Raw genomic sequence first — 54,676 nt, 5'->3', positions numbered from 1 at the left:
CTGCCGGTGTTGCGGATGGTCACGAAGCCACCGCCGGCGGGCTGGTTGGGGAGCATGGCGCGCGCCCACATGCCGGTCAGTTCAAGGTCGCCGACCTTGACGGGTGCCTGGTCCATGACCATCGCGGCCTTGTCCCCGGCCATCGCCGAAGTCACGGGCACCAGGGCCGGCAGGACCAGCGTGGTGGCCAGGGCAATCATCTTCACGGTACGGTTCATCTGTCTCTCCTCGCGGGCGGCGCCCTTCCCCGGGCGTCCAGACCGCTGATATCAAAATCACATCATCCTGGTTTCAGGCTGCGAATGCCGCATTCGAGCACACGGCGGCCAGGCCGTCGTTGCTCAGGCGCAAACAGGCGGTCCGCGGATGGCCGGCAGCGATGTTCGCGGCCGGGCCGGCGCGGCCTCGTTGCCACGGGTCCAGCGCGTCGGTGAGGCGATGCGGACCGGGACCACGAGGACAGGCGGCTGGCTTGCGAGAACCGGCTGGACATGCGCACCGGCAAGGCAGAAGGGGCAATCATCGGCGGCGGGCGTCGTTCCGGGCGCCCTGCCGGGATCGGCCTGCACGGCCCCGAAGGACGAACAGATCATGCCGGCGAAGGGTCCGCCGGCGGCCTTGGCCTCGGCCAGCGGCTTGGCGTGCACGACAAGGATCACCAGCGCGGACAGGATGGCGAATGCCAGCCCGTCGCGGCGCAGGGATGCCATGAAGGTGCGCGGTCGTCTGCTCATCGGCACCGGTCTAGACCGAACCGGCCCTGGATGGGAAGGGGTTATGGCGTCGCAGGACCGTCAGGCGGCCGCGTCGAAGCGGATCCGGTTTCGGCCCGCGTTCTTGGCCTGGTAGAGACAGCGGTCGGCCCGGCGGACAATATCGGTCACCACAGAGCCATGGGGCGCGTGGCTGCCGCCGATGCTGATGGTCAACGGCTGGCGCATGCCGTCGGCCGGCCAGAACTCGATTGCCTCGACCGCGACACGAAGGGTCTCGGCAACCCGGCGAACGTCGAACGCGTCCCCGCCCGCCAGCAGAACGGCGAATTCCTCGCCACCGATGCGGCCGACCAGGGCGCTTGGCGGCGCTGCGGAGAGAAGCGCGGCCGCGACCAGTTCGATGGCACGATCGCCGGCAAGATGCCCCCAGGTGTCATTGATCGGCTTGAACCGGTCGATGTCGAGAATGAGGAGCGCCGGACCGTCTCCCGCCTTCAGGACATGCTCGGCCTCGTCGAAGAATGCCTCGCGGTTCAGCAGACCCGTCATCGCGTCGACGCGGGAGCGTGCCTTGAGCAGCGCATGCATGTCTTCCAGTTCGACAAGCAGGCTTTCCAGGCGCCGGTTCTGGCGCAGGCAGTACCAGGCGACCGGCGAGCCAATGCCATAGCTGCCGAGTACCGCGCAGACATAGTTGGCGGTGTAGACCTCCTGGCCCATGGCCGGGAAGGTGACCTGGATGAGCGCCACCGCCGCGGCAAGCGCCACGGTTCCGACCACCATGCCGCCCGTCACCGGATCACGCAGACGCGACCACAGGCGCGCCAGAGCCGATGCCGGCCGTCTTTCCCCTGCCTTTTCCATGGCCTTGTCCCGGAAGCCTCGCGTGCGTGCCCTAGAGATCGTAGAATTCGACGAGGGCCGCCCAGGCCTCGTCGGCGGTGTCGACGAAGGTGATCAGGTCCGGATCGTCCGGCGAGATCGTGCCCTGCGCGGCGAGGAAATCGAGGTCGATGGCGTTGCGCCAGAACTCCTTCCCGAACAGCAGCACGGGAACGCGCTCCATGCGGCCGGTCTGGATCAGCGTCAGGGTCTCGAAGAGTTCGTCCATCGTGCCGAAGCCGCCGGGGAAGACCGACACGGCCTTGGCGCGCATGATGAAGTGCATCTTGCGAATGGCGAAATAGTGGAAGTTGAAGCACAGCTCCGGCGTGACATATTCGTTCGGCGCCTGCTCGTGCGGCAGGACGATGTTGAGCCCGATCGACGGCGCGCCGACATCCTGCGCGCCTCGATTGCCGGCCTCCATGACGCCCGGCCCGCCGCCGGTGACGACCACGAACTCGCGGTAGCGCGACTTGGCCGATTCCTGCGAGCAGAGGCGGGCGAACCTGCGCGCCTCCTCGTAATAGCGGGCGTTGGCCTCGAGGTTCTTCTTCTGTACATCGTTCTTGGCCGCCCAGGCCTTGCCGCCGGGCTCGGGGATGCGGGCGCCGCCGAACAGGATGACGGTGGAGCGGATGCCGCGTTCGGCCAGCATCATCTCGGGCTTGAGCAATTCCAGCTGAAGGCGCACCGCGCGCAGGTCGCGCTGTGTCATGAAGTCCTGGTCGGTCCAGGCCAGGCGGTAGGCCGGCGCGCGCGTCTGCGGCGTGTCGGGCACCGAGCGGGCGCGGGCGGCATCCTCGCCGGAATGCGGCAGTGGCGTCCAGCTCGACTTGTCTTCCGGATTCATGAATCAGCATCCCCGCTTGGCAAAGGTGAAACCTGCTTGCGCGCGCGATTGACCCCGTCCGGCCGTTCGCATACTTTCCGCGCGATTTTCCCGGGGGAAGCGTATTTCCCAATCTCTTAACACGACGTGTAGCGGAGCCTGCCGATGTCCAAGCCCGACCTTGCCGCCCTGGAAGCCGTGATCGAAAAGGCGTTCGACGAACGCGACGGCATCACCACCTCCACCCGCGGCGAAGTGCGCGATGCGGTGGAAACCGCGCTCAACCTGCTCGACAAGGGCGCGGCAAGGGTGGCCAGCCGCGGCGCGGACGGCAACTGGGTCGTGCACCAGTGGCTGAAAAAGGCGGTGCTGCTGTCGTTCCGGCTCAACCCGATGGAGATCATCAAGGGCGGACCGGGCGAAGCGACGTGGTGGGACAAGGTGCCGTCGAAGTTCGATTCCTGGGGCCCGAAGGAATTCGAGAACGGCGGCTTCCGCGCCGTGCCGAACTGCGTCGTGCGCCGTTCGGCCTTCATCGGCAAGGGCGTGGTGCTGATGCCGTCCTTCGTCAACCTCGGCGCCTATGTCGACGAGGGCACGATGGTGGATACCTGGGCCACCGTCGGCTCCTGCGCGCAGATCGGCAAGAACGTCCACCTGTCCGGCGGCGTCGGCATCGGCGGCGTGCTGGAGCCGCTGCAGGCCGGCCCGACCATCATCGAGGACAACTGCTTCATCGGCGCACGCTCGGAAGTGGTGGAAGGCTGCATCGTGCGCGAGGGCGCGGTGCTGGGCATGGGCGTCTACATCGGCAAGTCGACCAAGATCGTCGACCGCGAGACGGGCGAGATCCACATGGGCGAGGTGCCGCCCTATTCCGTGGTCGTGTCGGGTTCGATGCCGGGCAAGAACCTGCCGAACGGCGAGCCGGGCCCGAGCCTCTATTGCGCCGTCATCGTCAAGAAGGTCGACGAGCGCACCCGCTCCAAGACCTCGATCAACGAGCTTTTGCGCGACTGATCGCAGGAGACCTGCCCGCTCCGCCGGCACACGGCGGGGCGCGGCCGGTACCCGCAAGGCTTTTTCAAGCCTTTGCTGATATCACGGGCGCATGCCCTATTCGAAGCTCGACGCCGACAAGATCATCGCCACCGCCGAGCGGCTTGAACGCCGCATCGGCGAGCGATTTCCGGATTCGGGCCTGTGCAACGTGGCCGGCGAACTGGTGGAAACCGGACGCGATATCAGCGCGGACGCGGCCACCATCGAGAAAAACGACTGGTTCTGGCGCACGCTCACATGGCTCGGCATCGCGACCGGCGTCATCGTCCTGTTCTTCGCCGCCCGCTTCCTGCGTTTCGACCGCATCGAGACCGGGACGTTCGACATTCTCCAGGGCATCGACGCGCTGTTCAACACCGCCGTCCTGACCGGCGCGGGCGTCATCGCCCTGATGGGGCTCGAGCGGCGCCAGAAGCGCAAGGCCGTGCTGGAAGGGCTGCACAAGCTGCGGTCGCTGATCCACATCATCGACATGCACCAGCTGACGAAGGATCCGGCGGCGCTGTCGCACGACTTCACCCGGACCGACAGTTCGCCGCCGCGCACCATGTCGGCGATCGAACTGAAGCGCTACCTGGACTACTGCTCCGAACTGCTGTCGCTGACCGGCAAGTTCGCCGCGCTCTATGCCCAGACGCTGCCGGACATGGACGTCGTCAATGCCGTCAACGACGTCGAGGGCCTGGGGACCAACCTGTCGCGGAAGATCTGGCAGAAGATCATGCTGACCGGCGAACAGGGCGGACGCCCGGCTCCGGACATTTCCAAGTCGCCGGGATCGCAAGCGGCTGATGACAGCCCAGCGCGCTTGGGCTAATCAGGCATTCATGACTCGCACAACCGACCCTGCCGCCATCCTGGCGGACCTCATCCGTTGCCCCTCCGTGACGCCCGCCGAGGGCGGCGCGCTCTCCGTGCTGGAAAACCTGCTGAAACCGCAGGGCTTTTCGGTGGAGCGCCCGGTCTTTTCGGAAGACGGGACCCCCGACATCGAGAACCTCTACGCCCGCTACGGCACGTCCGGCCCGCACCTGATGTTCGCCGGCCACACGGACGTCGTGCCGGTGGGCGACGAGGCGGCCTGGAGCGCCGGGCCCTTTGCCGCGGAGATCCGCGACGGCATGATGTACGGGCGCGGCGCGGTGGACATGAAGGGCGGCATCGCCTGTTTCGCCGCCGCCTTCGCCCGCCATGTCGAAGAGCACGGCCTGCCGGAAGGCTCGGTTTCCTTCCTCATCACCGGGGACGAGGAAGGCCCGGCCGTCAACGGCACGGTCAAGCTGCTCGACTGGGCGGCGAAGAAGGGAGAAAGCTGGGACGGGTGCCTGGTCGGCGAACCGACCAACCCGGGCCAGCTCGGCGACATGGTCAAGATCGGGCGGCGCGGCTCGGTGTCGGGCCGGATCGTCGTGCACGGCATCCAGGGCCACGCGGCCTATCCCCACCTGGCCGACAACCCCGTGCGCTCGGTCATCATGCTGGCCGAAGCGCTGATGACGCCGCCCTTCGACGAAGGTTCCGCCGATTTCCAGCCGTCCAACCTCGAGGTGACTTCCATCGACGTCGGCAACACGGCAACGAACGTCATCCCGGCGAAGGCCGAGGCGCGCTTCAACATCCGCTTCAACGACCACTGGACCGCCGAGACGGTGATGGAGGAAATCCACAACCGGCTCGACCAGGCGGCACAGGAAACGCGGCTGCGGCCTGGCGGACGCGAGCCGGTGTCCTTCGACCTGATCTGGGCGGACCGGCCGAGCCATGTCTTCCTGACGCGCGACGACGACCTGATCGCCACGATCTCCGGCGCGGTGGAAGCGATCACCGGGCGCGAGCCTGCGCTGTCGACCTCGGGCGGCACGTCCGATGCCCGCTTCATCAAGGACTATTGCCCGGTGGTCGAGTTCGGGCTGGTGGGCCAGACCATGCACATGGTGGACGAACGGGTGGCGGTGAGCGACCTGGAAAGCCTGACCCAGATTTACCAGCATTTCATCGCCTACTGGTTTGCCGCCAAGCGGGCCGGAGCCTGATGGAATGATCGACGCGGACTACGTGCAATCGCATGTCTCCGCCGCATGGCGGATCATGGCGACGGCCAAGGGCGATGCCCTGGCACGCATGGACATTTCCGCGGACGGGTTCTGGCTTTCCTTCTGGTCGATCCTCATCGCGATGCCGCCTATGCTGCTCTCCTGGGTGGCGGCGGCCCCCGATTTCGCGGCCGCGGACGATTCCTATTCCTCGGTGGTCCTGCGGCTCGGGTTCGCCGATCTCGTCTCCTGGATCCTGCCGCTCGCCGGACTGGCGATGGTGAGTTCGCTGATCGGCATGCGGCAACGGTTCGCCCCCTATGTCATCGCGACGAACTGGGGCAGTGCCATTCTCGTCTGGCTGGCGGTTCCGCCGGCGCTGGTGCGTCTGGCCTCGCCTGCCGAACAGGACCCGTCGGGCCTGTTGTCGCTGATCGTCTTCGTGCTGTCGCTGGTGCTGGGCTGGCGCATCACCCACGGGGCGATCGGCCGCGACCCGATGTATTCCACGGCGATCTTTATCGGCATGACGGTCGCCTCGATCCTCGCACTGGTCGCGCTGCATGCCCTGCTCGGACTGCCGGGTCAGCCGTAGTCGACGTCGGTCAGATACAGCCCGTGCGGCGGTGCCAGCGCCCCGCAGGCCTGGTGGTCGCGGGCTTCCAGCGCGCGGCGCAGATCCTCCTTCGTCCATCGCCCCTCGCCGACGAGCTTCAGCGAACCGACCATGGACCGCACCTGGTTGTGCAGGAAGGAGCGGGCGGAGCACCGGACCTCGATGGCATCGCCATTCCGGACAATTGCGATGCGTTCCATCGTCTTGACCGGGCTCTTTGCCTGGCAATGGGCGGCGCGAAAGGTGGTGAAGTCATGGGTGCCGATCAGCACCCCGGCGGCATCGGCCATGGCCGCCTCGTCGATGGTGCCCTTCTTCACCCACCAGGCGCGATCGCGCTCCAGGGCAAGCGGCGGGCGGCGATTGACGATGCGATAGAGGTAATGCCGGCGAATGGCTGAAAAGCGGGCGTGGAAACCGTCCACGGCCTCCTCCACCGACAGGATGGACACCGCTTCGCCGGCCTCGCGCAGCATGGCATTGACCGCCTCGTGGAACTTGAACGGCTGCCATTCCCGCTCCAGGTCCGCGTGGCAGACCTGCCCGGTGGCATGGACGCCGGCATCGGTGCGCCCGGCAACCTGCAGCCTCACCTCCTCGCGGGCAAAGCGGGCAATCGCCGCCTCGATGGCGGCCTGCACGCTGTGGCCATTCGTCTGGCGCTGCCAGCCCCTGTAGGGCGTGCCGTCATATTCCACGATCATGCGGTAGCGCGGCATGGCGTCAGTCCAGCCGCGTTCCGGCTTCGACCGGGTTTCCGCGCAGGAAACCGTCGGCCTCCAGCGCCTTGCCGCCGGCCTTCTGCAACCGGGTCAGGCGCACCGCCCCGGTGCCGCACGCCACGGTGAGCGCGTCGTCCAGCACCGTGCCCGGCGCGCTCCCGCCCGCGGACAGTGTCGATCCGAGCAGCTTGACGCGTTCCCGCTTTCCGCCAAGGTCCATCTCGCACCACGCGCCGGGAAAGGGCGACAGGCCGCGGATTCGGTTGTGCACGTCGGCCGCGGCCTGCGACCAGTCGATCCGGGTCTCGCCCTTGTCGATCTTGCGCGCGTAGGTCACGCCGTCTTCGGGCTGCGGCGCCAGCGTCAGCGTTCCGGCGTCCAGCGCGGCCATGGCTTTCACCATCAGCGACGCGCCGGTCTCCATCAGGACATCGTGCAGGTCTCCGGCGGTCATGTCCGGGCCGATGGCGACCGGCTCGCTCATGGCGACCGGGCCGGTATCCAGCCCCTCGTCCATCTTCATGATCATCATCGCGGTTTCGCTGTCGCCGGCCATGATGGCGCGCTGGATGGGCGCGGCACCGCGCCAGCGCGGCAGGGCGGAGGCATGACCGTTGAAACAGCCGAGACGCGTTCCCTCCAGAACCGCCTTCGGCAGAAGCAGGCCATAGGCGACGACAACAGCCACGTCAGCCGCCAGCGCCCGGAAGGCTGCCTGCTCGGCGTCCTGTTTCAGGGAAACGGGGGTGCGGACCTCCAGCCCCAGCGCCGCGGCGGCCCGGTGTACCGGCGAGGGGGTCAGTTCCAGGCCCCGGCGGCCGGCCTTGCGCGGCGGCTGCGAATAGACCGCGACGATGTCGTGACCGGCCCGGTGCAGCGCCTGAAGCGTGGGCACGGAAAAATCCGGCGTTCCCATGAAGATGATGCGCAAGGCGGCGTCTCCCGGCGGTTTGAAGGCGGTACGGGCGTCAGCCGACCATGGTGCGGGTGCCGCCGCGTTCCTTCGCCAGCTTCCTGAACTTCTTGATGACCATCTCGCGCTTCAGGCGCGAGATGTGGTCGATGAAGAGCACGCCGTTCAGATGGTCGATCTCGTGCTGCAGGCAGGTGGCCATCAGGCCGTCGGCCTCGATTGTCCGCTGCTTGCCTTCCAGGTCCAGGTAATTGACCGTCACGTGTGCCGGACGCTCGACCTCGGCATAGTAATCCGGGATCGAGAGGCAGCCTTCCTCGTAGACGGAGCTGTCGTCGCTGGTGGCGACGATCTCGGGATTGACGAAGACATGGGGCCGCGGCTCCTCGTCCTCCTTGGCGAGATCGATCGTCAGCATGCGCAGCGGTTCGCCCACCTGGATCGCCGCAAGCCCGATGCCGGGCGCATCGTACATGGTGTCCAGCATGTCGCGCGCGAAGGCGCGCAAGGCGTCATCGACGCGCTCGACCGGTTTGGAAACCTCGCGCAGGACAGGATCGGGCAGCAGAACCAGGGGTTTGATCGACATGACCTGCACATAAGCGTTTGCGGGGGCAGCGTCAACGCGGCACGTGGCCTTTGTTCGCGTTTTGATCTCGCTTCGAGCGCGCAAAACTGCTAGCGTCGGAGGCATGGAATCGATCAAAGCCCTCCTGGCGGAACCGGTCGGCCAGGCAGGCCAGACGGTGATCACGCTCGGTCACATAGCGCTGGCCGCGCTCGTACTGGTCGTAGCGGCCGTTTTCGCGGCCTGGCGGCGGAGCGCGCGGCAGGCTGGCGTGCGCGCGGCGGCCGAGGCCGAGCGGGACCGGCGCGAGGCCGACCAGCAGCGCCTGCTGGCGGACCTGATGAAGGCCCAGGGCGAGATGCAGGGGCGCATGGCGACGCTGGCCGACGTGTTCGGCTCGCGCCAGGCCGAGCTCAACCAGTCGATCCGCGAACGGCTGGACGGCATGACCAGCCGGATCGGGCAGACCATGAGCGAGCAGACCCGGGCGACGCACGAGAACCTGGCGAAGCTGCAGGAGCGGCTGGCGGTCATCGACACGGCACAGACCAACATCCAGTCGCTGGCCGGCCAGGTGGTCGAGTTGCAGGCCATCCTGTCGAACAAGCAGACCCGCGGCGCCTTCGGCCAGGGCCGGATGGAAGCGATCATCGCCGATGCGCTCCCGGCCGGGGCCTACGAGTTCCAGGCGACGCTGCCGAACGGCTCGCGGCCGGACTGCCTGATCCTGATGCCCAACGGCGCACCGCCGCTGGCCATCGACGCGAAGTTTCCGCTGGAGGGCTGGAACGCGGTCCGAGACGCGGAAACGCCGGATGCCGAACGGCAGGCGCGGCAGCGCTTCCGACGCGATATGGAGGTGCATGTCACGGCCATCGCGGAGAAATACCTCCTGCCTGGCGAGACGCAGGACACCGCCTTCCTGTTCGTGCCGTCGGAATCCATCTTCGCCGACATCCACGAGCATTTCGAGGCGCTGGTGCAGAAGGCGCACCGGGCCCGCGTCGTCATCGTGTCGCCGTCGCTGCTGATGCTTTCGGTGCAGGTGGTGCAGGCGGTGCTGAAGGATGCGCGGATGCGCGAGCAGGCCCACCTGATCCAGGGCGAGGTCGCGCACCTGATGGCCGATCTCGGGCGGCTCAACGACCGGGTGATGAAGCTGCAGAACCACTTCGGCCAGGCGTCGCGGGACATCGAGCAGATCGTCACGTCGACGCAGAAGCTGGCGCGACGCGGCGAGACCATCGAAGGGCTGGAATTCGGCCAGCCGTCGGAACCGGCGGAGGCCCGCAGGACGCCTGCCATGCCGTCTGCAGAGGGCCAGGCCAGCACGGAGCCGCCGCAGGGCCGGTTACGCCTGCGGGTGGTCGACGAGGATTGACCCCCGGCCCTGTCTTGAGCCAAATCAACATAAGCTTACAAATTCCGGCATAGTGTGCCGGATAACAGGCCGCCGTCACCGGGCGGCCCAGCAAAGGGAAGAACGAGTCCATGGTCGATGTTGCCTATTTCAAGAACAAACTTCTTTCGCGCCAGGCCGAACTCAAGGAACGGCTGGACGAGATCGAGCACGACCTGGACGAACCGGCGAGCGCCGATACCGAGGAGCGCGCCACCGAGCGCGAAGGTGACGAAGTGCTGGAAAGCCTTGGCAACCAGGGTGCGGCCGAACTGAAGCGGATCGACGCTGCGCTCAAGCGGATCGATGACGGCAGCTACGGCGACTGCGTCAAGTGCGGCGAAGAGATCGCGCCCGAACGGCTGGAACTGCTCCCGGCGACGCCCTTCTGCCGCAACTGCGCCTGAGGGGGCGTCGGCGTTCTTCCGGAGTATTTCCGCCCCACGTTGACGCGCGGCAATGCTCCATCGCCCCGCCTCCCCGCAATTCCGGACGCGAAACCGGAGGCCACTTTCGCTGGAATTGCTCTTCCTCAACGCAATTCCGGACGCGAAACCGGAGGCCACTTTCGCTGGAATTGCTCTAGCGCCTGACGCGGACACGGACCGGCTGCAAGGACAGCCGGTCATAGGCGCGAAGAGCCAGGGCACGGCGCGCGAGGCTGCGGGCCTCGGCTGCCAGGCCGGTCTCCTTCAACATCCTGGCCTGCTTGATCATCATGGCGGCGAGGTCGGTCAGGCGGCTGGTCTTCTGCATCGGTCTTCTCCCATTGGCCCCGACCTCTCTACGGCCGCAGGGCGCAACGGTTCAGCGCTTCACGTTCTGTTTACCATCGGCTTTCTCCCGGCCCTGCCTTGCCCCTTTGCGTGGCCGGCCTATAGTCCTGCGCGACAACCATTTCACAGGAGAGAACCATGGGCGCCACGGGCCAACGCATCATCCTGACAGCCTATCCGAAGGGTATGCCGGGGCATGACGAACTGAAGCTGGAAACGCACGACTACCCGTCGCCCGGCACCGGCGAAGTGCTGCTCAAGATCATCTACCTGTCCCTCGATCCCTACATGCGCGGACGGATGAGCCCGGCGAAATCCTATGCCGCATCGACCCAGCTCGGCGACGTGGTCACGGCGGAAGCGGTCTGCTCTGTCGTCGAGAGCGGCGACGCCTCGCTTGGAACCGGCGACATCGTGCTGGCGCGGACCGGCTGGCAGGACCATGCCGTGATGGCGGCCAGTGCGTGCCGCAAGATCGACCCGGCCGCCGCGCCGATCTCGACCGCGCTCGGCTGCCTCGGCATGCCTGGTTTCACCGCCTATGCGGGACTGATCGAGCACGGCAAGCCGAAGGCGGGCGAGACCGTCGTCGTTTCGGCCGCGAACGGCGCGGTCGGCCAACTCGTGGGGCAGATCGCCAAGATCAAGGGCTGCCGGGCGGTTGGTATCGCCGGGTCGGACGAGAAATGCCGGCAGGTGGTGGACGAGTTCGGCTTCGACGCCTGCGTCAACTACAAGGACGCCGACTTTCCAGATCAACTCAAGGCCGCGTGCCCGGATGGCGTGGACGTCTATTTCGAGAACGTCGCCGGGGACGTGCTGAAAGCCGTGATCCCGCTGTTCAACCCCTTTGCCCGCATGCCGGTGTGCGGCACCATCGCCTACTACAACCTGGCCGGCCTGCCCGATGGGCCGGATTTCCTGCCGATGTTCATGCGGTCCATCCTGGTCAACCGGCTGACCGTGCGCGGTTTCATCAACTACGACCATGAAGCGGAACACCGCGATGCCTTCGAGCGCGAGATGGCGGCCTGGGTGCGCGAGGGCAAGATCCGCTACACGGAAGACATCGTGGACGGGCTGGAGAACGCGGTCGATGCCTTCCAGGGCCTTTTGACGGGCCGCAACAAGGGCAAGATGATCATTCGCGTCTCGCAGGATCCGACCGCCTGAGCCGTCAGCGGATCGCCTTGACGAGGCCGGCGTCAGGGAAACAGGTGGGCCGGCGGCCGTTCTTGGCCTGCCAGTCGCCGATGGAACGCCGGGTCTTGTAGCCCGGCAGTCCGTCGGCGCCGCCCACATCGTAGCCCTTCTTCTCCATCGCCCGCTGCATGCGGGCGATGTCGGACCGGTACAGACGGTCGACCTTCCCCCAGGACTGCGTGAAGTCGCCGACATTCCACTCGATCCGGTCGCCGACATGGCCGACGAAGAGCGCATAGAGATCGCTCTCGTTGTATTCCTTCAGCACATAGAAATTCGGCGTGACGATGAAGGCCGGCCCAAGCCGGCCGGAGGGCATCATCAGGTAGCCTTCGCCCTTCAGCTCATGGTCCGGGAAGGCCTTGCCGTTGACGCGGCGGATGCCCATGGCGGCCCATCGGGCAATCGGCTTGCCGCGGTCCGGGCCTTCCAGCGCACAGGAAACCTCGTCCGGCACCACCACCTCGAAGCCCCAGTCGCGGCCGGTCTGCCAGCCATAGTGGCGCAGGTAGTTGGCGATGGAGGCCAGCGTGTCGGCCTGCGATCCCCAGATGTCGGCATGGCCGTCGCCATCGCCGTCGGCGGCGTGCTTCAGGTAGGAGGACGGCATGAACTGCGGCTGGCCCATGGCGCCGGCCCAGGAGCCCTTCATCCGCGCGGGCGTGGCCATGCCCTTCTGGGCCATCTCCAGCGCGGCGAGCAGTTCCGTGCGGAACAGGTCCTTGCGGGTGGACATGAAGGCCTTGGTGCCGAGCACCTCGAAAACGTTGTAGGGGATCTTCGCGCGGCCATAGCCGCTTTCGCGGCCCCAGATGGCCAGGAGAATGCGGCCCGGCACGCCATAGGCCCCCTCGATGCGCGCCAGCGTGGACGCGAGCTGCTTCTTCAGGCGGCGACCGCCGGCCGTCGCTCCCTGGACGATGCCGGCCTTGAAATAACGCGACGGCGCGCCGAATTCCGCCTGGTGCTGCTTCTTCGGCGTCGTCGCCTTCGATCCCGGCGGCACCAGGTCGGGCAGTTTCCAGTTCAGCGTCACGCCATCGAAGGCGGCATCGAACGTGGACCGGCTGATGCCCTTTTTCGCGGCCTCCGGCCAGAGATCGCCAGCCAGCCAGTCGCGGAACTGGCGCTCCACCTTCGCCGACTGGGCAAGAGCGGGTGACGCGGCGAGGCACAGGAGCAGGACACTCAGGAAAAGGCGGCGCATGAACGGGCGTCTCCGGGCTGGATCGGACGATTCGCCCTCATCCTACCATCGCGGACGGCGGGAAAAAGGCCGGGCCTGCGGATCAGAAATTCGTGCGGGCGCGCAGGGCGGCGGCCAGCGTGCCGTCATCGAGGTAATCCAGTTCGCCGCCCACCGGCACGCCGTGGGCGAGGCGCGTCACCTTCACCTCGAAGCCGGACAGGCGGTCGGTGACGTAGTGCGCCGTGGTCTGTCCTTCCACCGTGGCGTTGACGGCGAGGATGATCTCCGCCACGCCACCGGCGGCGACGCGATCGACGAGGCCGGCGATGTTGAGGTCGTCCGGCCCGATGCCGTCGAGCGGCGACAGCGTGCCGCCGAGCACGTGATAGCGCGCCGCGGTCATCGCCCCGGCCCGTTCGAGCGCCCAGAGATCGGACACGTCCTCGACGACGATGATGACCGAGCCGTCGCGCCGCGGATCGGTGCAGATGTTGCACGGATCGACGGTATCGACGTTGCCGCAGACCGAGCAGGTGCCGACCTTGTCATAGGCATCGGCCATGGCGCCGGCCAGCGGCCCCATCAGCTGGTCCTTCTTCTTGATCAGGTGCAGCGCAGCCCGGCGCGCCGACCGCGGCCCAAGCCCCGGCACCTTGGCCAGAAGCTGGATCAGTTTCTCGATTTCGGGACCGGCGATTCGTCTGGACATGGGCGAGAGATAGACCGGAACGGGCATTTCGGCCAGTCCTGATCAACTGCCGTAGGCCGCCAGCATGGCCTTCAGATCGGCAAGCGTGTTGATCTCGCCGACCGGCTTGTCGCGCCGCCACCTCGCCATGCGCGGAAAGCGCAGCGCGATGCCCGACTTGTGGCGCGTCGAGGCCTGGATGCCCTCGAAGGCGATCTCGAAGACCTGGACCGCGGGCACCGAACGCACCGGGCCGAACCGTTCCAGCGTGTTGGCGCGCACCCAGCGGGTGATCTCGCGGAACTCCGCGTCGGTCAGGCCGGAATAGGCCTTGGTGAACGGCACGAGACTGCCCGTCCCGTCCGGCACGGCGAAGGTGAAATCGGTGAACAGGTTGGCGCGGCGCCCATGGCCGGCCTGGGCATAGATCATCACCGCGTCGACGGTCAGCGGATCGACCTTCCATTTCCACCAGTCGCCACGCTTGCGGCCGACATGGTAGACGCTGTCACGCTTCTTGAGCATCAGCCCCTCGGCGCTGCGCTCGCGCGATGTCTCGCGCGCGGCGGCCAGGTCGCCCCAGCTTCCGGCCGGGACGGTTTCGGACAGCCGCAGCGGCGCATCCGCCGGCAGGGCGCCGACCAGTCCTTCCAGCCGGGCCCGGCGTTCCTCGAACGGGGTTTCGCGCAGGTCCTGCCCGTCCTGCTCCAGGAGATCGTAGGCGGTCATGATGACCGGGGTCCGGGCGAGCATCCTGGCAGAGACCGTCTTGCGGCCGATGCGGGTCTGCAGGGCCTGGAACGGCAGCACCCCGCCATCGCGCCAGGCCATGATCTCGCCATCGATCACCGTGCCGTCGGGCACGAAGTCGAGCGTCGCGGCGAATTCGGGGAAGCGGTCGGTGACCAGTTCCTCGCCACGCGACCAGACGAAGACCTGGCCGGCGCGGCGAACGAGCTGGCCGCGGATGCCGTCCCACTTCCATTCCGCCAGCCAGCCGGAGACGTCACCGAGGCTCTCCGGCCCCGCCTCCAGGGGATGCGCCAGGCAGAAGGGATAGGGGCGCGAGGTGGCTGCCTCGTTGTCGCCCGTCAGGACCAGGCGCTCGAAGGTGGTGGTCTGCGGCGTCCAGTCGCCCATGATGCGGTGGGCGAGCGCGGTTTCCTCGATGCCGGTGGCCGCCGCCAGGGCGCGGGTCATCAGCTTCTGCGACACGCCCATGCGGAAGCCGCCGGTGATGAGCTTGTTGAACAGGAAGCGCCCGGTGCGGTCGAGCCGGTCCCAGGCCGCCCAGATGGCGGCCTTGCGGGCGGCATCATCCATGTCCCGCAGGGCCACGGTTTCGCCGATCCAGCGGGTCAGGCTGTCGTCGCTGGTCTGTCCGGGTTCGGGCAGGACGAGCGCGATGGTCTCGGCCAGATCGCCGACCACCGGATAAGCCTCCTCGAACAGCCACAGCGGGATGCCGGCCCGCTCGGCCGCCCATTCACGCAGGTTGGTCGCCGTGACGGCGCGGCGCGGGCGGCGGCCCGAAAGGAGTGCTATGGTCCAGAGCCGGTCGTCGTCCGGCGCATCGCGAAAATAGCCGGCCAGCGCCGCGACCCTCGCGTTGGTGCTGGTGGTCTGGTCGAGCGCGGTGAACAGGGCGGCAAAACGGTTCATGGGCGCTCCCCGGTCTCGTCCGCGGTGGCGGCGGTGTCGAGGCTTTCGCCCTCGTACTCGGTCGAGACGACATGGGCATCGTAGCCGCGCGATTCCAGCCAGCGGCGGAACGGACCGGTGTAGCCGTGGGTGACGAAAATGCGCTCGGCGCCGGTGGCGGCGATCGCCGCGTTGAGGCCGGTCCAGTCGGCATGATCGCTCATCACGAAGCCGCGGTCGGCGGCACGCCTTCGGCGCACGCCGCGCAGGGCCATCCAGCCCGATGCATAGCCGCGCGAGGCCGGGCCGAAGCGGCGCATCCAGGTGCCGTCCATGGCGGAGGGCGGGGCGATGACGAGGCCGCGGGCGTAGTCGGCGCGCGCCTGGCCGGGCGTCACGCGGATCGTCGGCGGCAGCGCAACGCCCTGCCCGCGCAGCACCTCGTTCATGTTTTCCACCGCGCCATGGGTGAACACCGGGCCGATGGATAGATCCAGGCTGGCCAGCACACGCTGCGCCTTGCCGAGAGAATAGGCGCCGATCACGGCCACCCGTCCGGCATCGGCCGTTGCCCGCCACCAGGCGTTCAACTCGGCGGCGAGCTCGGCCTGGCCGGTCCAGTTGAAGACCGGCAGGCCGAAGGTGCATTCGGTGATGAAGGCGTGGCAGGTTACCGGCTCGAAGGGTTCCGACAGGCCGTCGGCCTCGACCTTGTAGTCGCCGGAAACGACCCAGACCTGGCCGCCCACCTCGACGCGAACCTGGGCCGATCCGGGCACGTGGCCGGCCGGGTGGAAGCTGACCGTCGCATCGCCAAGCGTGAGGCGTTCGCCATAGGCGACCGTCTGCGGCGTCACCCCCAGCCGGCGGGCGATGACCGGCGCAGCCGCCGCCGTGGACAAATAGCGTTCGTGGCCGGGTCGAGCGTGATCCGCGTGGCCATGGGTGATCAAAGCACGATCGACCGGCCGCCAGGGGTCGACGTAGAAATCGCCGGCGGGGCAGTAGATTCCCCTGTCAGTGAAAGTCAGGATGTCGCGCATGGAGGGGTCCTCGTTCGCCAACCATATAGGTGACGGGCGGACGTTTTCATCCGATTGGGGAATGGCAATTCACGGGAATGGCTTTAAAGATTTGCGTGAAACACGAATGACCGGTGCCGCGGGAGGACCCATCCATGAACGACATCGTGATCCGCCAGGCCACGGCCGACGACCGCGATGACCTGGAGGCCCTGATCGGCGCCTGCTACTCGGCGGTCTACCCGGGCTGGTACAGCGACGACATCCTGACCGACGCCATGCCGGCCATGCTGCGCATCGACCCGGCATTGCTGGCGTCGGGGCATTATTTCACCGCCTCGATCGGCGGGCGGCTGGCAGGCTGCGGCGGCTGGAGCAAGACCGCCCCCGGCACGGGACGGCCGGAGGATGCCACCGGCCACATCCGGCATTTCGCCACCGATCCCGACCTGATGCGCGCCGGCGTCGGCAGCGCGATCCTGACCACCTGCATCAACGAGGCGAAGCGGGACGGCGTCGGCCGGCTGATGTGCTTTTCCTCGCGGCCGGCCGAGAAATTCTATGCCCGGCACGGCTTCCGCCGGCTGGAGGAAGTCTCCGTCATGCTGGGCGACGAAATCGCCTTTCCCGCGGTGATGATGGAACGGACGGCCTGACCCCGGCGGTCCGCCGTCACGTGGCGGCGAAGGGCTCGCGGCGCGGGCGGCGCAGAAGCGTGTAGAGGCCCGAGGCCAGGATCAGCGCGGAGCCGACCAGCGCCATGTGGTCGAAGCGTTCGCCGAAGACGACGATCCCCAGCCCGATGCCGAACAGGAGACGCGTGTAGCGGAAGGGGGTCACCACCGCCACCTCGCCCATGCGCATGGCGGCGGTCAGGCTCCAGTAGGCCGTTACACCGAACAGCGAAGCCGCGCCGACAAGGCCCAGGGCCTGTGGCGAGGGCATCTGCGGCGCGCCGGTGAAGGGCAGCAGCAGGAGGCCGGCGATCGTCAGGGCGGCGAAGCCGTGGGCGCCAAGCTGCGGGTTCGACAGGACCTTCGGCGCGGCGCGGGAGGCCAGGTCACGCCCGGCGAAACCGAACATGCCGACGACGGTCCAGAGCGCGGCCGGCACGAAGCCCTCCATGCCCGGCCGGAGCACGATCAGCACGCCAAGGAAGCCGATGCCGACGGCAAGCCAGCGGCGTATGCCGACCTTTTCGCCAAACAGGATGGCCGCGCCCGCCACGACGACCAGCGGCGTGGCCTGCAGGATGGCCGAGGCATTGGAGAGCGGGGTCAGCGCAATGCCGAGCGTATAGCCCAGGCGGCCGATGACCTCGAGCACCGCCTTGTAGAGCAGCGTGCGGCCGAGCATGGCGCGATGCCAGGGCCGCTGGCCCCGCGTGGCCGCGATGGCGGAAAAGCCGATCATGCCGGCAATGCCGAAGAGGATGAGGATCTCGCCGACCGGCAGGCTCATCGCGGCGCGCTTGATGAACATGTCCTCGAAGGCGAAGCAGGCCATGGCAAAGACCATCAGAATGGCGCCGCGCATGTTTTCCTGCGCGAGCGTCATCGCAATCGTCTCCAGCGAAACAAAGCGGTCGACCGCTGGCCTTTCACGGATGTCCCAGTCTCAGAACGGCAGCTTCATGCCGGGCGGAATCGGCAGGCCGGCGGTCAGTTCCTGGGTCTTCTCGGCCATCACCTGTTCGACCTTGGCCTTGGCCTCGTTGTGCGCGGCGAGGATCAGGTCTTCCAGGATCTCGACGTCGTCCTCCTTGAAGAGCGACGGGTCGATCTTCAGGCCGCGCATCTCGCCCTTGCCGGTCAGCGTCACGGTGACGAGACCGCCGCCGGACTGGCCGTCGGCCGTCACGTTGGCCATCTCTTCCTGCAGGGCCTGCATCTTGGCCTGCATTTCCTTGGCCTTGCTCATCAGGCCCATGAGGTCTTTCATCGGTTCTCTCCCGCGTTCGGGTTCATTTCAGAGCAGATCGTCGTCGTCATCGTCGTCGGGCAGCGCCTCGACGGGCATGCCCTCGGCACCCGGCAATTCCTCCGGCGCGGCCGGAAGGCGCACATCGATCACCTTGGCGCCCGGGAACCTGCCCAGGATGGCGGCGACGGCCGGGTCCTTGCTGGCGTCGGAGAACAGCGTCTCGCGCGTCTCCTCCTCGATCTCGGCCAGGGTGCGCCCGCCCTCTTCCTGGCTCAGCGACACCATCCAGTTGCGGCCCGTCCAGGCCTTGAGGCGCTGGGCAATGTCGGTCAACAGGGCACGGTCGGCATTCGGTGTCAGGCTGACGGACAGATGGCCAGGGGTCAGCGAGACCAGCCGAAGGCTGTTGCGAACGCCGATCTTGATCTTCAGGTCCCGGTGCTGGTCGGCCAGCGCGACAATGTCCTCCAGCGAGCGGACGGGGACGGCGTCGGCGACCGGTTCGGGATCGGGCTGGGGTGCGGGGCGCATCTGCGCTGCCGGTTCCGAGCGTGTCTCGACCAGCCGCATGGCCGGGCCGGAGACCGGTTGCGGCGCAGCCCGGGACGAGCCGACGGCTGACGCGGACGTGCCACTCGCGGAGGCAGACGGTCCCGGACCGCCCGACGGTGCCGGGGCTGACGAGGGCGCGCTACCGGACTGGCCGGTGCGCTCGTCGAGGCTGCGGATGGCCTCGTCCAGCGTCGGCAGGTCAGCGGCATGGGCGATGCGGATCAGCACCATCTCGGCGGCCGCATAGGGGCGCGCGGCGTTCTGCACTTCCTGGATGCCCTTGAGCAGCATCTGCCAGGTGCGCGACAGCACGCGTACCGACAGGTTCTGCGAGAAGTCGAGCCCTCGGGTGCGTTCGTCCTGGCTCAACGACGCATCGTCAGCGGCATTCGGGACAAAGCGCAGGCGCGTCACCAGGTGGGTGAATCCGGCAAGTTCGGTGAGCACGATGGCCGGATCGGCACCGGCGTCGTACTGGCCTTTCAGTTCGGCAAGCGCGGCAGGCAGGTCGCCCTTCATCAGCGATTCGAAAAGATCGATGACGCGGGCATTGTCGGCCAAGCCCAGCATGGACCGCACCGCCTGGGCCGTCACATGGCCACCGCCATGGGCGATGGCCTGGTCAAGAATGGATAGCGAATCACGCACCGAGCCTTCCGCCGCACGCGCCATCATGGCGAGCGCGTCGGCCTCGACCTCCACTTCCTCCAGTTCGGCGATGCGGGCGAGATGGCGGGTGAGCGCCTCGGCCTCGACGCGGCGCAGGTCGAAGCGCTGGCAGCGCGACAGCACGGTGACGGGCACCTTGCGGATCTCGGTGGTGGCGAAGATGAACTTGACGTGCGGCGGCGGCTCTTCCAGCGTCTTCAGCAGGCCGTTGAAGGCCGCCGTGGAGAGCATGTGCACCTCGTCGATGATGAAGACCTTGTAGCGCGCCACCGACGGCATGTAACGCACCTGCTCAATGATCTCGCGGATGTCGCCGATGCCGGTGTGGGAGGCGGCGTCCATCTCGATGACGTCGACGTGGCGGCCTTCCATGATGGCCTGGCAATGGTCGCCGGGCACCGACAGCTCGATGGACGGCCGGTCGACCGTCCCGGTCTTGTAATTGAGCGCGCGCGCCAGGATGCGGGCCGTCGTCGTCTTGCCGACCCCGCGCACGCCGGTCAACATCCAGGCCTGGGCGATGCGGCCGGACTGGAACGCGTTGGTGAGCGTGCGCACCATCGGTTCTTGGCCGATCAGGTCGGTGAAATCGCGCGGACGGTATTTGCGGGCCAGCACCCGGTAGGGTGCCTGCTGGCCGCCGGTCTGTTCGCTCATGGCTCGGGCTTGGTCTCCGTTCCTGGCGATACTTGCAGGGGGACGCGGCAGGGTCAATGGAACCCGCGCGGCGACATGGGGACAGGCTGGTTTTCGAAAGGCGGGAGGCTGGCACGATGACCCGTGCCGAAGCTCGTTAGGGCTGCTTCCTTCCGGACCTGACCCGGTTGGCGAGTGGCTCGTCCACCACCAGCCTCCCGACGCCCATATCGTTTCTTTTCGGTCCGAATGCAAGCCGGGAGCGATGAATTTCGACCAATGACCCCGTGCGGGCGCGCAAAAAAGACAAGACAGGGCGGAAAACTTGAGTCAGGATTGTTCTTTCATGGCATCCAGAAGCGAACCGATTGGACGAAAAGGCATGTTGCCACGGGTCAAGGCCGGATTTGAACTCAACAGGCAACTGGAAGCGGACACGCATCCGGTGCTCTGGCTCGGCCTTTGCGAGCTGCGGCTGATGGACGACAGCCGCTGGCCTTGGCTCATCCTGATCCCGCAACGGCCCGACGTGGACGAGCTGCACGAGCTGACGCCGCTCGACCAGGCCATGCTGACCTTCGAGACGAACCTCGTCGCCGGCGCGCTCAAAAGCGTCACGGGTTGCGACAAGATCAATGCCGGCGCACTCGGCAACATCGTTCGCCAGCTGCACTGGCACATCGTGGCGCGCAACGAGGGCGACCCCAACTGGCCGGGCCCCGTCTGGGGCCACGGCGAACGCGTCCCCTGGCGCAAGGAAGACCGGCACCAGTTCGTTTCCAGGCTAAAGGAAGCGGTTTCGGCAGCCTGACCTCCCCTTCATTTCCGCCATCCAGACCTCGACAGGACCCCATTCATGGCCTTTCCGTTTTTTGACGCGCCCGCCGAAGAACCCTCCCGGCGTGTCGGATTTACCGGCAACACGCTCGATCGCCAGTCGGAACACCGCGCCGATGACTGCGTCGAGAAGGCCCTGGACGACCCGTCCGCCCGCCTGTTCGTCTCGCGCGCCGGGCGGCTTTACATGGTGCCGGACGGCGACCGCCTGAACGGGCTGCACGACGTTGCCGGCGCGCAGGCACTGGGGGCGAAGCTCGACCAGGCCATCCTGCTCGGCTACCAGGACGGCCAGCCGATGCTCGCCGCGCCGTCCTCGCGCGACGCGGAGACCCTGCCCGAGACGATCAAGGCGATCGACTACCGGTCGCTCTACATGCAGCAATTGCTGCCGCGCGAGATGGAAGCGGCGCTGGCGCAGGGCGCGGCCCTGCTGGCCTGGCACGGCACGCACCGCTTCTGCGGGCGCTGCGGCGAGAAGACGGCCATTGGCGGCGGCGGCGTCAAGCGGGTGTGCACCGGCTGCAAGGCCGAAACCTTTCCGCGCACCGATCCGGTGGCGATCATGCTGGCGGTCGACGGCGAGCGCTGCGTGCTTGGCCGCAGCCCGCATTTTCCCCCAGGCATGTATTCCTGCCTGGCCGGTTTCATCGAGGCAGGGGAGAGCATCGAGGAAGCGGTGCGGCGCGAAACGCTGGAGGAATCGGGCATTGCCATCGGCCGCGTGGCCTATCACGCCAGCCAGCCGTGGCCGTTTCCGCACTCGCTGATGATCGGTTGCTACGGCGAGGCGGTGTCCTTCGACATCGACCCCGACAGGACCGAACTGGAAGACTGCCGCTGGTTCACCCGTGACGAGGTCCGCGTGATGCTGACGCGCCCGGCGGGCAACCCGGACCTGCCCGCCATTCCGCCGTCGCGCGCCATCGCGCACCGGCTGATCGCGGACTGGGTGGCGGCGGGCTGACGTCGCCGGGCTTGCCTTACGGGTCGGGAAGGCTGACGCGCCGCCAGGCGGCCTCGGCGAAGCTGTAGAGACAGAACAGGACGAGGCCCACGCCCAGGCCGGTCAGGATGATGCCGCCCCAGGGCAGGTTGCGCGTCCACGAAAGCACCGTTTCGGTATCCGGGATCGATTGGCCGCCATAATCGAGCCGCCGCGCCCAGAGCAGGAAGGCGATGACGGCAAAGACCGTGCCGCGGGCGAGCAGGCCGCCGACGGAGACCAGGTGCACCAGGTGTTCGTAGCGCGCCGGCGGGTGGACGTATTTCGTGTAGCCGGCCGTGAGCGCCTTCCAGGCGTGGGCCAGCGCGATGCCGGCGAAAACGGCGGAGAGGATGATGGTGCCACCCCAGGATCCGGTCAGGTGCACGAGGAGCCTGGTGGCACCGGAACCGCCGCCGCCGGAGCCGGAGGATGCGATGCCGGCAAGGCTGAACGCATAGAGGGCAAGCGCGCCGTAGCTCAGGGCGCTGACGAGGAGACCCGCCCTTACCGCGAGCCCCCGGCCGCCATGTCCCAGGTTATCGGCGTCGAAGAGCGACTGCATCAGCCGCCAGGCCGCGTGGGACAGGAGGCCGACGGCCAGCCCCAGCAGGATCAGGCCACCGAAACCCTGCTCCGTCAGGGTGCGAAGCGCACCCTTGGTGCCGGTTTCCTCGGCGGAGCCAAAGGCCGACAGCACGGCCAGGCTGCCGATGACGAGGTAGACGATGCCGCGAGCGGCATAGCCCCAGCGGGCCAGCATGCGCAGCCATTTGCGTGGTCTTGCCGTGGTCATCGCGGCCTCCCGCCGGACTGAAGGACATGCTCGCGCTGGCCGAAGCGGGCGGCGAGACCGAAGACGAGCGATGTCCAGGCCATGCCGAGCGCCCAGCCGGCGATCACGTCCGATGGCCAGTGGACTCCGAGATAGACCCGGCTCAAACCGACCATGGTGGCGAGGATGATGGCCGCCACGACCAGGTACACGGCCACCGCCCGGTGATGAACCTTTCTTGCCAGGACAATGGCGAGCGTAAGCCAGGCCACGACCGAAACCGTGGCGTGGGAACTGGGGAAGCTGACGGAGACGAGGGTCGGGTCGAGATGGCGGACGATGTCGGGCCGCTGGCGGGCGAAAACCTGCTTCAGGCCGGAACTGAGCGCGGACCCGCCGATCACCGACACGGCGACCAGTGCCGTGGAGAAGCGGTCACCCGACAGCCAGAGGAGAATAAGGGCGTTGATGATGGCGAAGACGATGACCGGATACCCGCCGAGCGCTGTCAGCGACCGGACGGTCTGCTCGAACCAGGTCGGCCCGAGGGCGTCCGACATGTCATCGGCAGAGCGGAGGCTTTCCAGAACCCATGTATCGATCGCCTCCGTGTAGCCGCCGCTCATCAGCACGGCAACCAGCAGGAAGACGAGGAGGCCGGCGGTGAATCCGGCAATCCACAGGTTGTTCAGACCCGCCGGGTCCCGGTCCATCGCGCGCTCCTTTTGGCCAAGAACGGGCCGCGGCGCGCAAGGTTCCACCGGTCAGGTCAGTGGCCGTCGGCGTCCTCGGCCTGCGCGGCGCGGAACGGATGGGCCTCGTAGACGCCCAGCACGCGCACGTCACGGGAGAAAAAGGTGAGTTCCTCAAGCGCCAGTTTCACGTTGCGATCGTCCGGATGGCCCTCGATGTCGGCGTAGAACTGGGTGGCGAAGAACTTGCCGCCGGTCTGGTAGCTTTCCAGCTTGGTCATGTTGACGCCGTTGGTGGCGAAGCCGCCCATGGCCTTGTAGAGCGCGGCGGGAATGTTGCGCACACGGAAGACGAAGGTGGTCATCATCAGCTCGTCGCCGACGCGGGACGGGATCACCTTGTCGCGCGACAGGACGACGAAGCGGGTGACGTTGTTCTCGTGATCCTCGACGTCGGAGGCGATGATCTTCAGGCCGTAGAGGTCGGCGGCAAGGCGCGGCGCGAGCGCCGCCTGGGTCTTGTCGGCCATGTCGCGAACCAGGCGGGCGGCGCCGGCCGTGTCGCCGGCGACCAGCGGCTTCCAGCGGTGCTTGCGGATGACCTTGCGGCACTGGCCGAGGGCATGGATGTGGCTGTGCACCGCCTTGATGTCGGAAAGCTCGGCATCGGGCAGAACCATGAGCTGGAAGTGGATCGGCAGGAAGTATTCGCCGACGATGTGCAGCCTGCTTTCCGGGAGAAGGTGATGGATGTCGGCGACGCGCCCGGCGATCGTGTTCTCGATCGGGATCATGGCGAGGTCGGCCTTGCCGCTTTCCACGGCCACGAAGGCATCCTCGAAGGTCGGACAGGGCAGCGGCTCCATGGCCGGAAACATGTCGCGGCAGGCGGTATCGGAGTTGGCGCCCGGTTCGCCCTGGAAGGCGATGCAGTTGGTCTTCGCGATCATGGTCTTTCCTTTCGCCCGCGCTCAGGCATCTCCGCCGAGGATGGCACGGGCCCGTTCGAGATCCTCCGGCGTATCCACGCCCAGGGGCACGGTGTCAACGATTTCCGCGTCGATGCGCATGCCGGCCTCCAGCGCGCGCAACTGCTCCAGCCGCTCCCGCGTCTCCAGGGCGGAGGGCGGCATGGCGACGAAACGGGCCAGCGCCGCGCGCCGCCAGGCATAGAGGCCGATATGATGGTAGAGCGGACCCTCGCCCCAGGGCGCGGTCGCGCGGGTGAAATAGAGCGCGCGCAGGCGGGCAGGCGACAGCGGCGTGCCGACGACCTTGACGACGTTGGGATTGGTCCGCTCCTGCTCGCGGACGATCTCGACGGTCAGCGTGGCGATGTCGACGGTCGGGTCTTCCAGCGGCGCGAGCGCGGCACGCACCGTGGCCCTGTCAATGGTCGGCAGGTCACCCTGGACATTGATGACGACATCGTGGCCGCCGTCCGGGTCGAGCAATTGCAGCGCCTCGAAGATGCGGTCGGAGCCGGACTGGTGGTGGCTGCCGGTCATCACCGCCTCGAAGCCGCCGGCCCGCACCGCCTCCATCACGGCGGGCGTATCCGTGGCAACGACGACACGGCCGCAATCGGCTTCGGCGGCGCGGCGCGCCACCTGGACGATCATGGGCTGGCCGGCGATGTCGGCGAGCGGTTTGCCGGGCAGACGGGTCGAGGCCATCCGGGCCGGAATGAGGACAATCGGCTTCATGTCGGGATCACCTGGAGAAAGTGGCAAAAAGTCTCAGTGGGAGGCTTCTTATATGTGTTGCAACGGCGCTGTAAAAGACATAGGTTCCGCGCGACCGAAAACTGGCCCCGCCAGTCGAGGGATTGGTGCGCCCATGCGTCTAGGTTCCCAACCGCGACCAGGACGCTCAGCGGCGGGGAAGCATGCAGGAGCCTCTGGGACATGGACTCTTTCGAACTCAACAAATTCATCGGCGCGACGCTGGGAACCGTTTTCGTGGTTTTCTCGCTGAGCATTGCATCCGATGCGATCTTCGAATCGCATGACCCGGAACAGCCGGGCTACGTGATCCAGGCCGCGGAGGGCGGCGCTGAGAACACCGGGGGCGAAGCCAAGGACACCGGTCCGGAGCCGGTGGCCCCGCTGCTGGCCAGCGCCGATCCGGCCGAAGGCGAGAAGGTCTTCAAGAAGTGCGCCGCGTGCCACACCGTGGACAAGGGCGGCGCCAACAAGGTGGGCCCGAACCTCTGGGGCGTCGTCGGCCGGCCGATCGCCAGCCACGAGGGCTTCTCCTACTCGGGCTCCATGCAGGAGTTCTCCCAGGGCCAGTCGCTGGTCTGGGACTATGACCACCTGAACCACTTCCTGGCCGCTCCGAAGAAATACATCAGCGGAACCGCCATGGGCTTCGCCGGCCTGAAGAAGGTGGAGGACCGCGCCAACCTGCTGGCCTGGCTGCGCACGCAGGAAGACACGCCCTACCCGCTGCCGGCCGCAGGCGATGCCGCGGCACCGGCCGCCAACGGCGATGCGGCCGCGGCTCCGGCGGCTGGCGACGCGAACGCGGCCCCGGCCGAGGGCAAGACCGAGTAAGGTCCGCCCCATCACGACGATTTGAAAGAAGCCGGCCTCGCAGCCGGCTTTTTTAATGTTCCTGTCATGTTGGAAGGGCTTGCCGCTCTTTCAATCGCCACAAAAAGCCATAGGTTACGAAACGTGATCAGCGCGTTTGCGGGCGCGCTTTCCACCAATGGCCAAGGCATGGAAGGACAGGCAACTCATGGCATTTCCCAATCTCCTCCTGACCCGCCGCAATCTGCTGATTTCGGCCGCGCTCATGCCGCTCGCCATGCGCCGCGCGGCGGCGCAGGAAACGCCGATCGAGAACCCTGCCCTGCCCGATGCCGCGGCGCGCGACGCCGAGGCCTGGCACCACGCCACGGCGCTCACCGGCACGCCGAAATACCCGGAAGGCTTCAGCCGCTTCGACTACGTCAATGCGGACGCGCCGAAGACCGGCCGGGCGCGGCTGGCCTCGATGGGATCGTTCGACACGTTCAACCCTGTTCCGACCAAGGGCGAGGCCGCCACCGGGCTCGGGCTCGTGTTCGAGACGCTGATGGTGTCCAGCCTCGACGAGCTGAACATTTCCGCAGAATACGGCCTGCTGGCCGAGGCGATCCGCTACCCGGCCGACTTTTCCTGGGTATCCTTCCGGATGAACCCCAAGGCGCGCTGGCATGATGGCAAGCCGGTGACCGCCGACGACGTGGTGTGGAGCTTCGAGAAACAGGTCGAGCTGAACCCGCAGGTGCGCTTCTACTATCGCAACGTCGTCAAGGCGGAGGTCTCCGGCGACGGCGAGGTCACCTTCCTGTTCAACGTGCGCGGCAACCGGGAACTGCCGCACATCATGGGCCAGCTCATGGTGCTGGCAAAGCACTGGTGGGAAGGCACCGGCGCCGACGGCAAGCAGCGCGACGTGGCCCAGAGCACGCTGGAACCGCCGCTGGGATCCGGCCCCTACCGGATCGGCAAGGTGGATGCGGGACGGTCGATCACCTTCGAACGGGTCAAGGACTACTGGGGCGCCGACCTGCCCTCGAATGTCGGGCAGAACAACTTCGACGAGATCGCCTACGAGTATTATCGCGACGGCGCAGTGATCGTGGAGGCGCTGAAGGCGGATGCCTATGACTTCCGGCTCGAGAACTCGGCCAAGAACTGGGTGACGGCCTACGAGCCGTCGCTGTTCCCGGGCCGTGCCAAGGGTTTCGTCAAGCTGGAGACCTTCCCGGACCGCGCGTCGGGCTCGATGCAGGCCTTCGTGCCCAACCTGCGGCGCAAGAAGTTCCAGGACTGGCGGGTGCGCCGGGCACTCAACTTCGCCTTCGATTTCGAGACCACGAACCGGACCGTGCTCTACGACCTGTACCTGCGCAACGACAGCTACTTCGCGGGAACGGAACTGGCGTCTTCCGGCTTGCCGCAGGGCAAGGAACTCGAGATCCTCGAGAAATACCGCGAGCTGGTGCCGGAGACCGTGTTCACCGAGGTTTACAGCAACCCGGTGGCCGGCACCGACGCCAAGCTGCGCAACAACCTGCGCGAGGCGGTCCGGCTGCTGCGCGAGGCGGGCTATGCGATCACGGACCGCAAGATGGTTCATACCGAGACGGGCGAGCCGCTGACCTTCGAGATCCTCGACATCTCGGGGCGCAACTTCGACAAGATCGTGCTGCCCTACGTCGACAACCTGCGCAAGATCGGCATCGACGCGAGCTACCGCGAGATCGAGACCTCCTCCTACATCAACCGCTGGCGCGCCTTCGACTACGACATGATCATCAGCACCTGGGGCCAGAGCCTGTCGCCGGGCAACGAGCAGCGCAACTACTGGGGATCGGAATCGAAGGACCGGGAAGGGTCGCGCAATTTCGCCGGCATCGCCGACGACGGCATCGACCGGCTGATCGACGAGGTGATCTTCGCCAAGGACCGCGACACGCTGGTGGCAGCGACGCGGGCGCTGGACCGGGCGCTGCTGCACCACAACTACGTGATCCCGCAGTGGTATTATCCCTATGACCGGATGATCTACTGGGACCGCTTCGGCCGGCCCGATCCGCTGCCGGAATACAGCAACGGCTTCCCGACCGTCTGGTGGTGGGATGCCGACAAGGCCGCGCGCATCCAGAAGGAAGGCTGACCGGCATGGCGCACGAGACGACGCGCCGGCGCTTCCTGACGCTTGCCGGATCGGCGGCGGCGATGCCCCTCCTGCCGCTGCCGGGCCTCGCCGCCCTGCCGGACAACGAGCCGCTGCACGGGCTGTCGGCCTTCGGCAGCTTCAAATATCCGCCGGGGTTCGAGCAGTTCGACTACGCCGACCCGGGTGCCCCGTCCGGCGGCACGTTCAACTTCTCGCCGCCCAACTGGGCCTACAACCAGGGCGCCCAGACCTTCGACACGCTGAACAGCTTCACCTTCCGGGGCAATGCGCCCATGCGCATGGAGCTGTGCTTCGATTCGCTGATGGAGCGCGCGCTGGACGAACCGGACGCCATCTACGGGCTGCTGGCCGAGAGCGTGACCATTTCGCCCGACCGCAACCGCTACCGCTTCCGGCTTCGCGACCAGGCCCGCTTCCACAACGGCGCGCCGGTGACCGCCGACGACGTGGTCTTCACCTACATGACCTTCAAGACGCCGGAGGCCCATCCGGCGCTGAGCCAGCCGCTGCGCGAACTGGTCAGGGCCGAGGCCGTCGACCCGTTCACGGTCGATCTCGTCTTCTCGGGCAGCCAGTCCGACCGCACCATCCTGACGGCGGCCACCTTCCCGATCCTGCAGAAGGCCTTTTTCGACGGCATGGCCTTCGACCAGACCCGGATGACGGCACTGATGGCGTCGGGCCCCTACCGCGTGGCGGAAGCCCAGGCCGGCCTCTTCGTGGAATACGAGCGCGTACCGGACTACTGGGGCCGCGACCTGCCGGTGATGCGCGGCCAGTTCCATTTCGACCGCATCCGCATCGACTATTACCGCGACCGGCAGGCCGGGTTCGAGGCCTTCAAGAAGGGCATCACGCTGTTCCGGGAGGAATTCACCTCCAAGACCTGGGCCACCGAGTACGATTTCCCGGCGCTCGCCGAAGGCAAGGTGGTGAAGCGGACCTTCGACCGGGAGAAATTCGCCTCCATGCAGGGCTGGGCGGTCAACCGCCGGCGGCCGCACCTCGCGGACCGGCGCATGGCGGAAGCGATCAACCTGTGCTTCGATTTCGAGTGGACGCGCGAGAAGCTTTTCTACGGCTCCTACGAGCGCTCTCAATCGCTTTTCACCGGCTCCGACTTCATCGCCGAAGGGCCGCCATCGGATGCCGAACTGCGCCTGCTGGAACCACTGCGCGAGGGGTTGCCGGAGGAGGTCTTTGGCGACCCGGTGACCATGCCCGTCTCGGACGGATCGGGGCGCGACCGGCGGCTTCTCTCGCAGGCCGCGCGGCTGCTCGGGGACATGGGTTTCCGGCGCACCAGCGAAGGGATGCTGGCCGATGCCACCGGCAAGACGCTGACGCTGGAGATCCTCGTCCGCGACCAGACCTTCGTACGCGTGCTGCAGCCCTTCATCGAGAACCTGCGGGCGGTCGGCTTCGACGCGGCCTCGCGCATGGTCGATGCCTCGCAGTTCGAGACGCGGCTGCGCGACTACGATTTCGACATGGTGGGCATCGCGCTCAACCATGGTGCCACGCCGACCCGGGAGGGCCTGGCGCTGATCTTTTCCGCCGAAGCCGCGGCGGCGCCGGGAACGCGCAACCTGCCGGGCACAGCAGACCCGGCGGTGGATGCACTGCTGGACTCGGTTGGCGCCGCGAAGAGCCGCGAGGACCTGACCATTGCCATGCGGGCGCTCGACCGGGTCTTGCGCGCGCGGCGAGACTGGATTCCAAATTGGCATGCTGCGAATCACCGGACAGCCTACTGGGACATGTTCGGATTCGACGAAAACAAGCCGGACTACGGGTTTTCGCCCGAGCGGCTGTGGTGGATGGACGAAGAGAAGGCGCGGGCGATTGGCAAGGCTTGATCCGGCACGGCGGACCATGACGAAGCGGGGTGCGGCCTGATGGGCGCCTATATTCTCAGGCGACTGCTGCTGATGATCCCGACGCTGTTCGGCATCATGGCCGTCTCCTTCGCGGTGATCCAGTTCGCCCCCGGCGGACCGGTGGAACAGGTGATTGCCCAGCTGACCGGCCAGGGCGGCAGCGCAACGGACCGGATTTCCGGCGGCGGCGGCGATTTCGGCGGCCAGAACCAGGGCTTCGATTCGGGCGGCGGCGACGTCTCGTCGAAATACCGCGGCGCGCAGGGTCTCGACCCGGAGTTCATCAAGCAGCTCGAAAAGCAGTTCGGATTCGACAAGCCGTGGTACGAGCGCTTCGGCATGATGCTGTGGAACTACGCCCGCTTCGATTTCGGCGAGAGCTATTTCCGCTCCACCTCGGTCATCGACCTGATCCTGGAAAAGATGCCGGTGTCGATCTCGCTCGGCCTGTGGCTGACGCTGATCTCCTACTCCATCTCGATCCCGCTCGGCATTCGCAAGGCAGTGAAGGACGGCTCGCCGTTCGACATCTGGACCTCCGCGGTCATCATCGTCGGCTACGCCATCCCGAGCTTCCTGTTCGCGGTGCTGCTGATCGTGCTGTTTGCCGGCGGCTCCTACTGGGATTTCTTCCCGCTGCGGGGCCTGACGTCGGAAAACTGGGACCAGTTGTCCTGGCCCGCCCGCATCCTCGACTATCTCTGGCACATCACGCTGCCGATCACCGCCATGGTGCTGTCGCAGTTCGCCACGCTGACGCTGCTGACGAAGAACTCCTTCCTCGACGAGATCAAGAAACAGTACGTGGTGACGGCCCGGGCCAAGGGGCTGGGCGAACGGCAGGTGCTCTACGGCCATGTCTTCCGCAACGCCATGCTGATCATCATCGCCGGCTTTCCCGGCGCCTTCATCACGGCCTTCTTCACCGGTTCCCTGCTGATCGAGCAGATCTTCTCGCTGGACGGGCTCGGCCTGCTCGGCTTCAAGTCGGTGCTCGACCGCGACTACCCGGTCGTCTTCGCCACGCTCTACATCTTCTCGCTGATGGGGCTGCTGGTCGGGCTGATATCCGACCTCACCTATACCTGGATCGATCCCAGGATCGACTTCGAGCGGAGGGATGTCTGACATGAGCGATACCGCCGTCTCGTCACGCGACACCACGGCGCCGGGAAAGCGGCCCTTCCTGTCGCCGCTCAACCAGCGGCGCTGGCAGAACTTCAAGGCCAACAAGCGCGGCTACTGGTCGCTCTGGCTGTTCCTAGTGCTGTTCATCGTCTCGCTGTTCGCCGAGTTCGTGGCCAACGACAAGCCGCTGCTGGTGTCCTACAAGGGCGAGATCCTGGCGCCGGTGCTGGTCGACTACCCGGAAGAGAAGTTCGGCGGCTTCCTGGCCGTCACCGACTACCGGGACCCGGTGATCCAGGACGAGATCCAGTCGAACGGCTGGATGATCTGGCCGCCGGTGCGCTACAACTACCGCACGGTGAACCGGGAGATCCCGCAGGCCGCGCCGGCCAAGCCGTCGTGGCTGTACACGCCGGAAGAGCGCTGCAAGCAGTATACCGAGGGCGTGAACGACCCCAATTGCAACATGGGCAACTGGAACTGGCTCGGCACCGACGACCAGGCGCGCGACGTGCTGGCCCGGGTGATCTACGGGTTCCGCATCTCGGTCCTGTTCGGGCTCAGCCTGACGTTCTTCTCCGCCATCCTCGGCGTAAGCGCCGGCGCGGTCCAGGGCTATTTCGGCGGCTGGGTCGACCTGCTGTTCCAGCGCTTCATCGAGATCTGGTCGTCCATCCCGGTGCTGTTCCTCATCCTGATCATCGCCTCGGTGCTGCCGCCCGGTTTCTGGATCCTGCTCGGCATCATGCTGATGTTCTCCTGGGTGTCCTTCGTCGGCGTGGTACGGGCGGAATTCCTGCGCGCGCGCAACTTCGAATATGTCAACGCGGCGCGGGCGCTCGGCGTTTCCAACCGGACGATCATGTTCCGCCACCTGCTGCCCAATGCCATGGTGGCGACGCTGACCTTCCTGCCGTTCATCCTCAACAGCTCGATCACCTCGCTGACCTCGCTGGACTTCCTCGGCCTCGGCCTGCCGCCCGGCTCGGCGTCGCTCGGCGAACTGCTGGCGCAGGGCAAGGAAAACCTGCAGGCGCCCTGGCTCGGCTTTACCGGCTTCGTGGTCATCTCGCTGATGCTGTCGCTGCTGATCTTCGTCGGAGAGGCAACGCGCGACGCCTTCGACCCGAGGAAGACCTTCCGATGAGCGACGCCCCCCTGCTTTCCGTCGAGAACCTCGCCGTGGCCTTCAAGGCCGGCGGCAAGGACGTGCTGGCGGTCGATCACATCTCGTTCGACATCAAGCACGGCGAGACCGTGGCGCTGGTCGGCGAATCGGGTTCCGGCAAGTCGGTCTCCGCGCTGTCGGTGCTCAAGCTGCTGCCCTACCCGGCGGCGAGCCACCCGTCCGGGCGGATCCTGTTCGAGGGCGAGGACCTGCTCGACCACGACGAGCGCGACCTGATGCGCGTGCGCGGCAACGAGATCTCGATGATCTTCCAGGAGCCGATGACGTCGCTCAACCCGCTGCACACGATCGAGAAGCAGATCGCGGAAGTGCTGAAGCTGCACCAGGGCATGGACGACGCCAGCGCCCGCGCGCGCGTGCTGGAACTGCTGAACCAGGTCGGCATCCGTGAACCGGAGAAGCGCCTCGGCTCCTATCCGCACCAATTGTCCGGCGGCCAGCGCCAGCGCGTGATGATCGCCATGTCGCTGGCCAACGAGCCGCGCCTCCTGATCGCCGACGAGCCGACGACGGCACTGGACGTGACGGTGCAGGCGCAGATCCTGGAACTGCTCGACCGGCTGAAGACGCAGCACAAGATGTCGATGCTGTTCATCACCCACGACCTCGGCATCGTACGCAAGATCGCCGACCGGGTCTGCGTGATGACCGGGGGCAAGATCGTCGAGAGCGGCCCGACGCGCGAGATCTTCGAGAACCCGCAACACGACTACACCCGCCACCTGCTGGCCGCGGAACCGAAGGGCAAGCCGCCCCGGGGGGACGCCTCGGCGGCAACGGTGATGAAGGGCGAGCAGGTCAAGGTCTGGTTCCCGATCAAGGAAGGCTTCTTCCGCAAGGTCGTCGACCACGTGAAGGCCGTCGACGGTATCGACGTGACGGTGAAGGCCGGCCAGACGCTCGGCGTCGTCGGCGAATCGGGCTCGGGCAAGACCACGCTCGGCCTGGCGCTCTCGCGCATGATCTCGTCGCAGGGCGCCATCACCTTCGAGGACAAGCGGATCGACGGCTATTCCTTCAAGGACATGCGGCCGCTGCGCTCGCAGCTCCAGATCGTGTTCCAGGATCCCTACGGATCGCTCAGCCCGCGCATGTCGATCTCGGAGATCATCGAGGAAGGCATGGCGATCCACTTCCCCGACCTGAACCGCGCCGAACGCGACGCCCGCGTGGTGTCGGTCCTCAAGGAAGTGGGGCTGGAACCGGAAAGCCGGCACCGGTACCCGCACGAGTTTTCCGGCGGCCAGCGCCAGCGCATCGCGATCGCGCGCGCCATGGTGCTGAACCCGCGTTTCGTCATGCTGGACGAGCCGACGTCGGCGCTGGACATGAGCGTGCAGGCGCAGGTGGTGGACCTGCTGCGCGACCTGCAGAAGCGGCACGATCTCGCCTACCTGTTCATCAGCCACGACCTCAAGGTCGTGCGGGCGCTGGCGAACGACGTGGTGGTGATGCGCAACGGCCGCGTGGTGGAATACGGGCCGGCGGACCAGATCTTCGAGAACCCGCAGACTGATTACACGCGCGCGCTGATCGCCGCGGCCTTCAATATCGAGACGGCGCCTGCCGGCGTGGTCAGCCAGTGACCGGCATGTCCCTCGAAGACCGGCCGGTCGAGACCGAGATCAGCGGTCGCAGCGTGCTCTCAGAGGGCTTCCGGCGGATGGTGCGTTTCGTGCTCCGCCACCGCATGCACGATGGCGGCTGGAGCAACGCGATGACGCGCGACATCCACGAGGGCGCGAAAGTGGCCGCGGTCATCGCCTGGGACCCCGGGCGCGACCGTCTCGTGCTCATCCGCCAGTACCGGGCGGCGGCCCACCTGGCGACCGGGATCGGCTCGCTGGTCGAAATCGTCGCCGGTGGCGTGGAGGATGGCGAGGCGCCCGCCGCATCGGCACGGCGCGAACTGGAAGAGGAAACCGGGCTTGCAGCAACGGCGATGATACCGTGCCTGGAGTTCCTGCCCTCGCCGGGCATCACCACCGAACACGCCTACCTCTTCCTGGCGGGGGTGGACAGCGCCAACCTGCCGCAGACGGCCGGCGAGGACGAGGACGAAGACATCCAGCCGCTCGCGGTGCCGGTCGAGGAAGCGCTCGACGCGGCCCGGGCCGGGACGTTCCGAAACGGCTTCGCGCTGCTGGCGCTCAACTGGTTCGCGGCGCAGGACCGGGCTGCGCTGGCGGCAAGGCTTTCGGAGGCAGGGCAATGAGCGACAAGGGCATTCTCGTCGCCGTGGGTGACGACAGTCCGGAGGACTGGCTGCCGGTCTTTGCGGAGCGTTACCCCGGCGAGACGGTCCACTGGTACAGGCCGGACCTGCCGGACAGCGTGCTGCGTGCCTGCAGCCATGCCATCGTCTGGGCGCCGGATGCGGCGCTGCTGGACCGGGTCGGCCACATGTCCGCGCTGTTCTCGCTTGGCGCCGGGGTCGATCACATCACCCGGTCCGGCGTTGCGCTGCCGCCGATCCCGATCGTGCGCTACGTGGGCGACGATCTCACCCACCGGATGAGCGAATGGATCGTGCTGCAATGCCTGGCGCACCTGCGCCAGCACGGCCGCTACGCCATGCAGCAGCGCGACCACACCTGGCGAGCGCTGTCGCAACCGGGCGCGGAGGACGTGCGCGTCGGCCTCATGGGGCTGGGCGTACTGGGCCAGGATGCTGCCGCCAAGCTGAAGCCCTTCGGCTTCCGGCTGTCCGGCTGGAGCCGGACGCGCAAGGCAATCGACGGGATGACCTGTTTTGCCGGCGAGGGCGAACTGGACGGCTTCCTCGCCCAGACGGATTTCCTGGTCTCGCTCCTGCCGCGAACGGCGGAAACGGAAGGCCTGGTCAATCGCGCCTTCCTGGAAAAGCTGGCCCGCGACGGGGTGTTCGGCGCACCGGTCTACATCAATGCCGGGCGTGGCAAGACCCAGGTCGATGCCGATGTCGTCGCGGCGCTGCAGGACGGGACGCTGGCCGGCGCCTCGCTGGACGTGTTCGAGACGGAGCCGTTGCCAGCGGACCATCCGGCCTGGGATGCGCCGAACCTGGTCATCACGCCCCATGCGGCCGCCTGGTCAAAACGCAGTTCCGTGGTCGATTACGTGATGGGCCAGATCAGGCGCCAACGCGAAGGCCTGCCGCTGGAGAACGTCATCGATCCGCAGGCGGGGTATTGAAAATCCGGATGCGAAGCCGGTGTGCGCCTTCGCCGGAACTGCTTCAGATCACCCGCTTGAAGGCCGTCGGCTGCCCATAGAGATAGCTGATGCGAAGGATGGCCGCGGCGAGCGGTTCCAGCGCCGTGGTCATGGTGTGACCGTTGGCATGGATCATCATCGACCCGTCCAGCATGATGGCGACATGGCCCTTCCAGAAGACCAGATCGCCACGGCGCAGGTCGGCCTGGCCGATTCGCTCGCCGAGGTCGGCCTCCTGCATGTCGGTATCGCGCACGACGTCGTGTCCCGCCATGCGCAGCGACAGCTGGACAAGGCCGGAACAGTCGATGCCGAAGCCCGAGGTGCCGCCCCAGAGATAGGGCGTGTGCAGCAGGCTCTCCGCGACCGCCACGAAGTCGGTTGCCGGCGGCGTGGCGCCGACCGGTTCGAGGTGCGGCAGCACCACCCAGTCCCCGGCCTCGGTGCGGCTGTAGGCCAGTCCCCGCGTTTCGGCACGGCCGATTTCCCGGAACCGGCTTCCCATCGAGAGGCAGCGGGTGACCGGCCGTTTCATGTCCGGCTCGGGATAGGCAAAGGTGCGCGGTACGGCAACCTGGTGGGTCGGTTCGGCGGCAGGCGAGCCAAGGGCCGTTTCGGCGACATAGCCGACGTAGCGATCACGCCGGGCCTGTACCCAGGCCCATCCGTTCCGGCGCTCGAAGACATCGACCGCATCGCCGAGCAGGAGCTGCGTGTCCATTCCGGCCGCCGCGTCAGGGGCCGATTTCACGTCGGCGACGGGCGCGATCACCGATGCGGGGTCGCCGGTCCCGTAGCGCTCCGCCTGCACCCGGCCGCGCAGCCGGACGTCGGCAAGGTCCGGGCGGAACAGGTTGAGCCTCCGGTCCAGCCCGGTCAAAGCGGCAACTCCGCGGCACGGGCGACGATCCGGTCGCCGAAGCTCTCGACATAAAGGGAGCCCTCGACCGTGCGCCGGATCAGCACGTTGCGCCGGTCGGCGGGATCGCGGTGACGGGAGACGAGGTTGAGCGCGCCCATGGTATCAAGCGCGCGGGTGACGACCGGCTTGGTGACGTTGAGACGCGCGGCAAGGCCGCGCACGGTGTGCGGCGGCGGGTCGAGATAGATGGTCAGCAGGATGGCGGCCTGGCGAAAGCTCAGGTCCGGCCGACCCGCGGCGGCTTCGTCGAGCGCCGCCTGCTGCCACAGGCGCAGGGCCTGGCTCGGCCTCATGTGGATGGACATCGGCGTTTCCGTGCATTGAATGTTTCGGAACCGTATCCGTTTTTCACGGCTGCCGGAAGGTCAGCCGAACCGGTCGCGGATCACCTTTTCCAGCGCGCGGATGCCCTGCGCCTCGCCGCCCACGGGCCCGTGCGGGCGGGCGGCCGGGTTCCAGGCGAAAACGTCGAGATGGACCCAGCTCCTGGCGCCGCCGGCGAAGCGCTGCAGGAAGAGCGCCGCGGTCACCGAGCCGGCGAAGCCCCCGGTGGTGACATTGTTCATGTCAGCCACCTTGGAGGACAGATCCTTGTCGTAGGGCGACCAGAGCGGCATGCGCCAGAGTGGATCGGCCCTGTCGCCGGCCGCCTCGGCGAGGGCGCCTGCCAGCGCCTCGTCGGCGGTGTAGAACGGCGGCAGGTCCGGCCCCAGCGCCACGCGCGCCGCGCCGGTGAGCGTCGCCATGTCGACCACCAGGTCCGGGCTTTCCTCGCCGGCCAGGGTCAGGGCATCGGCGAGGACCAGGCGGCCTTCCGCATCGGTGTTGCCGATCTCGACGGTCAGGCCCTGCCGGCTTTGCAGGATGTCGCCGGGCCGGAAGGCATTGCCGGCGATGGAATTCTCCACGGCCGGGATGAGGACGCGCAGGCGGATTTTCGCGCCCGCGCCCATCAGCATGTCGGCAAGCCCCAGCACGTTGGCCGCGCCTCCCATGTCCTTCTTCATGTTGAGCATGGAACTGGGCGGCTTGATGTCGAGCCCGCCGGTATCGAAGCAGACACCCTTGCCGACCAGCGTGACCTTCGGCGCGGCCTCGTCGCCCCAGCGCAGATCGATCAGGCGCGGAGCGTCGGCAGCCGCGCGGCCGACGGCATGGATCATGGGGAAGTTCTGCCTCAGCAGATCGTCCCCTTCTGTCACCGCGACGCTTGCGCCATGGCGCGCGGCGAGATCGCGGGCGGCCGCCTCCAGCGCGGACGGCCCCATGTCGGAAGCCGGCGTGTTGACGAGATCGCGGGTCAGGCGGTGAGCGGCTGCGCGCCGCGAGACCGCGTCCGCGTCCACGCCATCCGGCGCGACGAAGGTGAGCGCGCGGGTCTCCTTCCTGCCGTAACGGGTGAAGGCATAGCCGCCGAGCAGCAGGCCGAGGCAGGCGAGATCGGCGTTTCCGGGTGTGGCCGCGAAGGCCCAGGTGCCTTCCGGCAGACGGCTGGCGAGCGCCCCGAAGCCGAGCGCGCCATAACCGCCGGTCATGCCGTCGCCGAGACCGAAGAGCGCGCCGGCGACCGCCCCGCCCTCGCCCGGCAGGATGAGGACCTCGCCTTCGCTGCCCTCGAACCCGTTGGCCGTGGCCCAGGCGAGCGTTGCCGGGTCCAGCCCGGACGATGCCAGTTCCTTCTTGCGGATGCAGTGGACGGGACGGGCTTCGGATACCGGTCCGGCGACGAGAGAGACGGGCATGAGGGCTCCTTCGGGCGGGGTCATTAACGCTCTGTTAGGGTTAACAGATTATTGCTCACAGGGAAGGGGACCGGCCGGTGCCGGCATCGATTCAGCAGGTGAGCCGCATGACTTCCAAGACGCGCCCAACCCGTTTCCGCCTCTCCGGCCTTGCAACGGCCAGCGTTCTCGCCCTTGCGCTGGGCGTGGCGGGATGTGCCAACCGGTCGATAACGACCGGGTCCGTCGGTCCACGGCTGTCAAAGCCGATCGAGCAGATGAACGAATCAGAGCTCGGTGCGGCAACGGACAGCTACGGCAAGGCCTATACGCGCGATCCCAAGAACAAGGCCGTCGCGATGGCCTATGGCAAGATCCTGATGATGACGAACCGCAACGACCAGGCCCTGGCCGTGATGCGCAAGACCGCCATCTTCCATGCCAACGACCGCGACGTGCTGGCCGCCTACGGCAAGGCACTGGCCGCGGCCGGCCAGCTGGAACCGGCGCTCGACGCCGTGCGCCGGGCACAGACGCCGGAATATCCGGACTGGCGGCTGGTTTCAGCGGAAGCGGCCATCCTTGACCAGCTCGGCCGGACCGAGGATGCGCGCACCCTCTACCAGAAGGCCCTGACGCTGAAGCCGCAGGAGCCGTCGGTGCTCTCAAACCTCGGCATGTCCTACGTGCTTTCCGGCGACCTGAACACGGCGGAAAGCTACATGCGGCGCGCCGCCGAGGCACCCGGCGCCGACAGCCGCGTGCGGCAGAACCTGGCACTCGTCGTCGGGCTGCAGGGCCGGTTCCAGGAAGCCGAGCAGATTGCCTCGCAGGAGCTGGACCCCGAACAGGCCAAGGCCAATGTCGCCTACCTGCGCTCGATCCTGTCGCAGCAGAACAGCTGGGCCAAGCTTTCCGACAAGAAGGACAAGGCGACGAACTGAGGTTCGCCGCCGACATCCGCAGACCGTTTTCGCCGGCCCGTCTCCACGGGCCGGTTTCGCGTTTGCACAGAGGCCGGACGCGTCAATGCCTCGATGGCAACTACCTCTTCGCTGATGGGAGATGCCTGCGAAGGATAACCGTCCGGACACTCCGCCTGCCCTGCCCCCCGCAACCCGTGTGTCCCGATGGGCGAGCCGCTCACACGCGGCGATCGCGACTGACCCGGGATCGCCCGTTGTCCTGACCGCCCGGCCTTGCCGAAACGGAAAAGCCCCGGGCGGAAGGCACCGGGGCTTTTCGTTCTGGTTTCGTTGCAGGCGGTAGCGTCAGTTCGGGAACAGGCCGCCCTTCTGCGAGATGTTGATGCCGGCCGGACCGAGAATGACGATGAACAGCACCGGCAGGAAGAACAGGATCATCGGGACGGTCAGCTTGGGCGGTAGCGCCGCGGCCTTCTTTTCCGCCTCGTTCATGCGATGGTCGCGGCTTTCGTTGGCCAGCACGCGCAATGCATGGGCCACGGGCGTACCGTAGCGTTCGGCCTGGATCAGGGCCTGCGCCACGCTCTTCACCGAGTCCAGGCCGGTACGGCTGGCCAGGTTGTCAAACGCCTGGCGGCGTTCCGGCAGGAACGACAGTTCCGCATTGGTCAGCACGAATTCCTCGGCGAGATCGATCGACTGGGCCCCGATCTCGTCGGCGACGCGGCGGAACGCGGCCTCGACCGACATGCCCGATTCCACGCAGATCAGCAGCAGGTCAAGCGCATCGGGCCATGCCCGGCGGATCGAGAGCTGGCGCTTGGAGGCCAGGTTCTTGACGTAGATGACCGGTGCATAGAAGCCGGCATAGGCGCCCAGGATGGCGACGAAAAGCCGGACGAAGAACGGCTTGTCGGTCAGGTTGCCGAGGACGAAGACGTAGAAGCCGACGATCACGAAGCCCACCGCCGGCAGGACGAGCCGGAAGAACAGGAACTTGGTGAGCGGGTTCTGGCCGCGGAAACCGGCCATGCGCAATGACGCGGTCGTTTTCTCGTCGGCCAGCGCCTTGCGCAGGTCGAGCTTGTCGACGATGGATTTCATGCCGCCGCCATCCTGCTCGCGCAGGCCGCGGCGCTTGCGGTCGCTTTCGGCGGCAAGCTGGGCGCGCTGGCGCGCCCGCAGTTCGTCACGTTCCAGGGCCACCGCGTTCATGCGCGATTTCAACTCGTTGCCGCCGAGCGACGGCATGACGGTGAAGATGGTGGCGAAGACCGCGATCGCGACCAGCAGGGCAATCAGGAATGCGGGGTCGAATATGGCGGCTGCGACTTGATCGGACGACATGGATCAGACCTCAAAGTCCATCATTTTCTTCATGATGAAGATGCCGATCGACATCCACACCGCGGCGCCGGCCAGCAGCATGTGGCCCTGCGAGGTCGTGAACAGCGGCTTGATGTAGCTGGGACTCGACATGTAGACGAGGAAGGCGACCACGAAGGGCAGCGCGCCGATGATGATGGCGGAGGCCTTGGCTTCCATCGCCAGCGCCTGGACGCGATCCTTCATCTTCTTGCGGTCACGCAGGACGCGCGACAGGTTGCCCAGCGCTTCCGACAGATTGCCGCCGGCCTGCTGCTGGATCTGGATGACCACGCCGAAGAAGGCTGCTTCCGGGCACGGCATGGTCTCGGGCATGCGCATGGCCGCCTCGGGGATGGACATGCCGATCTGCTGCGCCTCGACGATGCGGCGGAACTCGGTCTTGACCGGCTCCTGCGCCTCGGAGGCGATCAGGCGGATGCCGTCGTTGATCGGAAGGCCGGACTTGACGGCGCGCACGATGACGTCGAGCGCATTGGGGAACTCGACCAGGAACTTCTTGACGCGGCGTCCCCGCTGGAAGGCGATGAACCAGCGCGGCACGCCGAAGGCAGCCGCGGCAAAGATGGCGGGGACCGTGACGAGGGGCATGGGCAGCGCACCGCTGATGCCGGCCGCGCCTGCAACAACCACGCCGATGATGACCGAGATGATGTAGAAGCGCTGGACCGGAACGTCCATGCCCGCCTGCTTGATCTGGATCTTCAGCGGTGCCCGGCGCATCGCGGCCGTCGTGGTCTTCTGCTTTTCCTCCAGCTCCTTGAGCGTGTCCTGGATGTTCTTGCGGCGGCGGGCGGCCTCCTGGTTGCGGTCGCGAGTGGCCTTGACGACCGTGCGATCGGTCTCCGCCTGCTTGACCATCTCGATACGGCGACCGCTCTGGCGCTCGTTCTCGATCCGGTTGAACAGGAAGGCATAGGCCACGGCGCCGGCCGACAGGCCGACGAGGGCAATGATGGCCAGGACTGTGATATCAATACCGAACATGACGGTCTCTTTTCATGAACGCCCCGCCCATCAGGCGTGCTGCTTCTCTTCCATGGCCGACAAGGCATTGGCGAGGCGCGCTTCCTCGCCGTAGTAGCGGGCGCGATCCCAGAAGTGCGGGCGCCCGATGCCCGTGGCGCGATGCTCGCCGATGATCTTGCCGTGCGCGTCCTCGCCCTTCATGTCGTAGAGCATGAGATCCTGCGTCGTGATCATGTCGCCTTCCATGCCGATCACCTCGGTGATGTGGGTGATGCGGCGGGAACCGTCGCGCAGGCGCGCAGCCTGGATGATGACGTCCACGGAGCCGACGATGATCTCGCGCACGGTGCGTTGCGGCAGCGTGAAGCCGCCCATGGCGATCATGGATTCCATTCGGTTCAGGCATTCGCGCGGCGTGTTGGCGTGGATGGTGCCCATCGAGCCGTCGTGGCCGGTGTTCATGGCCTGCAGCAGGTCGAAGACCTCCGATCCGCGCACTTCGCCGACGATGATCCGCTCGGGTCGCATGCGCAGGCAGTTCTTCACCAGATCACGCATGGTGATCTCGCCCTCTCCCTCGAGGTTCGGCGGACGGGTTTCCAGCCGCACCACGTGGGGCTGCTGGAGCTGCAGTTCCGCGGAGTCCTCGCAGGTTATGACGCGCTCGTCCTTGTCGACGTAGTTGGTCAGGCAGTTGAGCAGCGTGGTCTTGCCGGAGCCCGTGCCGCCGGAAATGATGACATTGCAGCGCACCCGGCCGATGATCTTGAGAACCTCGGCCCCTTCCGGGGAAATCGCGCCGAACTTGACGAGCTGGTCAAGCGTCAGCTTGTCCTTCTTGAACTTGCGGATGGTGAGCGCGGTGCCGTCGATGGCCAGCGGCGGCGCGATGACGTTGACGCGGGAGCCGTCGATAAGACGGGCGTCGCAGATCGGGCTCGATTCGTCGACGCGGCGGCCGACCTGGCTGACGATGCGCTGGCAGATGTTGAGAAGCTGCTGGTTGTCGCGGAAGCGAACCGGCGTCTTCTCGGTCTTGCCGTTGACTTCGATGTAGACGTTCTGGGCGCCGTTGACCATGATGTCGGCGATGTCGTCGCGGGCCAGCAGCGGCTCCAGCGGACCGAAACCCAGCACGTCGTTGCAGATGTCCTCGAGCAGTTCCTCCTGCTCGGCAATCGACATCGCGAAATTCTTGATCGCGATGATGTCATTGACGATGTCGCGGATTTCCTCGCGGGCCGATTCCGGATCCAGCTTGGCCAGCTGCGACAGGTCGATCGTGTCGATGAGAGCCGAGAAGACCTGGCTCTTGGTGTCATAATAGGCGTCGGAGCGTTCCCGCTGGGGGCGTGCGGGAGCAGGCGCCGGCGGCGGCGCGACCTTCTGCGGCACGGACTTGGCCTGAGCCTGCGGCTTGGCCGCGGCAGGCGCCTGCTGGGAAGACGAAGGAGCACTCGGGACCGCTCCGGCCTGGGCCGGCGCGCGGAATTCCGGCACACCCCTGTTTCCGCTGTCGTTGCCTCTTTTTCCAAACATGCTGTCCACCAATCCCCTGGAAAGGTCCCGTTACTTCTTCTTGCCCAACCTGCCGAGGATGCCCGCCAGTCCCTTGTTCTCCTTCTTCCGGATTTCCATCCGTCCGGTCAGGATATGGGCGATTTCGTTGACGGTATGTGAAACGGCATGGCTGGCATCCATTTCGCCCAGCATCCGGCCGTTGTTGGCGGCGGTTCCGAAGAGCTGCGGGTCGAACGGGATGATGGCGATCGGATCAAGGTCGAGCGGTCCGGAGAAGTCAGCCGGCTCGATCTCGGGCCGCTTGGGAATACCGACCTGGTTGAGGATGAGCTTGGGCGGGCTGTCGTTCGGGCGCATGCGCTTGAGCGTATCCACGAGGTTCTTCGTGTTGCGCAGGTTCGCCAGTTCGGGCGTGGCGACGAGAACCACCTCGTCGGCCTGGGCCAGCGTGTCGCGCGTCCAGGCGTTCCAGGTGTGCGGCACGTCGAGCACGATCAGCGGCGCCGTGCGCTGCACGACCTCGACCACCGACATGAAGGCGTCCTCGGGGAAATCGTAGACTCGGTCGAGCGTCGAGGGCGCCGCCAGCAGCGACAGGTGCTCCGAGCATTTCGCCAGCAGGCGGTCGAGATAGACCTCGTCGACGCGCTCGGGCGAGAAGACCGCCTCGGCGATGCCCTGGGCCGGATCCTGGTCGAAGTTGATGTTCGCCGTGCCGAAGGGCAGATCCATATCGGCGATGATCGTCTCGGTCTGGAAGAGCTGCGAGATCGACCATGCGGCGTTGTGGGCCAGCGTCGACGAGCCGACCCCGCCCTTGGCGCCGACGAAGGCGATCGTGCGGCCCAGCGGTTCGGCGTCCGGGTTGACGAAGAGATTGGAGACCACGGTCATGATGTCGGCCAGCGTGATCGGGGCGACCATGTATTCGGAGATGCCGTTGCGGACCAGCTCGCGGTAGAGGCCGACGTCGTTGTAGTGGCCGACGATGACGACGCGGGTCGAGGGATCGCAGACCTCCGCGAGGCTCTCCAGTTCGGCGAGCATGTCGCCCGGCGCCCGCCGGCTTTCGACGACGATGAGATTGGGCGTCGGATTGGCGGAATAATACTCGGCGGCGGCGGCGACACCGCCGCGCATCACCTTCAGATTCACCCGCGCCATGCGCCGGTCCTCGGCCGCCCGCTCGACCGGCTTGGCCACGCCCTCGGTTTCGCAGAAGGCATGTATCGAGACACGCGGGACCGGGCGCATGGCCTGCAATTCAGCCATGTCGCGGGCTGACGCGGCGTAGTCCGCGGCGGGTTGCTGATCGTATGCCAGATTGTCCATCGTCTTCACCCGTTCATGGCTCAGTAGCTGATGTTGGCCTGGAAACCGGACTTTCCGGTCTCGTACTTGCCGATGACGTCCGCGCGCCGGGTCCCGTCGATCTCGCCTTCAGGACGCGGTCCGAGCAGGTCGGCCGGATTGGCGACCTGGGCGGCCAGGTTGTTCTGGTAGGAACAGCCGAAGTTCTCGTAGTTCCGGTTTTCCGTCGATTCCGACAGGTTGTCGGGCCAGCGGCCGCACTTGTCGGTGGATGCCATGAGCCGCGTGTAGGAGATGCGGATCGGCGCGGAATAGCCGTCGCTGCCACCCTCGTAGGAGTAGGTGTTGATGCGGCCGGCCGGAACGCCGTGGCGGGTCATCAGGTTGACGATGTCGCCGGCAACCCGGCTGGCACCGACCGCGTTGGGCGAGCCCACGGGGACGATGATCCGGACCTCGGAGCCGTTGCTGCGCTCGTAGCCGGCCATGAAGCCGCGGATCGCGTCTCCCTGGGCCTTCGAGAGCGCCTTGGCATCCTGTGCCACGGGAACGTCGTAGACCGCTTCCCGCTCGGCGATGGTGATCGGATGATTGGTGCGATAATCCTGCGGCACCGAGCCGACGATCACGTGATCCCGCTTCATGGAGGCACAGCCGCCCAGGGCCGTGGCCGCCGCCAGGACAAGAACCGGAAGGACGGTCCGGACCGCACCACGCTTGGCTGCGCTTCTTTTCATGTTCGCTTCGGACATGACACTCGTACCCCCGATCACTTGTAGATGTAGCCGACCACGCCGTGATAGCGGCCGTTCGGACGGTTGGTTTTCATGGTTCCGTAGACGCGGTTGACGCGGCCAAGGAAGATGCCGGCGCCATCGCTGGCGGGATTGAAATTGTCGTCCGGCTTGGCGAGCGCGTTGCGCGCGACCGGCCGGGTCAGGTACGGCGTGACAAGGACGACCAGTTCGGTCTCGTTGCGTTCGAAGGAGCGGCTGCGGAACAAGGTTCCGAGCACCGGCAGCTTCATCAGGCCGGGCATGCCGTTGATGTTCTGGCGAACATCGTCCTGGATGAGGCCGGCGATCATCATCGATCCGCCGGACGGGAGCTCGACCGTGGTGTCGGCGAGGCGCTTGCGGATGGAGATGATGTTCGTCTCCGCCATGGCCACCGACCCCTGGGTCGTCGGCTCCGAAACCGTGGTGCGGATCTTCAGGCTGATGCGGCCGGGCGACAGGACCACGGGCAGGAATTCAAGCCCGATGCCGTATTCCACCTTGGAGAGGGTATAGGTGACCCCGGTGTCGCTGCTGTCACGCCCGGTGACCATGTTGAACTCGCCGCCGACACGGAACTGCGCCTGCTCGCCGGACACCGCCGTCAGGGTCGGTTCCGCCAGCGTCTTCATGACACCGGTCTGTTCCATGGCGTTGAGATAGCTCTGCAGCGTGACCGAACCGATGTTGGCGGCCAGCATGCTGGAGTTGTTGGTCAGCGGCTTGCCGAGGCCGGAGAAGCTGTCGGCGATGGAGTTGAATGAAATGCCATCCGACGAGGTGCCGTTGGCGATCGCCTTCATTCCGAGCTGTTTCATCACCGTGCGGCTGATCTCGGCGACGGTGACCTTCAGCGTCACCTGGTCCTCGCCGACGATCTTCAGCAGGTTGACGATCTTGGACGACCGGCGTGCCGTATCCGGGTTCGAGATGGCAACGTCGGCGCCGCCGCCGTTGGATGCCTGGCCCGTGGCGGTCTGGGCATACTGGCCCGTCGTCGCTTCACCGCCGGAGACGAAGATCTCGGCCAGCTGCTGGGCCCGCTGGGCATCGAGCGGCGTGGCGACCTCGCCGGTCAGCACGACGTTGTCGTTGATCAGCTCGACCTTGATGTTGGAGTCCGGCAGGAATTTCTCGAGGTAATCCTCCAGCCCGGTGACGTCACGCTCGATGCTGAGGTCGAGCGAGGCGATCTGCTCTCCATTGGCGCCGAAGACGAAGATGTTGGTTTCGCCGACCTGCTTGCCGAACAGGTAGATCCGGCGCGCGGTCCGCGTGACGGCGTCGGCAACGGACGGGTTGGCGACCAGGATGTCGTAGGCATCGGCCGGAAGGTCGATGACCAGGGACTTGTTCAATCCGAGCTTGACACGCTGGACGGCCGTGGAGGCCGAGACGCGCGCATTCGCCGCCTCGGCAGCCTGCTGAACCGCGACGGGCGTCAGCGCGGTGGCCGCCATGGCCAGGGCCAGGGAGGCAAGCAGGCCTGCCCGGGACGCGAACCGGATGTGAGGGATACGGAAATTGCTGGTCATTTCTTGGTCGCCTCTTCGGAAAGTTCGCCGCCCTTGATCATCCGGATGGACCCGCTGCGGTCACCGTCGGAGGACACGAGGTAGTTTGCGCTGTCGGTGACGGGCTCGTCGGCATCCTCGACCGATCGCAGGGCCAGCGTGAGCCGGTCCGCCATCTGCTGGGCCACGGTGATGATCTCGGCCTGCTGCGGGGTCAGCTCGAGGGTTGCCGTCTCGCCGACCTTGACCTTGCGGCCTTCCTCGTCCTCCTGGATCGTCTGGTCGATCGCCAGGACGCGGATGTTTTTCAGGATCGTTTCCGTCTTGAAGCCCTCGTTGCCGTTCTGGGTGGAGCGGCGGGTCATGATGACGTCGACGAAGTCATTGGGAAGGATGAAGCCGCCGGCGGAGGTGTCCGCCGAGATCTGCGTCGCGATGGCGCGCTTGCCTGCCGGCAGGATCGAAGACATGAAGCTCTTGCCGAAGCCGACGAGACGCGTCTTGCGAAGCGGTTCGCCCGCCGACACGGCGGAGCGCACGACCACGCCCTTCAGCTTCTCGATCGCGTCAGGCTCGACGTCGCGGGTGATGTACTCGGGGTTCAGCGCATCGACCGGCCATTCCTGCCAGCGCAGCTGGCCCTCAAGGGCGGAACCGATCGGCGTATCCTGGGTGACGACCAGGACATCGGTAAGCTCGATGGCGGGCGCGGCCGGTGCCGGCATGGCAACGGTCTGCTCCGGCGGAGGGGCCGACGCCATCTTCTTGGCAATCATGCCCGCACCGCCCGCCGCGGCCACGGCAACACCCAGAACTATGAGCTGGGAGGTTTTCATTTGGCTGCACCCCTTCACCAGTGAATCCATTACTTGCCGGGAAGAGTGCACGCCCAATCGTCAAATTATGGTTAACAGGACGCTTAACGGGATGATTAATACCCGGTTACCGTGCAACGAACGATTGGCCTGTACTTAAGTAAAATACGAAAAAAGCCGGGCTTGCGGCCCGGCCTGTTCGATCCGATCCGGATGATGCCCCTGTCAGCCGCCGATGATGGAGGCCAGGGCCCAGGCACCGAGCGTGCTTTCCGGGAAGACGGCAAGGCCCGCCACGCCAAGGGCGATGCCGTAGGGGATGCCTTCCTTGGGGTCGGCAATCCGGCGCAGGAAATCGACACGGCCGGCGAAGACCGCCACCGACGAGCTGCGCAGCATCAGGATGGCCAGGGTCAGCATCCCGCCGAGGAAGGCGGCGTAGAGAAGGTAGTTGGCGGTCTGCATCGTGAAGCCGAACCACAGCACGGTCCCGGTCAGGAGCTTGGCATCGCCACCGCCCATCTGGCCGAGGGCGAAAAGGACGTAGGTGATGGCGAGAACCAGGGCGGCGAGCAGGAAGTGCAGGCCGAAGTCGGTCCAGGGCATGCCGGTCAGCGGCGCGATGACGGCGAACCCGGCGATGAGCAGCAGCGTGACCCGGTTGGCGATGGTCATCGACAGCATGTCGGAGATGGCCGCAAAGACCATGCAGAAGGGAAAGATCACAAGGATTGCAGCTTCCAGCATCGGCTCGCCCCTCGGTTCGTTGGCGTTTTCACTTGCATACCGTTCTATCCAACCCGCCTTAAACAATGATGAAACGGGCCCGGGCGCAAAGGCAAAAATCGATGCCGGCCGCCGGGAAGAACAAAAGGGCCGCCCCATGGGGACGGCCCTTCGCATGTCTCTTGGAATACCTGCCGCGCTTGCGAGCGGCGTCCAGGTATCAGCCGCCCAGCTTGGTGTTGATCGAAGAGAACTTCGTGTTCAGGCTGGAGCCGATGTTGCCGACGGTGGCCATGATGGCAACCGAGATCAGGGCAGCGATCAGGCCGTATTCGATGGCCGTGGCGCCGGATTCGTCCTTCATGAAAGCAACAAACTTGGTCATGACAATACTCCTTCGTTGATGTCGTCGTTGACAGCCGTTCCGTGAGTCTTCTGCGCTCATCGGATGGAGGCACTCTACGGAGAACCTCTTGCGGTCCGGTTAGGAAAGTCGGTTTCCAAAACATGAACGGCGAGAAAAGTGGCGGCGCCGGGCGCCGGGAGACGGCGCAACGAAAAGGGCCGCCCCGGAGGGACGGCCCTTCACATGCTTCACGGTATACCCGTCGCGCTTCAGAGCAGCGACCTGGTATCAGCCGCCCAGCTTGGTGTTGATCGAAGAGAACTTCGTGTTGAGGCTGGAACCGATGTTGCCGACGGTGGCCATGATGGCGACCGAGATCAGGGCAGCGATCAGGCCGTATTCGATGGCCGTGGCACCGGATTCATCCTTCATGAAAGCAACGAACTTGGACATGGTAGAGCTCCTTTGTTTATGTCTTAGTTGACAGCCGATCCGTGAGTTCTTTTTCGCTCATCGGATGAAGGCACTCTACGGGGAACCTCTTGCGGTTCAGTTAGGAAACGCGGTTTCCAAATCGTGAACGGATTTCAGCCTGCACCATGGTTAAGGACCGCTGACAGAAACCCGCCGGCAGCGCCTGGCCGCGACAGCAAACCCTGAAGCAGGAATCGCGCGCGTAAGGCCGCGTTGGTGTGCCGACCGGCGCAGCGGCCGGAAAGACAGGACATCCGGGGCGAGCTGCCAGGCGCACTTAACCGCGGGTTTACCATTCTGCGGCAATCTCGCACCAAGTTCGTTTTCAATCGCAGCGGGAGTTCCTGCCATGATCCGTCGCCTTTCCATCGCCGCAGCCCTGTCCGCCGGTATCGGCCTCATGACCGCGGGTGCAGCCGTGGCCGGCGACCCCGCCGGCATCGAGGTCTCGATGAACCAGGCCAAGATCATCAAGCTTGCCCGGGCCGCCGACACGGTGGTCGTCGGCGAACCGAAGATCGCGGACGTCACGGTGAAGGACTCTTCCACCATCGTGCTGACCGGCAAGGGGTTTGGCGTGACCAACCTCGTCATCCTCGACAAGGAGGGCGCTCCCATCGTCGACGAACAGGTCTTTGTCCGCCGCTCGCACGTCAAGTCGGTGCGCGTCTACCGCCGGTCCCAGGTGCAGACGATGTCCTGCACGCCCTATTGCGAGGCCGAGTTCCGCAACGAGGCGGTTGCCGCGTCGGAAGCGGCCATGGCGGCCTCGAACTGACCGCCGGTTTTCACCGCCGCAACGACATGGTTAAGCCCGGGTTACGCCGGGCTTTCATTTTTTGACCAATCCCAAAACCGGATTTCAACCTATCTCGCGTAGCTTGTGGACATACCGACTTTTTCTCGGAAGGCATGACCATGGGCAAGAACACCAACATCGCACATTCGGCGGGGAATGAAAGCGATGACGGCAAGACCCGCCGACACGGACTTTTGCGCCGCTTCGTCCGCAACACGAAGGGCGCGACGGCCATCGAATTCGCGGGCCTCGCCATTCCCTTCTGCCTGCTCGTCTTCGCCATCCTGGAAAGCAGCATCTCGTTTGCCGCCCAGCAGGTGATGGCAAACGCCGGCGATAGCGTCGCACGCGAACTGCGGACCGGGCAGATCAAGCCGAGCAGCATCAACGAAGCCGCCCTGAAGAAGATGATCTGCGACAAGCTCGACGTGATCGTCGCCGACGGCTGCCCCGGGCTGGAAGTCGACCTGCGGGAATTCCCGACCTTCGACGCCGCCTCCAAGGTGCGCATCAAGCTGACCGCCGACAAGGACATCGACACGAGCGATTTCGACGTCAACCCGGGCGGCGCGCTGACCATCAACATGCTGCGCGTCTTTTACCGCTGGCCGGTGATGACCGACCTGATGCGCTCGTCCATGTCGAACCTGAAGGACGGCAAGACGATGCTGTTCTCGACGATCACCTGGCGCAACGAGCCCTACAGCTGAGCGTGAGGACAACAACATGAACGGGCACAAGGGGATTGTGATGGAAACGCCAGTCGAAAAAGGCCGGGCCGGGTGGATGCGGCGCATCGCCCGCTTCCACCGCGACAACAAGGGCGTGGCCGCCGTCGAGTTCGCGCTGATCGCGCCGATCCTGATCATCATGTATTTCATGACGCTGGAAGTCGGCCTGGGCATCGAGGCCAACAAGAAGATCGGCCGCACCGCCTCCATCGTCGCCGACCTCGTGACGCAGAACCAGAGCGTGACGAAGACCGACCTGGACGCGATGATGCGCATCGGCGAAGGGACGCTGCAGCCGTACAACCGCTCGGAACCGACGATCCGGATCACGGCCATCCAGTTCGACGACAAGACGCCGCCGGTCGGGCGCGTCGTCTGGTCGCGCCAGGCCACCGGTTCGACGGCAGCGGCCTACCTGGCGAAGGACACGGACGTGACCAGCAAGGTGCCGGACAAGCTCCGCATCCAGGACACCTTCCTCATCCGGGTCGAAACCTATCTCAACTACAAGCCGGTGGTGGCCTGGACGGCCGACCAGAAGGCGGCGCTCGGGCTGACCTCGGCCTTCGACAACATCGAGATGAGCGAAGTCTACCACCTGCGTCCGCGCATGAGCGCCACCATTCCCTGCGGCAACTGCTGACCGCGGCGCCAGGTACACGAACGAGACGGCCCGCCGGTCAACCGCCGGCGGGTTTTTTCTTTGCCGCCTCCGGCAGGACCCTGTCGAGAACCTCGCCTGCCGTGGCGTAGTCGATCCGCTGCACGGGCTGGAACCCGCCCTGCAGGGTCGGCGAGAGCACGTCGAGGAGTTCGGGCCTCTGCCCGGCCAGCCCGGCCAGGAACGTGCGCAGGATGGCCTTCGCCTCGCCGTTCAGGGAGGTGACGACGGCATGGGGCCCGAAACGCATCACCGGTCCCTTCCACGCGATGGCCACGGACTGCGGATCGATGCCGCGAAGGCTGAGCAGCGCCATGGTGCCGCTGCCGTCGATATCGCCCTGCGGACCGTTGAGGACATAGCCGGCGAGCCCGGTCACGCTGCCATCGGCGAAAGCCGCCAGCGCCTGCTCGGCCGTTTCGAACGTCACCTCGGCGGGGCCGCCCGGCATGCCGGCCACATCGAGGCCTGCTAGCGGTCCGAGCGCGGGCGCATCGGCAACGGCGATCCGGTCCGGGCCGTCGCCCGGATCGTCTGCCGCGCGACGCAGGACCACGGCGCGCAGCCCGGTGGCACCGTCGGCCGCGACCGGCGCGGCTAGCGGCTCGACACAGGCGCAATGGCGGACCGCCGCGACGAAGGCAAGCGCCGAGTAGGCGGCGTAGTCCACCCGCCCCGTCGCCTGGGCATCGATCAGCGCGAGGTAGTCGCGGGCGGCGAAGACATCCACGGGCACGCCAAGGGCGGCCGAGAAGGCGTCACGGATATCGGAGACGCCGGCGATCTCGCGGCTGCCGCCGGGCGCCACGATGCCGATGCGGAAGGTGCCGAGCTCCTTGCGCCAGTCGCTCTCCTGCGCGGCGGCCGCGAAAGGCGCAAGAACGCAGCAGCCGGCCAGCGCAAGTGTGGCGATACGGTTCATTGCGTTCTCCTGCTCGTCGGGGCGATCTCGTCGATGGTGCCTCGATATGGTTTCCGAATTGCCAACGGCGATCGCAGCGCCTATCTCTGACCGGTCAACATCCAGGCATGGAAGCGGAACGAAATCATGGCACGGGCTTTCCTTTTCGTCCTCGATTCGGCCGGGATCGGCGGCGCCGCCGATGCCGCGCGGTTCGGCGACGAGGGGGCGGACACGATCGGGCACATCGCCGAACGCTGCGCCTCCGGCGACGGAGACCGCGCGGACCTTCGCTCCGGGCCGCTCCGCCTGCCGAACATGGTGCGGCTGGGCCTGGGCGCCGCCGCCGCCGTCGCGACCGGGCGGGTGCCGCCCGGGCTGGAAGGCGAGGTCCAGGGCTTCCACGCCGCGGCGCAGGAGATTTCCAGCGGCAAGGACACGCCGTCCGGTCACTGGGAAATGGCCGGGCTGCCGGTCACCTTCGACTGGGGCTATTTCCCGAACACGGACCCGTCGATCCCCGAGGCGCTGCTGGCCCCGGCGGTGGCCGAAGCCGGGCTGCCGGGATGGCTTTGCAACCGCCATTACTCGGGCACCGACGTGATCGACGACTTCGGCCCGGAGCACATCGCCACCGGCAAGCCGATCATCTACACCTCGGCGGATTCGGTCATCCAGATCGCGGCGCATGAAACCCATTTCGGGCTCGACGCGCTCTACCGGCTTTGCGAGATCATGCGCCGGCATGCCGATGCCTGGAAGGTGGGACGGGTGATTGCCCGGCCGTTCACGGGCGAGGCGCCCGGCGCGTTCAAGCGCAATTCGGCCAAGCGGCGCGACTACGCGGTGCCGCCGCACGAGCCGACGCTGCTCGACCGGTTGACGGAAGCCGGCCGCACCGTCTTCGCCGTCGGCAAGATCGGCGACATCTTCGCCCATCGCGGCATTTCCGACCTGCGCAAGGCATCCGGCAACATGGCCATGTTCGACGCGGCGCTGTCGGCCATGGAGGAAGCCCAAGACGGCGACTTCGTCTTCGCCAATTTCGTGGATTTCGATTCCGAGTTCGGCCACCGCCGGGATGTCCCCGGCTACGCTGACGCGCTGGAACAGTTCGACGCGCGGCTGCCCGAGGCTCTTTCCAGGCTGCGCCCGGGCGACATGCTCGTGCTGACGGCCGACCACGGCAACGACCCGACCTGGCGGGGAACCGACCATACCCGGGAACGGGTGCCGGTGATCGGGACCGGGCCCGGCCTGGCGCCGGCGGCGGCCGGGCTGCGGCCGACCTTCGCCGATATCGGCGAGACGATTGCCGCCCATCTCGGCATCGCGCCCGGACGGCATGGAACCTCCTTCTACGACCTGATCCGCGCCGATGCCTGAACTGCCCGAGGTCGAGACGGTGCGGCGCGGGCTGGCGCCGGCCATGGAAGGTGCCCGGATCGTGAAGGCGGAGATCCGCCGGCCCGACCTGCGGTTCCCGTTTCCCGAACGCTTCTCCGCGCACCTAGAGGGCCGGACCATCACCGCGCTGGGGCGCCGGGCGAAATACCTTCTCATCCATCTCGATGACGGCGCCGTGGTCATCAGCCATCTCGGCATGTCCGGCTCCTACCGGATCGAGGCCGGTGTGGCCGGGCAGACGCCGGGCCTGTTCCACCACGCGCGCTCCAAGGACAGCCTGCACGACCACGTGGTGCTGCACCTGGCGGGACCCGACGGGGCCGACACGCAGATCGTCTACAACGACCCGCGCCGGTTCGGCTTCATGCTGCTGACCCGCGAGGCCGACCTGGCCGGCCACCCGGCGCTGGCCGGGCTGGGGCTGGAGCCGACGGGCAACGCCCTTGACGGCGCCGTGCTGGCGCAGCTCTTCGCCGGCAGGCGCACGCCGCTCAAGGCGGCCCTGCTCGACCAGCGGCTGATTGCCGGTCTCGGCAATATCTACGTCTGCGAGGCGCTGTGGCGGGCGCGTCTTTCGCCGCTGCGGGCCGCCGGAACGCTGGCCACCAAGGCCGGCGGGGAGACCGTACGCTCGAAACGGCTGGCGGAGGCCGTTCGCGCGGTCATCGGCGAGGCCATCGCCGCGGGCGGCTCGTCGCTGCGCGACTACATGCACGCGGACGGAACGCTCGGCTATTTCCAGCACTCCTTTTCTGTCTACGACCGCGAGGGCGAAGCCTGCCCGGCACCGGGCTGCCGCCACGCGGTGCAACGAATTGTCCAGTCGGGGCGCTCGACATTCTATTGCCCGGGCTGCCAACGCTGACTACCTTGACCCGGAAACCAGTCCCAGCGAGGGGAAATCCATGGCCTATGAAACGATCCTGACCGACACGCGCGGACGCGTGGGCATCATCACGCTCAACCGCCCGAAGGCGCTCAACGCGCTCAACCTGACCGTCATGGACGAGGTGTGCGGCGCGCTCGCGGCCTTCGACGCGGACGACAAGATCGGCTGCATCGTCATCACCGGCTCCGACAAGGCCTTCGCCGCCGGGGCCGACATCAAGCAGATGCAGCCGCTTTCCTACCAGGACACCTATGCCCAGGATCTGTTCGCCGGCTGGGACGCGGCAACGCGGACGCGCAAGCCGGTCATCGCAGCGGTGGCGGGCTATGCGCTGGGCGGCGGCTGCGAACTGGCGATGATGTGCGATTTCATCATCGCCGCCGACAATGCCCGCTTCGGCCAGCCGGAAATCACGCTGGCGGTGATCCCCGGCATGGGCGGATCGCAGCGCCTGACGCGC

Annotated in this window: 58 protein-coding genes and 1 other RNA gene (2 of these 59 running past the window's edge); 25 read left to right on the top strand and 34 right to left on the bottom strand. The window is 66.6% G+C overall.

Features of this window, described 5'->3' with window-relative positions; translation table 11 throughout:
• The 4 genes from CSC94_RS03870 to CSC94_RS03855 all read right to left on the bottom strand — a co-directional run.
• A protein-coding gene (locus tag CSC94_RS03870; RefSeq protein ID WP_099303867.1) for a copper chaperone PCu(A)C crosses the window boundary here: on the bottom strand, window positions 1-218 show its beginning. It extends 358 nt beyond the left edge of the window; only the first 218 of its 576 coding nucleotides appear in the window; it begins with the start codon at window positions 216-218; its stop codon lies beyond the left edge, outside the window.
• A gap of 123 nt (window positions 219-341) precedes the next feature.
• Entirely contained in the window at window positions 342-734 is a 393-nt protein-coding gene (locus tag CSC94_RS03865; RefSeq protein ID WP_114647846.1) for a DUF2946 family protein, read from the bottom strand.
• A 60-nt stretch (window positions 735-794) separates the two neighbouring features.
• A complete protein-coding gene (locus CSC94_RS03860; protein ID WP_099303863.1) occupies window positions 795-1,580 on the bottom strand; it encodes a GGDEF domain-containing protein in 786 nt (261 codons plus the stop codon).
• A 31-nt stretch (window positions 1,581-1,611) separates the two neighbouring features.
• Window positions 1,612-2,451, bottom strand: coding sequence for an LOG family protein (locus CSC94_RS03855; RefSeq protein ID WP_099303861.1), 840 nt, complete (start codon window positions 2,449-2,451; stop codon window positions 1,612-1,614).
• A 144-nt stretch (window positions 2,452-2,595) separates the two neighbouring features.
• Between CSC94_RS03855 and dapD the strand changes: the two genes are divergently transcribed.
• The 4 genes from dapD (at window position 2,596) to CSC94_RS03835 (ending at window position 6,120) form a co-directional block, all read left to right on the top strand.
• Window positions 2,596-3,450 carry a 2,3,4,5-tetrahydropyridine-2,6-dicarboxylate N-succinyltransferase gene (gene dapD / locus CSC94_RS03850; protein ID WP_099303859.1) on the top strand — a complete coding sequence of 285 codons (855 nt, stop codon included), beginning with the start codon at window positions 2,596-2,598 and terminating at the stop codon, window positions 3,448-3,450.
• A gap of 91 nt (window positions 3,451-3,541) precedes the next feature.
• On the top strand, window positions 3,542-4,309 hold the full coding sequence (locus tag CSC94_RS03845; RefSeq protein WP_099303857.1) for a hypothetical protein: 768 nt from the start codon (window positions 3,542-3,544) through the stop codon (window positions 4,307-4,309).
• A 10-nt stretch (window positions 4,310-4,319) separates the two neighbouring features.
• Entirely contained in the window at window positions 4,320-5,525 is a 1,206-nt protein-coding gene (dapE, locus tag CSC94_RS03840; RefSeq protein ID WP_099303855.1) for a succinyl-diaminopimelate desuccinylase, read from the top strand.
• A gap of 4 nt (window positions 5,526-5,529) precedes the next feature.
• Window positions 5,530-6,120, top strand: coding sequence for a transporter (locus tag CSC94_RS03835; protein WP_099303853.1), 591 nt, complete (start codon window positions 5,530-5,532; stop codon window positions 6,118-6,120).
• On the opposite strand, the gene truA is transcribed toward CSC94_RS03835, so the two are convergent.
• From truA to def, 3 genes are read right to left on the bottom strand one after another with little or no spacing between them, the layout of a single operon-like run.
• Complete coding sequence (truA, locus tag CSC94_RS03830) at window positions 6,111-6,860, bottom strand: tRNA pseudouridine(38-40) synthase TruA (protein WP_099303851.1); 750 nt, start codon at window positions 6,858-6,860, stop codon at window positions 6,111-6,113. The two genes, CSC94_RS03835 and truA, sit on opposite strands and share 10 nt — an antisense overlap.
• A gap of 4 nt (window positions 6,861-6,864) precedes the next feature.
• Entirely contained in the window at window positions 6,865-7,794 is a 930-nt protein-coding gene (fmt, locus tag CSC94_RS03825; RefSeq protein WP_280949973.1) for a methionyl-tRNA formyltransferase, read from the bottom strand.
• Between the two features lie 37 nt (window positions 7,795-7,831).
• Window positions 7,832-8,365 (bottom strand): peptide deformylase, encoded by a 534-nt coding sequence (gene def / locus CSC94_RS03820; protein WP_099303849.1) that lies wholly within the window; start codon window positions 8,363-8,365, stop codon window positions 7,832-7,834.
• Window positions 8,366-8,468: 103 nt separating this feature from the next.
• On the opposite strand from def, the gene CSC94_RS03815 reads away from it, so the two are divergent.
• A complete protein-coding gene (locus CSC94_RS03815) occupies window positions 8,469-9,725 on the top strand; it encodes a DNA recombination protein RmuC (protein ID WP_099303847.1) in 1,257 nt (418 codons plus the stop codon).
• A 110-nt stretch (window positions 9,726-9,835) separates the two neighbouring features.
• A complete protein-coding gene (locus CSC94_RS03810) occupies window positions 9,836-10,150 on the top strand; it encodes a TraR/DksA family transcriptional regulator (protein WP_099303845.1) in 315 nt (104 codons plus the stop codon).
• 175 nt (window positions 10,151-10,325) lie between these two features.
• On the opposite strand, the gene CSC94_RS24485 is transcribed toward CSC94_RS03810, so the two are convergent.
• Window positions 10,326-10,499, bottom strand: a complete 174-nt coding sequence (locus CSC94_RS24485) for a hypothetical protein (RefSeq protein ID WP_165784302.1) — start codon at window positions 10,497-10,499, stop codon at window positions 10,326-10,328.
• 158 nt (window positions 10,500-10,657) lie between these two features.
• Here CSC94_RS24485 and CSC94_RS03805 point away from each other — a divergent pair, with 158 nt between their 5' ends.
• Complete coding sequence (locus tag CSC94_RS03805) at window positions 10,658-11,692, top strand: NADP-dependent oxidoreductase (RefSeq protein WP_099303843.1); 1,035 nt, start codon at window positions 10,658-10,660, stop codon at window positions 11,690-11,692.
• Window positions 11,693-11,696: 4 nt separating this feature from the next.
• On the opposite strand, the gene CSC94_RS03800 is transcribed toward CSC94_RS03805, so the two are convergent.
• The 4 genes from CSC94_RS03800 to CSC94_RS03785 form a co-directional block, all read right to left on the bottom strand.
• Window positions 11,697-12,929, bottom strand: a complete 1,233-nt coding sequence (locus CSC94_RS03800) for a lytic murein transglycosylase (protein WP_099303841.1) — start codon at window positions 12,927-12,929, stop codon at window positions 11,697-11,699.
• Window positions 12,930-13,011: 82 nt separating this feature from the next.
• Window positions 13,012-13,620, bottom strand: coding sequence for a recombination mediator RecR (gene recR, locus CSC94_RS03795; RefSeq protein ID WP_099304036.1), 609 nt, complete (start codon window positions 13,618-13,620; stop codon window positions 13,012-13,014).
• Between the two features lie 42 nt (window positions 13,621-13,662).
• The gene (locus tag CSC94_RS03790; protein ID WP_099303839.1) at window positions 13,663-15,261 is read right to left on the bottom strand and encodes an ATP-dependent DNA ligase; all 1,599 of its coding nucleotides are present in this window, start codon (window positions 15,259-15,261) and stop codon (window positions 13,663-13,665) included.
• Window positions 15,258-16,283: a ligase-associated DNA damage response exonuclease gene (locus CSC94_RS03785; RefSeq protein WP_099304034.1), complete on the bottom strand. Its 1,026-nt coding sequence runs from the start codon at window positions 16,281-16,283 to the stop codon at window positions 15,258-15,260. The genes CSC94_RS03790 and CSC94_RS03785 overlap by 4 nt, the downstream gene beginning before the upstream one ends.
• A 134-nt stretch (window positions 16,284-16,417) precedes the next feature.
• Here CSC94_RS03785 and CSC94_RS03780 point away from each other — a divergent pair, with 134 nt between their 5' ends.
• Window positions 16,418-16,918, top strand: a complete 501-nt coding sequence (locus CSC94_RS03780) for a GNAT family N-acetyltransferase (protein WP_099303837.1) — start codon at window positions 16,418-16,420, stop codon at window positions 16,916-16,918.
• 16 nt (window positions 16,919-16,934) lie between these two features.
• On the opposite strand, the gene CSC94_RS03775 is transcribed toward CSC94_RS03780, so the two are convergent.
• The 4 genes from CSC94_RS03775 to ffs all read right to left on the bottom strand — a co-directional run bounded on the left by CSC94_RS03775 (window position 16,935) and on the right by ffs (window position 20,261).
• The gene (locus tag CSC94_RS03775; protein WP_099303835.1) at window positions 16,935-17,819 is read right to left on the bottom strand and encodes a DMT family transporter; all 885 of its coding nucleotides are present in this window, start codon (window positions 17,817-17,819) and stop codon (window positions 16,935-16,937) included.
• 60 nt (window positions 17,820-17,879) lie between these two features.
• Complete coding sequence (locus CSC94_RS03770) at window positions 17,880-18,203, bottom strand: YbaB/EbfC family nucleoid-associated protein (protein ID WP_099303833.1); 324 nt, start codon at window positions 18,201-18,203, stop codon at window positions 17,880-17,882.
• A 27-nt stretch (window positions 18,204-18,230) separates the two neighbouring features.
• Window positions 18,231-20,063: a DNA polymerase III subunit gamma/tau gene (locus CSC94_RS03765; protein ID WP_099303831.1), complete on the bottom strand. Its 1,833-nt coding sequence runs from the start codon at window positions 20,061-20,063 to the stop codon at window positions 18,231-18,233.
• Between the two features lie 100 nt (window positions 20,064-20,163).
• Window positions 20,164-20,261: signal recognition particle sRNA small type (gene ffs / locus CSC94_RS03760), an RNA gene on the bottom strand.
• Window positions 20,262-20,424: 163 nt separating this feature from the next.
• On the opposite strand from ffs, the gene CSC94_RS03755 reads away from it, so the two are divergent.
• Window positions 20,425-20,853 (top strand): HIT domain-containing protein, encoded by a 429-nt coding sequence (locus CSC94_RS03755; protein WP_099303829.1) that lies wholly within the window; start codon window positions 20,425-20,427, stop codon window positions 20,851-20,853.
• Between the two features lie 45 nt (window positions 20,854-20,898).
• Complete coding sequence (gene nudC / locus CSC94_RS03750; RefSeq protein WP_099303827.1) at window positions 20,899-21,846, top strand: NAD(+) diphosphatase; 948 nt, start codon at window positions 20,899-20,901, stop codon at window positions 21,844-21,846.
• A 16-nt stretch (window positions 21,847-21,862) separates the two neighbouring features.
• Here the strand turns inward: nudC and CSC94_RS03745 are convergent, their stop codons facing one another.
• The 4 genes from CSC94_RS03745 to CSC94_RS03730 are packed head-to-tail and all read right to left on the bottom strand — an operon-like array spanning window position 21,863 to window position 25,037.
• A complete protein-coding gene (locus tag CSC94_RS03745) occupies window positions 21,863-22,660 on the bottom strand; it encodes a DUF1206 domain-containing protein (protein WP_099303825.1) in 798 nt (265 codons plus the stop codon).
• Window positions 22,657-23,352: a phosphatase PAP2 family protein gene (locus tag CSC94_RS03740; protein ID WP_099303823.1), complete on the bottom strand. Its 696-nt coding sequence runs from the start codon at window positions 23,350-23,352 to the stop codon at window positions 22,657-22,659. Before CSC94_RS03740 ends, CSC94_RS03745 begins: the two co-directional genes overlap by 4 nt.
• A 56-nt stretch (window positions 23,353-23,408) precedes the next feature.
• Complete coding sequence (locus tag CSC94_RS03735) at window positions 23,409-24,281, bottom strand: prephenate dehydratase (protein ID WP_099303821.1); 873 nt, start codon at window positions 24,279-24,281, stop codon at window positions 23,409-23,411.
• 21 nt (window positions 24,282-24,302) lie between these two features.
• On the bottom strand, window positions 24,303-25,037 hold the full coding sequence (locus CSC94_RS03730) for a 3-deoxy-manno-octulosonate cytidylyltransferase (RefSeq protein WP_099303819.1): 735 nt from the start codon (window positions 25,035-25,037) through the stop codon (window positions 24,303-24,305).
• Between the two features lie 201 nt (window positions 25,038-25,238).
• Between CSC94_RS03730 and CSC94_RS03725 the strand changes: the two genes are divergently transcribed.
• From CSC94_RS03725 to CSC94_RS03690, 8 genes are all read left to right on the top strand, one after another.
• Window positions 25,239-25,889, top strand: a complete 651-nt coding sequence (locus CSC94_RS03725) for a c-type cytochrome (protein ID WP_099303817.1) — start codon at window positions 25,239-25,241, stop codon at window positions 25,887-25,889.
• Window positions 25,890-26,076: 187 nt separating this feature from the next.
• Window positions 26,077-28,005, top strand: a complete 1,929-nt coding sequence (locus CSC94_RS03720) for an extracellular solute-binding protein (RefSeq protein WP_245408240.1) — start codon at window positions 26,077-26,079, stop codon at window positions 28,003-28,005.
• Between the two features lie 5 nt (window positions 28,006-28,010).
• Window positions 28,011-29,888, top strand: a complete 1,878-nt coding sequence (locus CSC94_RS03715) for an extracellular solute-binding protein (RefSeq protein ID WP_099303815.1) — start codon at window positions 28,011-28,013, stop codon at window positions 29,886-29,888.
• Between the two features lie 39 nt (window positions 29,889-29,927).
• On the top strand, window positions 29,928-31,037 hold the full coding sequence (locus CSC94_RS03710; RefSeq protein ID WP_099303813.1) for a microcin C ABC transporter permease YejB: 1,110 nt from the start codon (window positions 29,928-29,930) through the stop codon (window positions 31,035-31,037).
• A gap of 1 nt (window position 31,038) precedes the next feature.
• Window positions 31,039-32,184 (top strand): ABC transporter permease, encoded by a 1,146-nt coding sequence (locus CSC94_RS03705; RefSeq protein ID WP_099303811.1) that lies wholly within the window; start codon window positions 31,039-31,041, stop codon window positions 32,182-32,184.
• Window positions 32,181-33,812 carry an ABC transporter ATP-binding protein gene (locus tag CSC94_RS03700; RefSeq protein ID WP_099303809.1) on the top strand — a complete coding sequence of 544 codons (1,632 nt, stop codon included), beginning with the start codon at window positions 32,181-32,183 and terminating at the stop codon, window positions 33,810-33,812. Before CSC94_RS03705 ends, CSC94_RS03700 begins: the two co-directional genes overlap by 4 nt.
• Before the next feature lie 5 nt (window positions 33,813-33,817).
• Window positions 33,818-34,441, top strand: a complete 624-nt coding sequence (locus CSC94_RS03695; protein WP_133122813.1) for an NUDIX domain-containing protein — start codon at window positions 33,818-33,820, stop codon at window positions 34,439-34,441.
• Complete coding sequence (locus CSC94_RS03690) at window positions 34,438-35,400, top strand: 2-hydroxyacid dehydrogenase (RefSeq protein ID WP_099303805.1); 963 nt, start codon at window positions 34,438-34,440, stop codon at window positions 35,398-35,400. Before CSC94_RS03695 ends, CSC94_RS03690 begins: the two co-directional genes overlap by 4 nt.
• Window positions 35,401-35,443: 43 nt before the next feature.
• On the opposite strand, the gene CSC94_RS03685 is transcribed toward CSC94_RS03690, so the two are convergent.
• Genes CSC94_RS03685 through CSC94_RS03675 form a run of 3 tightly spaced genes read right to left on the bottom strand, consistent with a single transcriptional unit; the run spans window position 35,444 to window position 38,085 of the window.
• Window positions 35,444-36,301, bottom strand: a complete 858-nt coding sequence (locus tag CSC94_RS03685) for a C40 family peptidase (RefSeq protein ID WP_099303803.1) — start codon at window positions 36,299-36,301, stop codon at window positions 35,444-35,446.
• A complete protein-coding gene (locus CSC94_RS03680) occupies window positions 36,298-36,648 on the bottom strand; it encodes a MarR family winged helix-turn-helix transcriptional regulator (protein WP_099303801.1) in 351 nt (116 codons plus the stop codon). Before CSC94_RS03680 ends, CSC94_RS03685 begins: the two co-directional genes overlap by 4 nt.
• 60 nt (window positions 36,649-36,708) lie before the next feature.
• Window positions 36,709-38,085: a leucyl aminopeptidase family protein gene (locus tag CSC94_RS03675; RefSeq protein ID WP_099303799.1), complete on the bottom strand. Its 1,377-nt coding sequence runs from the start codon at window positions 38,083-38,085 to the stop codon at window positions 36,709-36,711.
• Window positions 38,086-38,192: 107 nt separating this feature from the next.
• On the opposite strand from CSC94_RS03675, the gene CSC94_RS03670 reads away from it, so the two are divergent.
• On the top strand, window positions 38,193-39,008 hold the full coding sequence (locus CSC94_RS03670; protein WP_099304030.1) for a tetratricopeptide repeat protein: 816 nt from the start codon (window positions 38,193-38,195) through the stop codon (window positions 39,006-39,008).
• A 327-nt stretch (window positions 39,009-39,335) separates the two neighbouring features.
• On the opposite strand, the gene CSC94_RS03665 is transcribed toward CSC94_RS03670, so the two are convergent.
• From CSC94_RS03665 to CSC94_RS03620, 10 genes are all read right to left on the bottom strand, one after another.
• The gene (locus tag CSC94_RS03665; RefSeq protein ID WP_099303797.1) at window positions 39,336-40,337 is read right to left on the bottom strand and encodes a type II secretion system F family protein; all 1,002 of its coding nucleotides are present in this window, start codon (window positions 40,335-40,337) and stop codon (window positions 39,336-39,338) included.
• Window positions 40,338-40,340: 3 nt separating this feature from the next.
• A complete protein-coding gene (locus CSC94_RS03660; protein WP_099303795.1) occupies window positions 40,341-41,363 on the bottom strand; it encodes a type II secretion system F family protein in 1,023 nt (340 codons plus the stop codon).
• Window positions 41,364-41,393: 30 nt separating this feature from the next.
• The gene (locus CSC94_RS03655) at window positions 41,394-42,884 is read right to left on the bottom strand and encodes a TadA family conjugal transfer-associated ATPase (protein ID WP_099303793.1); all 1,491 of its coding nucleotides are present in this window, start codon (window positions 42,882-42,884) and stop codon (window positions 41,394-41,396) included.
• A 30-nt stretch (window positions 42,885-42,914) separates the two neighbouring features.
• Window positions 42,915-44,198 (bottom strand): CpaE/TadZ family protein, encoded by a 1,284-nt coding sequence (locus CSC94_RS03650; protein WP_099303791.1) that lies wholly within the window; start codon window positions 44,196-44,198, stop codon window positions 42,915-42,917.
• A gap of 20 nt (window positions 44,199-44,218) precedes the next feature.
• Window positions 44,219-44,914 carry a CpaD family pilus assembly protein gene (locus CSC94_RS03645; RefSeq protein WP_245408239.1) on the bottom strand — a complete coding sequence of 232 codons (696 nt, stop codon included), beginning with the start codon at window positions 44,912-44,914 and terminating at the stop codon, window positions 44,219-44,221.
• A 32-nt stretch (window positions 44,915-44,946) separates the two neighbouring features.
• The gene (locus tag CSC94_RS03640) at window positions 44,947-46,488 is read right to left on the bottom strand and encodes a type II and III secretion system protein family protein (RefSeq protein ID WP_099303787.1); all 1,542 of its coding nucleotides are present in this window, start codon (window positions 46,486-46,488) and stop codon (window positions 44,947-44,949) included.
• A complete protein-coding gene (cpaB, locus tag CSC94_RS03635; RefSeq protein WP_099303785.1) occupies window positions 46,485-47,303 on the bottom strand; it encodes a Flp pilus assembly protein CpaB in 819 nt (272 codons plus the stop codon). The genes CSC94_RS03640 and cpaB overlap by 4 nt, the downstream gene beginning before the upstream one ends.
• 204 nt (window positions 47,304-47,507) lie before the next feature.
• A complete protein-coding gene (locus CSC94_RS03630; protein WP_099303783.1) occupies window positions 47,508-48,029 on the bottom strand; it encodes an A24 family peptidase in 522 nt (173 codons plus the stop codon).
• A 199-nt stretch (window positions 48,030-48,228) separates the two neighbouring features.
• On the bottom strand, window positions 48,229-48,393 hold the full coding sequence (locus CSC94_RS03625) for a Flp family type IVb pilin (RefSeq protein ID WP_099303781.1): 165 nt from the start codon (window positions 48,391-48,393) through the stop codon (window positions 48,229-48,231).
• Window positions 48,394-48,642: 249 nt separating this feature from the next.
• Window positions 48,643-48,807 (bottom strand): Flp family type IVb pilin, encoded by a 165-nt coding sequence (locus CSC94_RS03620; protein WP_099303779.1) that lies wholly within the window; start codon window positions 48,805-48,807, stop codon window positions 48,643-48,645.
• A 370-nt stretch (window positions 48,808-49,177) separates the two neighbouring features.
• Here CSC94_RS03620 and CSC94_RS03615 point away from each other — a divergent pair, with 370 nt between their 5' ends.
• The 3 genes from CSC94_RS03615 (at window position 49,178) to CSC94_RS03605 (ending at window position 51,001) form a co-directional block, all read left to right on the top strand.
• Window positions 49,178-49,606 carry a pilus assembly protein N-terminal domain-containing protein gene (locus tag CSC94_RS03615; RefSeq protein ID WP_425356497.1) on the top strand — a complete coding sequence of 143 codons (429 nt, stop codon included), beginning with the start codon at window positions 49,178-49,180 and terminating at the stop codon, window positions 49,604-49,606.
• Between the two features lie 140 nt (window positions 49,607-49,746).
• Entirely contained in the window at window positions 49,747-50,337 is a 591-nt protein-coding gene (locus CSC94_RS03610) for a TadE/TadG family type IV pilus assembly protein (protein ID WP_099303777.1), read from the top strand.
• A gap of 40 nt (window positions 50,338-50,377) precedes the next feature.
• Entirely contained in the window at window positions 50,378-51,001 is a 624-nt protein-coding gene (locus CSC94_RS03605) for a TadE/TadG family type IV pilus assembly protein (RefSeq protein WP_099304026.1), read from the top strand.
• Window positions 51,002-51,038: 37 nt separating this feature from the next.
• On the opposite strand, the gene CSC94_RS03600 is transcribed toward CSC94_RS03605, so the two are convergent.
• Window positions 51,039-51,941 (bottom strand): phosphate/phosphite/phosphonate ABC transporter substrate-binding protein, encoded by a 903-nt coding sequence (locus CSC94_RS03600; protein ID WP_099303775.1) that lies wholly within the window; start codon window positions 51,939-51,941, stop codon window positions 51,039-51,041.
• A gap of 126 nt (window positions 51,942-52,067) precedes the next feature.
• Here CSC94_RS03600 and CSC94_RS03595 point away from each other — a divergent pair, with 126 nt between their 5' ends.
• The 3 genes in view from CSC94_RS03595 to CSC94_RS03585 are tightly spaced (at most 40 nt apart) and all read left to right on the top strand, a layout consistent with a single transcriptional unit that may run on beyond the window.
• Window positions 52,068-53,306, top strand: a complete 1,239-nt coding sequence (locus tag CSC94_RS03595; RefSeq protein WP_099303773.1) for a phosphopentomutase — start codon at window positions 52,068-52,070, stop codon at window positions 53,304-53,306.
• Window positions 53,299-54,192, top strand: coding sequence for a bifunctional DNA-formamidopyrimidine glycosylase/DNA-(apurinic or apyrimidinic site) lyase (mutM, locus tag CSC94_RS03590; RefSeq protein WP_099303771.1), 894 nt, complete (start codon window positions 53,299-53,301; stop codon window positions 54,190-54,192). Before CSC94_RS03595 ends, mutM begins: the two co-directional genes overlap by 8 nt.
• A 40-nt stretch (window positions 54,193-54,232) precedes the next feature.
• Window positions 54,233-54,676, top strand: the 5' portion of a protein-coding gene (locus CSC94_RS03585) for an enoyl-CoA hydratase (protein ID WP_099303769.1). It continues 330 nt past the right edge of the window; the window shows 444 of its 774 coding nt (coding positions 1-444); the start codon lies at window positions 54,233-54,235; its stop codon lies beyond the right edge, outside the window.

It is taken from the genome of Zhengella mangrovi (assembly GCF_002727065.1).
Taxonomy (GTDB): Bacteria; Pseudomonadota; Alphaproteobacteria; order Rhizobiales; family Rhizobiaceae; genus Zhengella; species Zhengella mangrovi.
This window is presented reverse-complemented; position numbering and strand designations above follow the sequence as displayed.

Coding starts and splice junctions, on each gene's coding strand:
- CSC94_RS03790 (WP_099303839.1), bottom strand. CDS start 15,261: ATGAACCGTTTTGCCGCCCTGTTCACCGCGCTCGACCAGACCACCAGC.
- CSC94_RS03645 (WP_245408239.1), bottom strand. CDS start 44,914: ATGAAAAGAAGCGCAGCCAAGCGTGGTGCGGTCCGGACCGTCCTTCCG.
- CSC94_RS03775 (WP_099303835.1), bottom strand. CDS start 17,819: ATGACGCTCGCGCAGGAAAACATGCGCGGCGCCATTCTGATGGTCTTT.
- CSC94_RS03675 (WP_099303799.1), bottom strand. CDS start 38,085: ATGCCCGTCTCTCTCGTCGCCGGACCGGTATCCGAAGCCCGTCCCGTC.
- CSC94_RS03805 (WP_099303843.1), top strand. CDS start 10,658: ATGGGCGCCACGGGCCAACGCATCATCCTGACAGCCTATCCGAAGGGT.
- CSC94_RS03595 (WP_099303773.1), top strand. CDS start 52,068: ATGGCACGGGCTTTCCTTTTCGTCCTCGATTCGGCCGGGATCGGCGGC.
- dapE (WP_099303855.1), top strand. CDS start 4,320: ATGACTCGCACAACCGACCCTGCCGCCATCCTGGCGGACCTCATCCGT.
- CSC94_RS03835 (WP_099303853.1), top strand. CDS start 5,530: ATGATCGACGCGGACTACGTGCAATCGCATGTCTCCGCCGCATGGCGG.
- CSC94_RS03620 (WP_099303779.1), bottom strand. CDS start 48,807: ATGTCCAAGTTCGTTGCTTTCATGAAGGATGAATCCGGTGCCACGGCC.
- CSC94_RS03810 (WP_099303845.1), top strand. CDS start 9,836: ATGGTCGATGTTGCCTATTTCAAGAACAAACTTCTTTCGCGCCAGGCC.
- CSC94_RS03640 (WP_099303787.1), bottom strand. CDS start 46,488: ATGACCAGCAATTTCCGTATCCCTCACATCCGGTTCGCGTCCCGGGCA.
- CSC94_RS03770 (WP_099303833.1), bottom strand. CDS start 18,203: ATGAAAGACCTCATGGGCCTGATGAGCAAGGCCAAGGAAATGCAGGCC.
- CSC94_RS03615 (WP_425356497.1), top strand. CDS start 49,178: ATGATCCGTCGCCTTTCCATCGCCGCAGCCCTGTCCGCCGGTATCGGC.
- nudC (WP_099303827.1), top strand. CDS start 20,899: ATGGCCTTTCCGTTTTTTGACGCGCCCGCCGAAGAACCCTCCCGGCGT.
- CSC94_RS03650 (WP_099303791.1), bottom strand. CDS start 44,198: ATGGACAATCTGGCATACGATCAGCAACCCGCCGCGGACTACGCCGCG.
- def (WP_099303849.1), bottom strand. CDS start 8,365: ATGTCGATCAAACCCCTGGTTCTGCTGCCCGATCCTGTCCTGCGCGAG.
- CSC94_RS03745 (WP_099303825.1), bottom strand. CDS start 22,660: ATGACCACGGCAAGACCACGCAAATGGCTGCGCATGCTGGCCCGCTGG.
- CSC94_RS03725 (WP_099303817.1), top strand. CDS start 25,239: ATGGACTCTTTCGAACTCAACAAATTCATCGGCGCGACGCTGGGAACC.
- CSC94_RS03680 (WP_099303801.1), bottom strand. CDS start 36,648: ATGTCCATCCACATGAGGCCGAGCCAGGCCCTGCGCCTGTGGCAGCAG.
- CSC94_RS03670 (WP_099304030.1), top strand. CDS start 38,193: ATGACTTCCAAGACGCGCCCAACCCGTTTCCGCCTCTCCGGCCTTGCA.
- CSC94_RS03710 (WP_099303813.1), top strand. CDS start 29,928: ATGGGCGCCTATATTCTCAGGCGACTGCTGCTGATGATCCCGACGCTG.
- CSC94_RS03855 (WP_099303861.1), bottom strand. CDS start 2,451: ATGAATCCGGAAGACAAGTCGAGCTGGACGCCACTGCCGCATTCCGGC.
- CSC94_RS03720 (WP_245408240.1), top strand. CDS start 26,077: ATGGCATTTCCCAATCTCCTCCTGACCCGCCGCAATCTGCTGATTTCG.
- CSC94_RS03815 (WP_099303847.1), top strand. CDS start 8,469: ATGGAATCGATCAAAGCCCTCCTGGCGGAACCGGTCGGCCAGGCAGGC.
- CSC94_RS03735 (WP_099303821.1), bottom strand. CDS start 24,281: ATGATCGCGAAGACCAACTGCATCGCCTTCCAGGGCGAACCGGGCGCC.
- CSC94_RS03705 (WP_099303811.1), top strand. CDS start 31,039: ATGAGCGATACCGCCGTCTCGTCACGCGACACCACGGCGCCGGGAAAG.
- recR (WP_099304036.1), bottom strand. CDS start 13,620: ATGTCCAGACGAATCGCCGGTCCCGAAATCGAGAAACTGATCCAGCTT.
- CSC94_RS03660 (WP_099303795.1), bottom strand. CDS start 41,363: ATGTTCGGTATTGATATCACAGTCCTGGCCATCATTGCCCTCGTCGGC.
- CSC94_RS03625 (WP_099303781.1), bottom strand. CDS start 48,393: ATGACCAAGTTTGTTGCTTTCATGAAGGACGAATCCGGCGCCACGGCC.
- CSC94_RS24485 (WP_165784302.1), bottom strand. CDS start 10,499: ATGCAGAAGACCAGCCGCCTGACCGACCTCGCCGCCATGATGATCAAG.
- CSC94_RS03865 (WP_114647846.1), bottom strand. CDS start 734: ATGAGCAGACGACCGCGCACCTTCATGGCATCCCTGCGCCGCGACGGG.
- CSC94_RS03610 (WP_099303777.1), top strand. CDS start 49,747: ATGGGCAAGAACACCAACATCGCACATTCGGCGGGGAATGAAAGCGAT.
- CSC94_RS03700 (WP_099303809.1), top strand. CDS start 32,181: ATGAGCGACGCCCCCCTGCTTTCCGTCGAGAACCTCGCCGTGGCCTTC.
- CSC94_RS03740 (WP_099303823.1), bottom strand. CDS start 23,352: ATGGACCGGGACCCGGCGGGTCTGAACAACCTGTGGATTGCCGGATTC.
- CSC94_RS03845 (WP_099303857.1), top strand. CDS start 3,542: ATGCCCTATTCGAAGCTCGACGCCGACAAGATCATCGCCACCGCCGAG.
- CSC94_RS03690 (WP_099303805.1), top strand. CDS start 34,438: ATGAGCGACAAGGGCATTCTCGTCGCCGTGGGTGACGACAGTCCGGAG.
- truA (WP_099303851.1), bottom strand. CDS start 6,860: ATGCCGCGCTACCGCATGATCGTGGAATATGACGGCACGCCCTACAGG.
- CSC94_RS03715 (WP_099303815.1), top strand. CDS start 28,011: ATGGCGCACGAGACGACGCGCCGGCGCTTCCTGACGCTTGCCGGATCG.
- CSC94_RS03730 (WP_099303819.1), bottom strand. CDS start 25,037: ATGAAGCCGATTGTCCTCATTCCGGCCCGGATGGCCTCGACCCGTCTG.
- mutM (WP_099303771.1), top strand. CDS start 53,299: ATGCCTGAACTGCCCGAGGTCGAGACGGTGCGGCGCGGGCTGGCGCCG.
- CSC94_RS03765 (WP_099303831.1), bottom strand. CDS start 20,063: ATGAGCGAACAGACCGGCGGCCAGCAGGCACCCTACCGGGTGCTGGCC.
- CSC94_RS03695 (WP_133122813.1), top strand. CDS start 33,818: ATGTCCCTCGAAGACCGGCCGGTCGAGACCGAGATCAGCGGTCGCAGC.
- CSC94_RS03600 (WP_099303775.1), bottom strand. CDS start 51,941: ATGAACCGTATCGCCACACTTGCGCTGGCCGGCTGCTGCGTTCTTGCG.
- CSC94_RS03800 (WP_099303841.1), bottom strand. CDS start 12,929: ATGCGCCGCCTTTTCCTGAGTGTCCTGCTCCTGTGCCTCGCCGCGTCA.
- CSC94_RS03605 (WP_099304026.1), top strand. CDS start 50,378: ATGGAAACGCCAGTCGAAAAAGGCCGGGCCGGGTGGATGCGGCGCATC.
- dapD (WP_099303859.1), top strand. CDS start 2,596: ATGTCCAAGCCCGACCTTGCCGCCCTGGAAGCCGTGATCGAAAAGGCG.
- CSC94_RS03785 (WP_099304034.1), bottom strand. CDS start 16,283: ATGCGCGACATCCTGACTTTCACTGACAGGGGAATCTACTGCCCCGCC.
- CSC94_RS03665 (WP_099303797.1), bottom strand. CDS start 40,337: ATGTCGTCCGATCAAGTCGCAGCCGCCATATTCGACCCCGCATTCCTG.
- CSC94_RS03755 (WP_099303829.1), top strand. CDS start 20,425: ATGTTGCCACGGGTCAAGGCCGGATTTGAACTCAACAGGCAACTGGAA.
- CSC94_RS03860 (WP_099303863.1), bottom strand. CDS start 1,580: ATGGAAAAGGCAGGGGAAAGACGGCCGGCATCGGCTCTGGCGCGCCTG.
- CSC94_RS03780 (WP_099303837.1), top strand. CDS start 16,418: ATGAACGACATCGTGATCCGCCAGGCCACGGCCGACGACCGCGATGAC.
- CSC94_RS03630 (WP_099303783.1), bottom strand. CDS start 48,029: ATGCTGGAAGCTGCAATCCTTGTGATCTTTCCCTTCTGCATGGTCTTT.
- CSC94_RS03655 (WP_099303793.1), bottom strand. CDS start 42,884: ATGTTTGGAAAAAGAGGCAACGACAGCGGAAACAGGGGTGTGCCGGAA.
- cpaB (WP_099303785.1), bottom strand. CDS start 47,303: ATGAAAACCTCCCAGCTCATAGTTCTGGGTGTTGCCGTGGCCGCGGCG.